General features: G+C 70.5%; 29 protein-coding genes (1 of these 29 running past the window's edge). 19 read left to right on the forward strand and 10 right to left on the reverse strand.

The features are described from left to right. Positions 1 to 644: ABC transporter permease (locus ACWDR4_RS11935; protein ID WP_450407092.1), on the reverse strand; the 644-nt coding region annotated here is incomplete at its 3' end. A 5-nt stretch (positions 645 to 649) separates the two neighbouring features. Then, complete coding sequence (locus ACWDR4_RS11940) at positions 650 to 1663, reverse strand: sugar ABC transporter substrate-binding protein (protein WP_450407095.1); 1014 nt, start codon at positions 1661 to 1663, stop codon at positions 650 to 652. A 283-nt stretch (positions 1664 to 1946) separates the two neighbouring features. On the opposite strand from ACWDR4_RS11940, the gene iolC reads away from it, so the two are divergent. The 7 genes from iolC to ACWDR4_RS11975 all read left to right on the forward strand — a co-directional run bounded on the left by iolC (position 1947) and on the right by ACWDR4_RS11975 (position 9274). Next, the gene (gene iolC / locus ACWDR4_RS11945; RefSeq protein WP_450407097.1) at positions 1947 to 2912 is read left to right on the forward strand and encodes a 5-dehydro-2-deoxygluconokinase; all 966 of its coding nucleotides are present in this window, start codon (positions 1947 to 1949) and stop codon (positions 2910 to 2912) included. Beyond that, complete coding sequence (locus ACWDR4_RS11950) at positions 2909 to 3094, forward strand: hypothetical protein (protein WP_450407100.1); 186 nt, start codon at positions 2909 to 2911, stop codon at positions 3092 to 3094. The genes iolC and ACWDR4_RS11950 overlap by 4 nt, the downstream gene beginning before the upstream one ends. Next, positions 3091 to 3969 (forward strand): Cgl0159 family (beta/alpha)8-fold protein, encoded by an 879-nt coding sequence (locus ACWDR4_RS11955; protein WP_450407102.1) that lies wholly within the window; start codon positions 3091 to 3093, stop codon positions 3967 to 3969. The genes ACWDR4_RS11950 and ACWDR4_RS11955 overlap by 4 nt, the downstream gene beginning before the upstream one ends. A 151-nt stretch (positions 3970 to 4120) precedes the next feature. Next, positions 4121 to 5017 (forward strand): 5-deoxy-glucuronate isomerase, encoded by an 897-nt coding sequence (gene iolB, locus ACWDR4_RS11960; RefSeq protein ID WP_450407105.1) that lies wholly within the window; start codon positions 4121 to 4123, stop codon positions 5015 to 5017. After that, the gene (gene iolD / locus ACWDR4_RS11965; protein WP_450407107.1) at positions 5017 to 6894 is read left to right on the forward strand and encodes a 3D-(3,5/4)-trihydroxycyclohexane-1,2-dione acylhydrolase (decyclizing); all 1878 of its coding nucleotides are present in this window, start codon (positions 5017 to 5019) and stop codon (positions 6892 to 6894) included. Before iolB ends, iolD begins: the two co-directional genes overlap by 1 nt. Positions 6895 to 6944: 50 nt before the next feature. After that, a complete protein-coding gene (locus tag ACWDR4_RS11970) occupies positions 6945 to 8438 on the forward strand; it encodes a CoA-acylating methylmalonate-semialdehyde dehydrogenase (RefSeq protein ID WP_450407109.1) in 1494 nt (497 codons plus the stop codon). 50 nt (positions 8439 to 8488) lie between these two features. Further along, positions 8489 to 9274 carry a GntR family transcriptional regulator gene (locus ACWDR4_RS11975; protein WP_450407112.1) on the forward strand — a complete coding sequence of 262 codons (786 nt, stop codon included), beginning with the start codon at positions 8489 to 8491 and terminating at the stop codon, positions 9272 to 9274. Here ACWDR4_RS11975 and ACWDR4_RS11980 read toward each other — a convergent pair. Then, positions 9238 to 11361, reverse strand: coding sequence for a penicillin acylase family protein (locus ACWDR4_RS11980; RefSeq protein WP_450407115.1), 2124 nt, complete (start codon positions 11359 to 11361; stop codon positions 9238 to 9240). The genes ACWDR4_RS11975 and ACWDR4_RS11980 overlap by 37 nt on opposite strands. Positions 11362 to 11498: 137 nt before the next feature. On the opposite strand from ACWDR4_RS11980, the gene ACWDR4_RS11985 reads away from it, so the two are divergent. Beyond that, complete coding sequence (locus tag ACWDR4_RS11985; RefSeq protein WP_450407118.1) at positions 11499 to 12089, forward strand: isochorismatase family protein; 591 nt, start codon at positions 11499 to 11501, stop codon at positions 12087 to 12089. Between the two features lie 43 nt (positions 12090 to 12132). On the opposite strand, the gene ACWDR4_RS11990 is transcribed toward ACWDR4_RS11985, so the two are convergent. The 4 genes from ACWDR4_RS11990 to ACWDR4_RS12005 form a co-directional block, all read right to left on the reverse strand. After that, entirely contained in the window at positions 12133 to 12369 is a 237-nt protein-coding gene (locus tag ACWDR4_RS11990; RefSeq protein WP_450407121.1) for a hypothetical protein, read from the reverse strand. Further along, positions 12366 to 13940, reverse strand: a complete 1575-nt coding sequence (locus ACWDR4_RS11995) for an amidohydrolase (RefSeq protein WP_450407123.1) — start codon at positions 13938 to 13940, stop codon at positions 12366 to 12368. Before ACWDR4_RS11995 ends, ACWDR4_RS11990 begins: the two co-directional genes overlap by 4 nt. 38 nt (positions 13941 to 13978) lie before the next feature. After that, entirely contained in the window at positions 13979 to 14194 is a 216-nt protein-coding gene (locus ACWDR4_RS12000) for an MbtH family protein (protein WP_235473406.1), read from the reverse strand. Positions 14195 to 14262: 68 nt separating this feature from the next. Next, the gene (locus ACWDR4_RS12005; RefSeq protein WP_450407126.1) at positions 14263 to 36204 is read right to left on the reverse strand and encodes a non-ribosomal peptide synthase/polyketide synthase; all 21942 of its coding nucleotides are present in this window, start codon (positions 36202 to 36204) and stop codon (positions 14263 to 14265) included. Between the two features lie 167 nt (positions 36205 to 36371). Between ACWDR4_RS12005 and ACWDR4_RS12010 the strand changes: the two genes are divergently transcribed. The 3 genes from ACWDR4_RS12010 to ACWDR4_RS12020 are packed head-to-tail and all read left to right on the forward strand — an operon-like array spanning position 36372 to position 39420. Continuing rightward, the gene (locus ACWDR4_RS12010; RefSeq protein ID WP_450407128.1) at positions 36372 to 37397 is read left to right on the forward strand and encodes a FecCD family ABC transporter permease; all 1026 of its coding nucleotides are present in this window, start codon (positions 36372 to 36374) and stop codon (positions 37395 to 37397) included. A 2-nt stretch (positions 37398 to 37399) separates the two neighbouring features. Beyond that, a complete protein-coding gene (locus ACWDR4_RS12015; protein WP_450407133.1) occupies positions 37400 to 38515 on the forward strand; it encodes a FecCD family ABC transporter permease in 1116 nt (371 codons plus the stop codon). Between the two features lie 53 nt (positions 38516 to 38568). Beyond that, positions 38569 to 39420: an ABC transporter ATP-binding protein gene (locus tag ACWDR4_RS12020; protein ID WP_450407409.1), complete on the forward strand. Its 852-nt coding sequence runs from the start codon at positions 38569 to 38571 to the stop codon at positions 39418 to 39420. Between the two features lie 224 nt (positions 39421 to 39644). Here ACWDR4_RS12020 and ACWDR4_RS12025 read toward each other — a convergent pair whose 3' ends face one another. Continuing rightward, positions 39645 to 40592 carry a methionyl-tRNA formyltransferase gene (locus ACWDR4_RS12025; RefSeq protein ID WP_450407135.1) on the reverse strand — a complete coding sequence of 316 codons (948 nt, stop codon included), beginning with the start codon at positions 40590 to 40592 and terminating at the stop codon, positions 39645 to 39647. Positions 40593 to 40676: 84 nt separating this feature from the next. Here ACWDR4_RS12025 and ACWDR4_RS12030 point away from each other — a divergent pair, with 84 nt between their 5' ends. From ACWDR4_RS12030 to ACWDR4_RS12045, 4 genes are all read left to right on the forward strand, one after another. Further along, positions 40677 to 42038, forward strand: coding sequence for a lysine N(6)-hydroxylase/L-ornithine N(5)-oxygenase family protein (locus ACWDR4_RS12030; RefSeq protein WP_450407137.1), 1362 nt, complete (start codon positions 40677 to 40679; stop codon positions 42036 to 42038). A 100-nt stretch (positions 42039 to 42138) separates the two neighbouring features. Next, positions 42139 to 43836: an ABC transporter ATP-binding protein gene (locus ACWDR4_RS12035; RefSeq protein ID WP_450407139.1), complete on the forward strand. Its 1698-nt coding sequence runs from the start codon at positions 42139 to 42141 to the stop codon at positions 43834 to 43836. Continuing rightward, the gene (locus ACWDR4_RS12040) at positions 43833 to 45665 is read left to right on the forward strand and encodes an ABC transporter ATP-binding protein (RefSeq protein WP_450407142.1); all 1833 of its coding nucleotides are present in this window, start codon (positions 43833 to 43835) and stop codon (positions 45663 to 45665) included. The genes ACWDR4_RS12035 and ACWDR4_RS12040 overlap by 4 nt, the downstream gene beginning before the upstream one ends. Then, a complete protein-coding gene (locus tag ACWDR4_RS12045; protein ID WP_450407145.1) occupies positions 45665 to 46729 on the forward strand; it encodes an iron-siderophore ABC transporter substrate-binding protein in 1065 nt (354 codons plus the stop codon). Before ACWDR4_RS12040 ends, ACWDR4_RS12045 begins: the two co-directional genes overlap by 1 nt. A 72-nt stretch (positions 46730 to 46801) precedes the next feature. Here ACWDR4_RS12045 and ACWDR4_RS12050 read toward each other — a convergent pair whose 3' ends face one another. Then, on the reverse strand, positions 46802 to 48289 hold the full coding sequence (locus tag ACWDR4_RS12050) for a family 43 glycosylhydrolase (RefSeq protein ID WP_450407147.1): 1488 nt from the start codon (positions 48287 to 48289) through the stop codon (positions 46802 to 46804). A 311-nt stretch (positions 48290 to 48600) separates the two neighbouring features. Here ACWDR4_RS12050 and ACWDR4_RS12055 point away from each other — a divergent pair, with 311 nt between their 5' ends. The 4 genes from ACWDR4_RS12055 (at position 48601) to ACWDR4_RS12070 (ending at position 56397) form a co-directional block, all read left to right on the forward strand. Then, entirely contained in the window at positions 48601 to 53820 is a 5220-nt protein-coding gene (locus tag ACWDR4_RS12055) for a family 43 glycosylhydrolase (protein WP_450407149.1), read from the forward strand. A 290-nt stretch (positions 53821 to 54110) separates the two neighbouring features. Next, entirely contained in the window at positions 54111 to 54719 is a 609-nt protein-coding gene (locus ACWDR4_RS12060; protein WP_450407152.1) for a nitroreductase family protein, read from the forward strand. Positions 54720 to 54921: 202 nt separating this feature from the next. Beyond that, positions 54922 to 55962, forward strand: coding sequence for an MDR family NADP-dependent oxidoreductase (locus ACWDR4_RS12065; protein WP_450407155.1), 1041 nt, complete (start codon positions 54922 to 54924; stop codon positions 55960 to 55962). Between the two features lie 63 nt (positions 55963 to 56025). Beyond that, positions 56026 to 56397: a MerR family transcriptional regulator gene (locus tag ACWDR4_RS12070; RefSeq protein WP_450407412.1), complete on the forward strand. Its 372-nt coding sequence runs from the start codon at positions 56026 to 56028 to the stop codon at positions 56395 to 56397. A gap of 410 nt (positions 56398 to 56807) precedes the next feature. Here the strand turns inward: ACWDR4_RS12070 and ACWDR4_RS12075 are convergent, their stop codons facing one another. Further along, positions 56808 to 57671 carry the 3' portion of an ABC transporter ATP-binding protein gene (locus ACWDR4_RS12075; protein WP_450407158.1) on the reverse strand. The gene runs 324 nt beyond the window's last position, so 864 of the gene's 1188 nt are visible here — the last part of the coding sequence; its start codon lies beyond the right edge, outside the window; it ends in the stop codon at positions 56808 to 56810.

A 57671-nucleotide genomic window follows, 5' to 3' on the forward strand; every position in this document is an offset into this window, starting at 1 on the left:
ATCGCCGCGAACACCAGCCAGTACACGATCGTGATCTTGAAGTTCACGTCCCCGATGCTGAACTCGGAGGCGAAGACCTTCTTGGCCTGGTCGAACCCGTCCATGTCGGAGATCGAGTCGGACGCCACATTGCCGGTGAAGATCTTCGTCACGGCCAGGTTGGCGCCCTGGAGGATCAGGAACGAGCCCAGCGTGACCAGGAAGCTCGGCAGGCCGGTCTTGATCAGCAGCCAGCCGTTGAACGCCCCGACCGCCAGCGACACGATCAGCGCGACGATCACACCCGTCCACACGTTCATGGACAGCTGGAAGCTCAGGATCGCCGCCGTCAGCGCCGAGGTCGTGACCGCGACACCGGCGGACAGGTCGAACTCCCCGCCGATCATCAACAACGCCACCGGCAGCGCCATGATGCCCATCACGGACGCCTGGTAGAGCACGGTCGCGAGAGCGCTCGTCTCCCGGAAGGAAGGAGCCACCGCGAAGAAGAACACATACACACCGATCGCCGCGATCAGCGCGCCGACCTCGGGGCGGGCCAACACCCGGCGCCCCAGGGACCGCTGGTTGGTGCGGCCGTCCTTCTGAGTGGCCGGCGGAGCCGGCGGCGAGGAACTCGCCGCCGGTGCCGTTGTCTGACTCATCGTCATCACCGAGTGCCCTTGGCGGCGAACGCGGCGATCTCCTTGACGTTGGACTTGTCGACGAAGGCCGGACCGGTCAGGACGGGCTGCTCGCCACCACCGCTGTAGTTGCCGTTGTTCTTGAAGAGCCACATCGAGTCGACGGCCAAGTAGCCCTGGAGGTAGGGCTGCTGGTCCACCGCGAACTGGACGTCGCCCTTCGTGATGGCGTCGGTCATCTCCTTGTTGAGGTCGAAGGTGGCGACCTTGGCCTTGCTGCCGGCGTCGCTCACCGACTGCACCGCGGTCAGCGCGTAGCTGGCGCCGAGCGTGACCACGTAGTCAATCGCCTTGTCCTGGTTGAGCTTTGCGGTGATCGTCGACTTCACGGACGGCATGTCGGTGCCGTTGACGTTGAGGATCTCCACCGTGCCGGTGAACGTCTTCTTCACACCGTCACAGCGCTGGGTGAGGCCGACGTTGCCCTGCTCCTGGATCACACAGACGGCCTTCTTGGAGCCGAGCTCGTTCAGCTTCTTGCCGAACGCCTCGCCCGCGACGGTCTCGTCCTGGCCGAAGAACTGCTGGAGACCCAGCGTCTTCCAGTCGCTCAGACCGGAGTTGAGGCCGACCACGGGGATGCCCGCGGCCGTCGCCTTGGCCACGGCGTCCTTCATGGCGTCCGGCTTCGCCAGCGTGATGGCGATGCCGTCGACCTTCTGGGCAATCGCGTTCTCGACGAGGGTGGCCTGGTTGCCCGCGTTCGGGTCGGCCGAGTAGATGAGCTCGATGTTGTCCTTGTCTGCGGCGGCCTGGGCGCCCTTGCGGACGATGTCCCAGAAGGTGTCACCGGGCGCCTGGTGCGTGACCAGGGCGACCTTCATACGAGGAGTGGTGGCCTTGCCCGCAGAAGCGTCGGTGCCGCCCTCCTCCGAGTCCTTGCCGCCGGAACTGCTGGAGCAGCCCGCAAGGACCAGGGCCGCTGCCGCGGCAGCGGCAACAACGGGGGCGATTCTGCGGGAGCGAGAAGAGCGGTCCATCTTTCCTGCACCTCACTGTGCGACCGGGGAGAGGGTGGGGATCTTAGCGATCCCGGGCCCGGGTCCCGGAGGTCCGGGCCGTGTGCCGCGAACACGGCAGTCGTGTTGGGACCGAATCCAAATGCTTGGAACTGTCCGCTGTCAATACTTTGTTAAGACATCATTTCACAAGCAGGTCAGAATGTAAGAACAAACTCTTGACAGCGTCGCCCTCCGAGTCCTACACCTGGGAGACGACAGGCCCCTCGGGACCCGCATCCTCCGCAGCTCGAAGGAGCATCGCATGACCGAGTCAGCCCCGCCCTTCGACCTGGTCACCATGGGCCGCATCGGAGTTGATCTCTATCCGCTGCAGTCCGGTGTACCGCTGACCCTAGTGCAGACGTTCGGAAAATTTCTCGGTGGGTCCGCCGCCAACGTCGCGGTCGCGGCGGCCCGTCTGGGCCGTTCCTCGGCCGTCGTGACCCGTACCGGAACGGATCCTTTCGGCGACTATCTGCACCAAGCGCTCAAGGAGTTCGGGGTCGACGACCGCTGGGTGACACCTGTGGAGGGCCTCCACACTCCGGTCACATTCTGCGAACTTTTTCCGCCGGACGACTTCCCGCTGTACTTCTACCGTCAGCCGACCGCCCCTGACCTGCAGATACGCACCGAGGAGCTGGATTTCTTCGGAATCCGGGCGGCCCACCTCTTCTGGATCACCGGCACCGGCCTGAGCGAGGAACCGAGCCGCTCGGCCACACTCGCCGCCCTGAAGGCCCGCGATCGGTCGGGCACCACGGTGTTCGACCTGGACTGGCGCCCCATGTTCTGGAGCGACCCGGAGGAAGCCCGCCCGTACTACGCCGAGGCCCTGCGCCACGCGACCGTGGCGGTCGGCAACCTCGACGAGTGCGAGATCGCCACCGGCGTACGCGAACCACGCGCCTGCGCCGAGGAGTTGCTCGCCGCCGGGGTCGAGCTGGCCGTCGTCAAGCAGGGCCCGAAGGGTGTGCTGGCGGTGCACCGCGACGGCACCACGGCCGAGGTTCCGCCGGTGCCCGTCGAGGTGGTCAACGGCCTGGGCGCGGGCGACGCGTTCGGCGGCGCCCTGTGCCACGGGCTGCTGTCCGGCTGGGAGCTGGAACGGACCATGCGGTACGCCAACGCGGCCGGCGCCCTCGTCGCCTCCCGCCTCGCCTGCTCGTCCGCGATGCCCACCGAGTCCGAGGTCGACGACCTCCTCGCGAGCGGATCGCGCCGATGAAGCCACGCAAGGCACTCAAGGCGCCTGAGCTGCTCAAGCCGCTGACGCCCACGAACGAGCACGGGACCGCGCCGATCCCAGCGATCTCGGCGATCTCGGCGATCTCGGCGATCCCGGCGATCCCGGCGACCCTGGGGACGGCCGAGCGGACGCCCCAGACCCCTGAACGGAGCCTCTCTTGACCATCAGCATCGCCGATCTCGCCACGCTGAGAGCCCGGCACCCGGAGGCCGTCGCGGAGGCCGCCGCCCGCCGGGTCCGGCGACCCCTGATCGGCGACAGCGGGCGGCTGATGATCGTGGCCGCCGACCATCCGGCGCGCGGCGCCCTGGGCGTCGGCGACCACAGGTTGGCCATGGCCAACCGCGCCGACCTGCTGGAACGCCTGTGCGTGGCGCTGTCACGGCCCGGTGTGGACGGGGTGCTGGCCACCGCCGACATCCTGGACGATCTGCTGCTGCTCGGCGTGCTCGACGACAAGGTTGTCATGGGGTCGATGAACCGCGGCGGGCTGGCCGGCGCGGTCTTCGAGATGGACGACCGCTTCACCGGGCACCGCGCCCAGGACATCGCCCGGCTGCGCTTCGACGCGGGCAAGCTGCTGCTGCGCATCAACTACGACGACCCGGGCTCGCTCACCACCCTGGAGTCCACCGCCCGGGCCGTGGACGACATGGCGGCGCTCCAACTGCCCCTGTTCGTCGAGCCGTTCATCTCGCACCGGGTCGACGGCCGGGTGCGCAGCGATCTGTCCGCCGAGGCGGTCACCCGCTCGATCGCCATAGCGTCGGGCCTGGGCGGCACCTCCGCCTACACCTGGCTGAAACTCCCCGTCACCCACGACCCGGACGACATGGCCGAGGTGCTGGAGACGTCGACGCTGCCCGCCGTGCTGCTGGGCGGCGAGGTCGGCGACGACCAGGAGGGCGCGTACGAGAAGTGGCGCAAGGCGCTGCGGCTGCCGACCGTGCAGGGTCTGGTCGTGGGCAGGTCGCTGCTCTACCCGTCTTCGGGCAGTGTGGAGACGGCCGTGGACACGGCGGTGGGGCTGCTGTGAACAGGAGCGACAGGTGCACGGCCGTGAACAGGGTCAACACTGGCCCCGCTGTGAAGGGAAGCGACCCGGAATCCTCCGTGAACAGGAGCGATACGGATCCCGCTGTGAACAGAGGTAACACCAAACCTGCTGTGAACAGGAGTGACAGACCATGACCACCGCCTACCACCTCCCGGCAGGCAAGGCCCTCGGCGGCCCGTACGTCGTCGACGTCAACCCGGAGAAGGCCGGCTGGGGCTACTCCAGCCTCCGGGTGCTGGAGCTGCCCCCGGGCGGCTCGCACACCTTCTCCACCGGCGACAGTGAGTGGATCCTGCTCTCCCTGAGCGGTTCCTGCACGGTCGACGCGACGGATGATTTCGGCCACTCCACCTTCGAGGTGCACGGCCGCGACAGCGTCTTCAGCGGCGTCAGCGACTTCGTGTACGTGCCACGCGACGCCCGTGCCACCATCACCTCCCCCGCCGGCGGGCGCTTCGCCCTCACCGGTGCCCGCTGCACCCGGCGGCTGCCCGCCCGCTACGGCCCCGCCTCCTCCGTCCCGGTGGAGCTGCGCGGCACCGGGAACTCCTCCCGGCAGGTCAACAACTTCGGCGCGGCCGGCGTCTTCGAGTGCGACAAGCTGATCGCCGTCGAGGTGATCACGCCCGGCGGGAACTGGTCGTCCTTCCCGCCGCACAAGCACGACGAGCACCGGCCCGGCGAGGAGTCCGTCCTCGAGGAGATCTACTACTTCGAGTTCGCGGACCACGAGGGCACGCCCGGCCTCGGCTACCAGCGCGTCTCCCCGTCCGGCCAGGGCCGGAACACGGACGTACTGGCCGAGGTGCGCGGCGGGGACGTCGTCCTCATCCCCGACGGCTGGCACGGGCCCTCCATGGCCGTGCCCGGCCACCACATGTACTACCTGAACGTCATGGCGGGCCCCGAGGCCGACCGTGCCTGGCTGATCTGCGACCACCCCGATCACGCCTGGGTCCGCGGCACCTGGCCCGAACAGCCCGTCGATCCCCGCCTTCCCCTCTACACGGCCCCGGAGAAGTCCTGATGAGCACCACCCCTACCCGCCGTCTGACCGTCGCCCAGGCGCTGGTCCGGTTCCTGTCCGTCCAGTACACGGAGCGTGACGGCGTACGCCACCGGCTGATCGCCGGCACGTGGGGCATTTTCGGCCACGGCAATGTGGCGGGCCTCGGTCAGGCGCTTCTGGAGGCCGGTGAGGACGCGATGCCGTTCCACCAGGGCCGCAACGAGCAGGCGATGGTCCACGCGGCCGTCGGTTACGCCCGCCAGCTGAACCGCCTCTCGACCCAGGCCGTCACCACCTCCATCGGCCCGGGCGCCACCAACCTGGTCACCGGCGCCGCCCTCGCCACGATCAACCGCCTCCCGGTGCTCCTGCTCCCCGGCGACTACTTCGCGACGCGCTCCGCGGACCCGCTGCTCCAGCAGCTGGAGCACCCGGTCGAGGCCGACCTGTCCGTCAACGACACCCTGCGCCCGGTCTCCCGTTACTTCGACCGGGTGACGCGCCCCGAGGCGCTGATCCCGTCCGCGCTGAACGCCGTACGTGTCCTCACGGACCCGGTGGAGACCGGTGCCGTGACACTCGCGCTGCCGCAGGACGTGCAGGCGGAGGCGTACGACTGGCCGGAGGAGTTCTTCGCCGAGCGTGTCTGGCACGTCCGGCGTCCCGCGCCCGACCCGTACGAGCTGGCCGAGGCCGTCCGGGCCGTCCGGGCCGCCGAGCGCCCGCTGATCGTCGCGGGCGGCGGGATCCACCACAGCCAGGCCGAGGAGGCGCTGAAGGCCCTGGTGGACGCCACCGGCATCCCCGTGGCCTCCACGCAGGCCGGCAAGGGCTCCCTGCGCCACGACCACCCCGCCGACCTGGGCGGTATCGGCCACACCGGCACGGCCGTCAGCGACGACCTGGCCCGCACCGCCGACCTGATCATCGGCGTCGGCACCCGCTACACGGACTTCACGACAGCCTCGAACACCCTGTTCCAGGACCCCGGCGTACGGTTCCTCAACCTCAACATCACCGCCTTCGACGCCCACAAGCTGGCGGCACGGACGCTGGTCTGCGACGCCCGGGCGGGACTCACGGCGTTGACGGAGGCGTTGTCCGGTCACCGTGTGAACTCGGCTTACGAGGCCGAGTACGGCGTCGGCAAGGAACGCTGGGAGCAGGTTGTTGACGCCGCTTTCAGCGCTGCGGACGAGAACGTCGTACCCACCCAGACGCAGGTGCTGGGCGCGCTCGACTCGGTCGTCGGGGACGACGATGTGATCATCAACGCGGCCGGTTCGCTCCCCGGCGATCTGCACAAGCTGTGGCGGGCCCGCAGCCCCCGCCAGTACCACCTGGAGTACGGCTTCTCCTGCATGGGCTACGAGATCCCCGCCGGGATCGGCGTCCAGCAGGCCGCCCCGGACACCCCGGTCTGGTCGCTGGTCGGCGACGGCACCTATCTGATGATGCCGACCGAGATCGTCACCGCCGTCCAGGAGGGTCTCCCGGTCAACCTGGTCCTCATCCAGAACCACGGGTACGCCTCCATCGGCGGCCTCTCCGAGTCGGTCGGCGGCGAGCGCTTCGGCACGCCCTACCGCTTCCGGGCCGCCGACGGCACCTTCACCGGCGCCCCGCTGCCGGTCGACCTCGCGGCCAACGCGGCCAGCCTCGGCATGGACGTCCTGCGCGCCAAGACGTTCGGCGAGCTGCGCGAAGCACTCGCCACTGCCCGCGCGTCGGACCGGCCGACCTGCGTGTACGTCGAGACCGACCCGGCGCCGACCGCTCCCCCGGCAGAGGCCTGGTGGGACGTACCGGTCGCCGAGACCGCCTCCCGCGAGGCCGCCGTACAAGCACGTGAGGAGTACGACCGTCAGGTCGCCGACCGCCGTCGGCACCTCTGACTCACCGGCCCCTCCCCCCAAGGGGCCGCACCCCCTGAAAGGCCCGCACCATGAAGACCATCACCCACTGGATCGACGGCAAGCCCGTCGAGAGCACGTCCGGCCGTTTCGGTGCCGTATACGACCCCGCCACCGGCGCGCAGGAGAAGCAGGTCGGCTTCGCGTCGGTGGACGAGGTGGACGCCGCCGTCGCCGCCGCGAAGGCCGCGTACGAGAGGTGGGGCGCGGCCTCGCTCGCCAAGCGGACGTCGGTGCTGTTCAAGTACCGGGAGCTGCTGGACGCGCATCGCGACGAGATCGCGGCGCTGATCACCGCCGAGCACGGCAAGGTGCACAGCGACGCGCTCGGCGAGGTCGCGCGGGGGATGGAGATCGTCGAGCTGGCCTGTGGGATCAGTGTGCAGCTCAAGGGCGAGCTGTCGACGGAGGTGGCGACCCGGGTCGATGTCTCGTCGATCCGGCAGCCGTTGGGGGTCGTCGCGGGCATCACGCCGTTCAACTTCCCTGCCATGGTGCCGATGTGGATGTTCCCGCTGGCCATCGCGTGCGGCAACACCTTTGTGCTGAAGCCGTCCGAGAAGGACCCGTCGGCGTCGTACCGGCTGGCCGAACTGGCCTCCGAGGCGGGCCTTCCGGACGGTGTGCTGAACATCGTGCAGGGCGACAAGGTGGCCGTGGACCGCATCCTGGAGCACCCGGACATCGAGGCGGTGTCGTTCGTCGGCTCGACGCCCATCGCAAAGTACATCCAGCTCAAGGCAGTTGAGCACGGCAAGCGCGTCCAGGCCCTGGGTGGCGCCAAGAACCACATGCTGGTGCTGCCGGACGCCGATCTGGACTACGCCGCCGACCAGGCGATCAACGCGGCCTACGGTTCGGCGGGCGAGCGCTGTATGGCGGTGTCGGTCGTGGTCGCGGTCGGTGACACGGGCGACGAGCTGGTCGGCCGGATCGCCGAGCGCGCGAAGGCCCTGCGCATCGGCCCCGGTACCGATCCCGAGTCGGAGATGGGCCCGCTGATCACGCGCGAGCACCGCGACAAGGTGGCGTCGTACGTGGCGAGCGCGGCGGCGCAGGGTGCGGAGGTCGTGGTGGACGGCACCGGTTACACGGTGGCGGGCCACGAGGACGGCTTCTTCCTCGGCGTATCGCTGCTCGACAAGGTGCCGGTGACGGCGGACGCGTACCGTGACGAGATCTTCGGTCCGGTGCTGTGCGTGGTGCGGACGGAGACGTACGACGAGGCCATCGCGCTGATCAACGGCTCGCGTTGGGGCAACGGTACGGCGATCTTCACCCGGGACGGCGGCGCCGCCCGCCGCTTCCAGCTGGAGGTGAAGGCGGGCATGGTCGGGGTGAACGTGCCGATCCCGGTGCCGGTCGGCTACCACTCCTTCGGTGGCTGGAAGGATTCCCTCTTCGGCGATCTGCACATCTACGGCAACGACGGCATCGCCTTCTACACCCAGGGGAAGGTCATCACCACGCGCTGGCCGGATCCGTCGGACGGCGGTATCAACCTCGGTTTCCCCAGCCATTCCTGACGCACTGTCATCATCTGACGCATCGTCATTATCTGAAGGGAGGTGCCCCGGTGGCGACACCCGGTGATCGTGCCCGTGCGGTGTCGGGCTCCCCGCTCGACACCCTGGACTTCACGCTGGACCGCTCCAGCCCGGTCCCGCTCTACTACCAGCTGGCTCAGCAGCTGGAGGCGGCAATCGAGCACGGAGTCCTGGCGCCGGGCAATCTCCTGGGCAACGAGATCGACCTGTCGGTCCGGCTCGGCCTGTCCAGACCCACGGTCCGCCAGGCGATCCAGTCCCTGGTGGACAAGGGCCTGCTGGTACGCCGTCGAGGCGTCGGTACGCAGGTCGTGCACAGCCAGGTCAAGCGCCCGCTCGAACTGAGCAGTCTGTACGACGACTTGGAGGCGGCCGGACAGGGGCCGACCACCCAGGTCCTGCGCAACGAGAGGCAGCCCGCGTCCGCCGAGATCGCCGCCGCCCTCGGGGTGAAGGAGGGCAGCGAGGTCGTCGTGCTGGAGCGGCTGCGCTGCACGCACGGCGAGCCGGTGGCGTTCCTCTGCAACTACCTGCCCTCGGGACTCCTCGAACTCGACGCCGCCCGGCTGGAGTCGACGGGCCTGTACCGGATGCTGCGCAGTGCGGGCATCACCCTGCACAGCGCCCGCCAGACCGTCGGCGCACGCTCGGCCACGGAGGCGGAGGCCAAACGCCTGGAGGAGCCGGAGGGCGCCGCCCTGCTCACCATGCAGCGCACGGCGTACGACGACACCGGACGGGCCGTGGAGTACGGCACGCACATCTACCGGGCGTCGCGTTACGCCTTCGACTTCCAGCTGCTGATGCGGCCCTGAGACTCGCCCTCGTTTCCCTCAACCTCTTCCGTCAGGTGCGCGAAGTCGGTGACCACGGGGGCGAGTTGGCCGGTCGCCCACAGGGGCAGCTGGTCGCGGTGGTGCGCGTTCCCGGCGACGCCGCTCGCACCCAGCGGGACGATCCAGAGGCTGTTGTCACGGTCGGCGAGGTCCCAGACGTACCGGGCGGACGGGCCGCGTGAGCTGAGGTCGGTGATGCCGGGGACGCTGGAGGTGGCGAGGACGCAGTCGTGGTCGCCACCGAGGCCGGGCCACTGGTCCTCGCCGCTGCCGGGAAGGGCCCGCAGCGGGGCGAGCCGGTGCAGTTCGCCCCAGGTCACCGGGTCCGCTCCGGCGGTCTCCTCCAGCGCGCCGGCGACGATGTCCGGGAGGTCGAGGCCGGGCAGCAGATCGGTGCGCAGGAGGTTGTCCAGCGCGAACGCGACCTTGCCGGTGAGGTTCAGCCAGGGCTCGAACACCGCCGGGTAGGGCAGCGGTCTGGCGAGGCTCGTCAGCTGCGGGGCGGCGGCGATCCGGCGTACGACGGCCGAGCGCAGGCGCGCGTAGTCGGCGGCGGCCGTGCTGTCGGCGTCCATCCGGCGGTCCCAGGCGAGGAGGCGGTCGCGCAGGCGTGCGGCGGCGGGGGTGCGGGCGTCAGCTTCCGCCACCCGGTCCAACAGGGGTGCGGTGGACGGAAGTTGGGTGTCCATGTGGACCGTCGCCATCTCCGGGGCCGTCCAGTCGTGGGACCGGCGGAGCAGTTCGGCGATGCGGTCGGCGCGGTGCGGCGGGGCGAACTCCGTGCCGAGGGGGGTGGCGATGCCGCGGGCGTTGGCCATGACGGCGAGGTCGTCGACCTCGGCGTGCGGGGTGTCGTGGCGGCCCCGCCAGTCGTGCCCCGGCTGCCGGGCGGGAACGACCCGCAGCGTGTTGTCGCGGTGGCGGACAGGGACGTACCCGGCGACCCGGTGGAGCAGCCCGCCCGCCGTGTCGGCGGCGTGGACGACGTTCACGGGCTCGATCCAGCGGTCGAATGCCCGGTTGATGTCGGCGACGGTCCGGGCGTGCAGCAGGGCCGGGATCGCGGCGAAGCCCAGGTCAGCGGTGACGCGGGGCGGGTAGCGCAGGCTGATGACGGTGGCCTCGCCGCCCGCGCCGTCGAGGTTCCGGGTGTCGCCGATGATCACCGGGCCGCGTTCCGTCTCGATCACGTCGACGTCGACCGGGTCGCCGCCCGCGACCTCGACGGTCTCCCGGTGTTGATGGAGCACGGGTCGCCGGCCGTCGGGGCCCAGCGCCTCCACCTGGCCGTCCTCCGTGCCGCGCAGCTTCTCCTCGTACAGGTCGTGGTAGTCGGCCATGGCGTTGGTGATGGCCCAGGCGACCGTGCCGGTGTGGCCGAAGTGGGCGATGCCCGGGACGCCCGGCACGGCGAAGCCGACGACGTCGAACTCCGGGCAGGAGAGGTGGAGTTGCTGGTAGAAACCGGGGTTCTGGAGGGGCCGGTGGGGGTCGCCCGCGATGATCGGGGCGCCGTGTGCGGTGCGGTGGCCGGGGACGAGCCAGCCGTTGGAACCGGCGGTGCCCGGGCCGTCCGTGGCGAAGAGTTCGAGGGCGTGGTCGCCGAGGCGGCGGGCGACCTCCTCGCGCCACAGCTTGGTCGGGAAGCCGGCGAACAGGATGTGGTGGGCGAGCCAGACGCCGAGGGGCGTCCAGGGCTGCCAGGGCGTCGGCGCGAGCCCGGTCGCTGCGAACTCCGGTGCGGCGGCGGCCCCTTGCTCCAGACCGGCGTTGACACCGTCGACGTACGCCGTGACCCAGGCGGCGGTGGCCGGGTCGAGGGCGTCGAAGCAGCGGCGGGCGGTGTCGTCCAGGCGGGCCCGGCGGGCGAGGAGGTCCCAGGAGAGGGCGGGGGTGCCGAGGAAGGTGGCTGCGGTGCCCTGGGAGCGGTGGCGTTCGACCTCGATCTGCCAGGCGCGGTCGTGGGCGACGTTCCGGCCCTGCCCGTAGGCGAGTTGGAGGGGGTCGGCGGCGCGGAGGTGCGGGATGCCCCAGGCATCGCGGTAGGTACGGCTCTTGCTCGGCACTGGCTGCGCTCCCTGCACTCTGGGCATCCTGTCGACCGGATACCCCTTAACACCGACACGGAAAGTTAGCTTAGGCTAAGCTAACTTCACGGGAAGCGGCTCGTGTCCTGCACGCCGTCAGGGGGAGGTACCACGCCATGGGCGCACCAGTCGTCGGCTCCTATCCGATGCCCGACAGCTCCGCCGTACCGCGCTCGGCCCATCCGTGGGCGATCGATCCGGCCCGCGCCGCCCTGCTCGTCCACGACATGCAGAATCCCTTCGTGCAGGCCTTTCCGGAGGGCGGCTCGCCCGTCGTGGAGCTGGTCGAGAACATCGCGACCCTGCGCGAGCTGGCCGGCACGCTGGGCATGCCCGTCGTCTTCAGCGCGGAGACCAACGCGGCCTCGATCGTCCCCCGGCTCGCTCCGCGCGTGGGCGAGCATCTGCTGCTGAACGTGCGCCACAACGCCTTCCTGCGCAGCCATCTCGGCCGACTGCTGCGGGAGACGGGCCGGGACCAGCTCGTCCTGTGCGGGGTCCGCGCCCACCTCGGGATACTGCTGACGGCGGCGGACGCCTTCATGCACGACATCCAGCCGTTCATCGTCGCCGACGCGGTGGCCGACCTCAGCGCGGAGGACCACACGATGGCCCTCAAGTGGGTGGCACGCACGGGGGTCGTGTGCACCACCGACCAACTGCTGCGGGAACTCCTGCACGGAAAGGCCGCCGCACAAGGGTTCTGACGGTTCGTCAACACCCCTGTGCCCATACGGCTATTGAGATCCTCTATCGGGAGCAGGGCCGCCCCGGGTACTCCGCGCTCTCCAGTACGCCGGCCGCGCGCATCCTGCGCAGCACCTCGCCCCGGATCGCCTCGTCGTCGATGTAGAAGGGGCAGTTGACGTCCCGGTCGAACACCAGGACTTCCCCGGCGGTCTCCCAGAGCACCCACCGGGGTGCGTGGGGTGAGTCCTGCCACAGCTGGGTGTAGTCGCCGATGACGTCCGTCGTCGGAGCGCTCACAGCGTTCCCTCCTCGGTCTCCCGGCCGTCGACGAGTGTCGCCACGACCTCGATGTCCCCGATGCGCGAGCTGTCGACGGTTCGCGGATCGTCTCCCAGAACGACGACATCGGCACGCCTGCCCGGCGTGAGGCTCCCCACGCTGTCCTCCCAGTGGCAGGCCCAGGCGCCGTCGACGGTGTACGCGCGCAGCGCCTGGTCGACGGTGATGCCCTCGTCCGGACCGATCAACTGCCCCGACAGCGAGGCCCGTTCGACCATGAACTGGACGGCCCGCAGCGGCGACCCGTCCGTCACCGGCCGGTCGGAACTGCCCACCAGCCGGATGCCGTGCTCCAGGAAACCGCGCCCCCGGTACAGCCAGGGCGCCCGCTCCTCCCCCATGATCGACGCGTAGTCGTCGCCGAAGTACCGCAGGAAGTTGGGCTGCACGACGGCCGTCGCGCCGAGCGCCGCCAGCCGGGGCAGCTGATCGGGCCGGATCAGCCCGGCGTGCTCGATCCGGTGCCGGGCGCCCGGCCGGGGCCGCAGCCGCTGCGCCTCCTCCAGCGCGTCGATCGCGACGTCGGCCGCGCGGTCCCCGATGGCGTGCACGGCGAGCTGCCAGCCGGCGAGATGCCCGTCCACGATGGTCCGGGTGAGGAGTTCGGGGTCCTCCTGCAACTGCCCTGCGGTGTCGAGCCCTTGATAGGGGCTGCTGAGCGCGGCGGTACGGGCCATCATGCCGCCGTCGGTGTACACCTTCAGCGCGCCGACGGACAGCCAGTCGTCGCCGAGTCCGGTACGAAGGCCGAGGTCGATGGCGCGCGGGATGCCGTCGTCCTCGTGCGCGGTGACGGGATGCAGTCGGTCGGCGGCCACCATCAGCTGGACCCGCAGAGGCAACAGGCCGCGTTCCTGGGCGAGTTGGTAGGCGCCCAGTTCGACGGGGCTGTTGCCGAGCAGGGCGCCGCCGATGCCCGCTTCGGCGCACGCCGTGACTCCCTCGGCGAGGCAGGCCCGGGCGGCCCGTCCGATCGCCTCCGCCAACTCCTCCTGGGAGTGCGGGAGTCGAAGCGCGCGGGCCGCGCCCATGGCTCCTTCGGCGAGGAAGGCGCCCTCGTGCGGGACGAGGCCGGGCAGCAGGTCCAGTACCGGGCTGCTGACCGCGCAGCCGTGTCCGGAGTCGTGCATCAGGAGCACCTTGCGGCCGGCGGCGGCCTTGTCCAGCTCGGCGAGGGTCAGATGCCGGCCGAGCCCCCGCTGGTCGTACCCCGCCACGTCCACCCAACCGCCGGGCGCCACCTGCGCCGCCGCCTCGGCCACGACCGCGAGAACGTCCTCGATCCGGACGCACGGCGCCACCGTGGGGGTGGCCGCCTTGAATCCCGTCCAGGCCAGGTGCACATGGCTGTCGATGAACCCGGGCAGCACGGTCGCACCCTGGAGGTCGATCACCCGCTCGGCGGGCAGTCCGGTCACCGCCTCGTCCAGGCCCACGATCCGGCCCCGCCAGATGCCCAGGTCGTGGGCGACGGGGTGGTCGGGGTCCATCGTGAGGATGCGGGCGTTGGTCAGTCGCGTGGTGAGCATGGTGAGTCAGTTCCTCGTCGAGGGTACGGATCCGGGCTTCAGGCGCTCGGCTCCATGCGCTCCACGAGGCTCTTGGGCCGCATGTCCGTCCAGTTGGTCTCGATGTGGTCCAGGCACTCCTGGCGGGGCGCCGGGCCGTGGACGACGGTCCAGCCGGCCGGTACGTCGACGAAGTCGGGCCAAAGGCTGTGCTGGCCCTCGTCGTTGACGAGCACGGAGTAGACGCCGTCGGGGTTCTCGAAGGGGTTCGTCATGGGGTGTTCCTCTCTCAGTGCCTACTGCGGGTGCAGGGGGTTCGGTTGGTGGTCGGTTGGCCGGTCGGTCAGTTGGCTCGGCGGGAGTCGGTGACGGTCTCCGCCCGGTCCACCAGCACCCCGAGCGCCCGGAACCAGCGTTCGGCGAGGTCCCGTACCGCTTCCTCGGGCAGGACGCCGGGGGCGTAGGTCCAGTGGGCGGAGAGTTCGGGGCCGCCGGGGAGGTCCTCGGTCAGGGCGTTGACGGTCAGGGCGTGGGACAGGGGCATCCCGGGATCGGCTTCCAGGTCGGACGCATCGGCCTCGGGGGCGTACGACCAGTCGGTGGCCTCGGGGACTCCGAAGCGGCCCATGTAGTTGAACTCGATCTGCGGGCGGCCGAGTTGGGCCATCTCAGGGCCCGTCTCCGGGTTGAGGTACCGGAGCAGTCCGTGTCCGATGCCGGACATCGGCGGGGCGGTCAGGTGCTCCCGGACGCGGGCGAGGGCCGAGTCGAGCGCTGGGCCGCCGGCGAGCGCGTCGCCGAGGTCCACGGTCCCGGTGTCCAGCCGTACCGGGACGACCGTGGTGAACCAGCCGACCGTGCGCGACAGATCGGCGTCCCCGGCCAACTCGTCCTCGCGGCCGTGCCCTTCGAGGTCGACGAGGACGGACCCGCCGGACACGGACCCCCGCCAGTCGGCCACGGCGAGCGCGAGCGCGGTCAGCAGGACGTCGTTGACGCTCGCCCCGAACGCTGCCGGTACCCGGCTGAGCAGCGGCTGCGTACGGTCGGCCGGCAGGGTGAGCGACAGGTGGCGCGAGGCCTCGGTGACATCGCGTTCCGGATCGAGGGGCCGCAGCAGCGGAAGGGGGTCGGCGTCCGCCAACACCCGGTGCCACAGCGGGAGTTCGTCCTCGGTCACCGGCTCGGCGGCTCGCTGGGCGAGCAGCTCCGACCACCTGCGGAAGGACAGGTCGACCGGTGCCAGGGCGGGCGTCCGGCCCTCCTTCACCTCGCTCCAGGCGGCGGCCAGATCGGGCAGCAGCACCCGCCAGGACACCCCGTCCACCACCAAGTGGTGGATCAGCAGCAGCAGTCGGCCGGGGGTGTCCGGTCCGGCGTCGAACCACACGCCCTGGATCATCCGCCCGCCGTCCGGGTCGAGCCGCGTCTGCGCGGCCCGCGCCTGCTCGGCGACGACCTCCCGCAGGGCGGCCTCGTCGGCCCCGGCGACATCCGCCCGGACCAGCCAGGACTCCGGGGTGAGACTCCCCGTCGGCGGTACGTGCAGCGACCACCGGCCGATCCGCTCCAGCCGGGCCCGCAGCAGGTCGTGCCGGTCGGTGACGGCCTGGAGTACGGCGTGCAGCGCGGCCTCGTCGAGTCCGGCCGGGGTCTGGACGAACGCGGCCTGGTGGTAGCCCGCGATCGGCCCGCCGAGTTCGCGCAGCGCGTGCATGATCGGCGTCAGCGGCACGGTGCCGGAGCCGTCGTCGTGCGCGGGCCGCGCGGAGTCGGCGTCCAGTTCCGTGGCGACGGTGGCCAGGGCGGCGACCGTACGGTGCTGGAAGACCTGGCGCGGGGTGATCCGCAGCCCGGCCGCGCGGGCCCGGCTGACCAGCTGCATGGCGACGATGCTGTCTCCGCCGAGGGTGAAGAAGTCGTCGTCGGCGCTGATCTCGGGCAGGCCGAGGACTTCGGCGAAGCGGGCGCAGAGGGTGCGTTCGAGGTCGTTCGCGGGCGCCCGGCCACCGGCGGCACCGGTGAACTGCGGGGCGGGCAGGGCCCGGCGGTCGAGCTTGCCGTTGGAGAGCAGCGGCAGCTCGTCGAGGACGACCACGGCTGCCGGGACCATGTAGTCGGGCAGTGCGGCGGCGACCTGCGCGCGCAGCTCGGAGGGGTCCGGGGCTGTGGTGCCCTCGGCCGGGACGACGTACGCGGCCAGTTGCTTGATCCTCGGCCGGTCCTCGCGGGCGACGACCACGACCTGGCCGACCGTCGGCTGCCGGTCGAGGACGGCCTCGATCTCGGCGAGTTCGATACGGAAGCCGCGGATCTTCACCTGGTCGTCGGCGCGGCCGAGGTATTCGAGTGTGCCCTCGGTTGTCCAGCGTGCCAGGTCACCGGTGCGGTACATGCGTGAACCGAGTTCACCAAAGGGATCGGCTGTGAACCGTTCGGCCGTGAGTTCCGGGCGACCGAGGTAGCCACGGGCCAGCCCCTCCCCCGCGAGATACAGCTCACCGGTGACACCCGGCGGCACGGGCCGCAGCCCGGCATCGAGCACATACGCACGTGTGTTCCCCACGGGCCGCCCGACGACCGGCCGCTCGCTCTCCCGTACCCGCGCGGCGAGCGCGTCGACGGTCGCCTCGGTCGGCCCGTACAGGTTGAAGGCCTCGGTGTTCGGCAGCGCGGCCAGCTCGCTCCACAGTGCGTCCGGCACGGCCTCGCCTCCCACACCCACCACCGCGAGCGGGCACTGCCCGTCCCTGATCAGCCCACTGTCGGCCATCTGGGCCAGGAAGGAAGGCGTGACCTCGATGAAGTCGATGCCCTCCGCCCGGATGGCGGCGGCGGTCAGTTCGGGGTCGCGGCGTGTCTCGTCGTCGAGGATGTGCAGCGCGTGCCCGTCGAGCAGCCACAACTGCGGCTGCCAGGACGCGTCGAACGAGAACGACCAGAAGTGCCCGACCCGCAGATGCCGCCGCCCGGTGTTCGCCTTGGCCAGATCGTGCAGGGCACGCCGGTGACTGTGGAAGAGGTTCGCCACACTCCGGTGGCAGACCACGACCCCCTTGGGCCGCCCGGTGGAACCCGAGGTGTAGATGACGTACGCCGGGTGCTCCGGATCGGGACCGGCGGCCGGGTTGTCGGCGGGCTGCGCGGCCAGTCGTGCGGTGGTGTCGTCGGTGTCGAGCAGCAGGCGCGGTACGTCGCTGTCGGGCAGGCCGGCGGCGAGCGCCTCGGTGGTGAGGACGAGCTGGGGTTCGGCGTCGTCGAGCATGGCGAGTACGCGCTCGGCCGGGAGATCCGCGTCGATCGGGAGATAGGCCGCACCCGACTTGAGGACGGCGAGGATCGCGAGCAGGAAGTCCGCCGTGCGCGGCAGGGACAGGGCGACGATCCGCTCGGGTCCGGCGCCGTGCTCGGTCAGCAGTCGGGCGAGCCGGTTGGCGCGCTCGTTCAGCTCGGCGAAGGTCCAGGTGACCGGCCCGGCGACGACCGCGACGGCGTCCGGTGCAGCGGCGACCTGCGTCTCGAAGAGTGCGGGCACGGTGGCCAGCCCTCCGCTGTCCGGCAGGCGGGCGTCATTCCAGGTCTCCAGGAGGGTGTGGCGTTCCTCGGGGGTGAGGATGTCGACGCGGCCCAGCGGCTGCTGGGCGTCGGTGGTCATCGCCTCGAAGAGTCGGACCATGGCGGCGGTGATCCGTTCGGCCGCCGCCCGGTCGAACAGGTCGGTCCTGAACTCGGCGGTCAGGCGCAGCCGTTCGGCGGGCTCGACGGCCCAGGCGAACGGATAGTGCGTCGAGTCCTGATGGTCGCGCACCTCCATCCGCAGTCCGCCGCTGCCCTCTCCGCCGATCTCCCCGCCGTCCGGGTAGGACTCGAAGACGACGAGCGTGTCGAACAACTCCCCCAGCCCTGCCCGCCGTTGGATGTCGGCGAGCCCGAGGTGCTGGTGGTCGAGGAGCCGCGACTGCTCGTCCTGGAGCCGGTCGAGGAACGCGGCGAGCGACTCGCGCTCGTCGATACGGACCCGCACCGGCACGGTGTTGATGAACAGCCCGATCATCGCTTCGACACCGGCAAGCTCCGGCGGCCGACCGGACACGGTCGCGCCGAACACCACATCGGTACGCCCGGTGAGTCGACCGAGTACGACACTCCAGGCGCCCTGCACAAGGGAGTTGACGGTCAGCCCGCGCGAACGGGCCAGCGCGGTCAGCGCCTCGGTCAGCTCGGCGGACAGGAAGGTGGTGAGCGTCTCGGGCACGACCGGCGCCCGGTTGGGGTCGGCGGGGACGAGATGCGTGGGCTCCTCAAGCCCGTCGAGGGCTTCGGCCCAGGCGGTGGCGGAGGCGTCGGCGTCCTGCTGCCCGAGCCAGGCCAGATACTCCTTGTACGGAACGGGAGTTGGGAGTGCGGAGGAGGAGACGGTCTCCCCTTCCGCGTAGAGCGCGGACAGTTCGGCCGCCAGCCGGGGTACCGACCAGCCGTCGAGCAGCAGGTGCTGGTGCGACAGCACGAGCCGGTGCTTCACGTCTCCGACCTTGGCCAACATCAGCCGCAGAAGCGGGGGTTGGGCCGGGTCGAAGCGTCGGCGCTCCTGGTCGAGCGCCTTGGTCCACCGCTCCTCGCGGGTGTCGGCGTCGAGTTCCGAAAGGTCGAGCTGTCGCCACGGTAGTGCGGCGGCACGCGGTACGACGGCCACGGGGCGCCCCGACGTCAGGTACCGGAAGCCTGCTCGCAGGTTCCCGTGCCGGTCGAGCAGCGCCTGACCGGCGTTGCGGAGTCGTACGGCGTCCAGCGGGCCGTCGATGTCGTACGCCACCTGCACGGTGTAGACGTCCGGTCCCTCGTCCCCGGAGTCGAAGGAGGCGTGGAACAGCAGCCCTGCCTGGAGCGGCGTGAGCGGCAGTACCTCGGTGGCGCCGAAGGCGGCGACCTCGGTGCGCTCCTCGTCGGTGAGCGCGAGGAGGGCGGTGAGCGATGCGTCGGTGGCCGGTGTGTCGCCGGTCCCGTTGTCGCCGTTCAGGTCACGGGCCGCGGCGGCCAGCCCGGCGGCCGTCTTGTGACGGAAGACGTCACGCGGGCTGACCGCCAGCCCGGCCGCACGCACACGTGCGACCAGCTGCATGGCCACGATGCTGTCGCCGCCGAGGGTGAAGAAGTCGTCGTCCACGCCGACTCGTTCGAGGTTCAGTACGTCCGCGAACAGGCCGCAGAGGATCTCCTCGCGCGGGGTGCGCGGGAGCGTGTCGGTGGTCTCGGCAGCGAAGTCGGGGGCGGGGAGGGCACGGCGGTCGAGCTTGCCGTTGGGGGTGAGGGGCAGCGCGTCGAGGACGACGAAGGCGGCGGGGACCATGTGCTCGGGGAGCGCGGCAGCCGCGTGGGCGCGGAGGGCGTCGGAATCAGGCGTACCTCCGGGAACGGCTGGTACGACGTACGCCACCAGTCGCTGATCGCGGGCGACGACACTCACGTGCCCGACGGTCTCGTGGCGGGCCAGGACCGACTCGATCTCGCCCAGCTCGATCCGGAACCCACGGATCTTCACCTGGTCGTCGGTCCGGCCGAGGTATTCGAGTGTTCCCTCGGTTGTCCACCGTGCCAGGTCACCGGTCCGGTACATGCGTGAACCGAGTTCACCAAAGGGATCGGCTGTGAACCGCTCCGCTGTCAGCCCCGGGCGACCGAGGTAGCCACGGGCCAGCTGCACACCGGCGAGATACAGCTCTCCCGCCACGCCCGGCGGAACGGGCCGCAGTGCCGCATCCAGAACGTACGTACGCGTGTTCCATACCGGACGACCGATCGACACCCGGCCGGATGCTTCGGAGACCTGACCTGCAGTGACGTCCACCGACGCCTCCGTCGGCCCGTACAGGTTGTGCAGCTCGGCCGGCAGCACGGCGTGGAACCGCTCCGCGAGTTCGAGAGGCAGTGCCTCGCCGCTGCACAGGACGCGGCGCAGGCCCGTGCAGCTCGCGGCGGCGGGCTCGTCGAGGAAGGCGCGCAGCATGGAGGGCACGAAGTGCAGGGTGGTGACGGCCTGTTCCCGGATCAGCTCGGCCAGGTAGACGGGGTCCTTGTGCCCCTCGGGCTTGGCCACCACCAGCACGGCGCCGGTGATCAGCGGCCAGAAGAACTCCCACACGGACACGTCGAAACTGGACGGCGTCTTCTGCAGCACACGGTCGTCGCCGGTCAGCCCGTACTCCCCCTGCATCCACAGCAGACGGTTCACGATACCCTCGTGCGGCACGACAACACCCTTGGGGGTGCCGGTCGACCCGGACGTGTAGATGACGTACGCAGGACTCAACGGGTCGTACGAATGCGGGAGTTCAGCACCCGCCGGTCCGTCCGGGAGCGCGTCCCTGATGACGGTCACCGGGTGGGCGTCCGCCAGCATGAAGGCCAGCCGCTCCTCCGGGTAGTCGACGTCCAGGGGCAGGTAGGCCGCTCCGGTGCGGTGGACCGCGAGCAGGGCGATGATCAGCTCGGCGGAGCGGGGCAGTGCGACGGCGACGGTTCGTTCAGGACCGGCGCCCAGGCCGGCCAGGACGCGTGCGGTGTGCTCGACGCGGGTGTCCAACTCGGCGTAGGTCAGGCGCTGTTCGCCGAAGACGACGGCGGTCGCGTCCGGCGTGCGGGCCACCTGCGCCCGGAACAGCTCGGGCAGACTGGTGGACGTCACGTCGCGGGCGGTGCCGTTCCAGTCGCCCAGAACAAGCTGCCGCTCGGACTCCTCCAGCACCTCCAAGTCCCGTACCAGCACGTCGGGTTCGGCCACCACCTGCTTCAGGAGCCGCACCAGCCGCCCCGCGAGTCGCTCGACCGTGGTGTGGTCGAACAGGTCGGCGCTGTACTCGATCCAGCCCTGGATACCGGACCCGTCGCCCTGCTCGATGAAGTCGAAGCTCAGATCGAACTTGGCGCTCTGCTGCCGGAGCGGCTCTCGGCTCACCGCCAGCCCCGGGAAGTCGGGGCTGCCGCCGGGGTCGCCGAGGTAGACGACCATGACCTGGAACAGGGGGTGCCTGGCCAGTGAGCGGGTCGGGTTGAGGGCCTCCACGAGGCGTTCGAACGGCAGGTCCTGGTGCTCGTAGGCGGCGAGATCGGTGTCGCGCACCCGGTCGAGCAGTTCGGCGAAGGTCGGGGCGCCCGACAAGTCGGTACGCAGGACAAGGGAGTTGACGAAGAACCCGACCAGGTCCTCCAGCTTCTCGTCGCCACGGCCCGAGATGGGGGCGCCGAGCGGGATGTCGTCCCCGGCGCCGAGCCGGTGCAGCAGGACGGCCACGGCTGCCTGGGCGACCATGAACATGCTGACGCCGTGCCGGTGCGCGAGGCCACGCAGGGCCCGTTCGAGTTCGCCGTCGAGGGTCAGCCCGACGGCACCGCCGCGCTGGCTGCCCTCCGGCGGACGCGGGCGGTCGACCGGGAGGACCAGCTCCTCGGGAAGTCCGGCCAAGGCCTGTTCCCAGTAGGCGAGTTGGCGGGCGTGCAGGCTGGCGGGGTCGGAGTCCTCGCCGAGGAGCCGGTGGTGCCACAGGGTGTAGTCGGCGTACTGCACGGGCAGCGACGCCCACTCCGGCGCACGGCCTTCGCATCGGGCCTGGTAGGCCATGGCGAGGTCGCGCCAGAGCGGGCGGTCCGACCATTCGTCGCCGGCGATGTGGTGCAGGACGAGGAGCAGGACGTATTCCTGCGGAGCCGTCTCGAACACATGGGCCCGCAGCGGCGGTTCACGGTCCAGCTCGAAGCCACGCGCAGCAGCCTCGTCCAGCCGGTTGGAGAGTTCCCCCTCGGTCACCCGCTCGTGGTGCACGGGGATCTCGAACTCGGCAGGATCCAGGATGAGTTGGTGGGCGCGGCCGTCCTGCTCGGGGAACACCGTGCGCAGACTCTCGTGGCGCACTGCGAGATCCCGGACAGCGGTGGTCAGTGCATCGAGTCGCAGGGCACCGGTCAGACGCCAGGCCGCCGGGATGTTGTACGTGGCCCCGGGGCCGTCGATGCGGTGCAGCAGCCACAGTCGCTGCTGGGCGAAGGACAGGGGCAAGGGTTCGCCCCCGTCCCGGTCCCCATCCCGCTCCCGGCCCATCGGTGCGAGCGTGGGCAGGGTCGTGTCGGTGCCCTCGCCGAGACGCTCGGCCAGGCGGGCGGGTGTGGGCGCCTCGAAGACGGTGCGGACGGTGAGGTCGGTGCCCAGGGCCGTACGGACACGGCTGACCAGCCGCATGGCGAGGAGCGAGTGACCGCCGAAGGCGAAGAAGTCGTCGTCCACGCCGACCCGTTCGAGGTTCAGCACGTCCGCGAACAGGCCGCAGAGGATCTCCTCGCGCGGGGTGCGCGGCAGGCTGCCCTCGCCCGTACCAGCCACCGCCGCCGCCGCCGAGAAGTCGGGGGCGGGTAGAGCCTTGCGGTCGAGCTTGCCGTTGGGAGTGAGGGGCAGCGCTTCGAGGACGACAAAGGCGGCGGGGACCATGTGCTCCGGGAGCGCTGCGGCTGCGTGTCGGCAGAGTGCGGCGCTGTCGATCGCAGCAGCAGTGACGGCGGCTACAACGACCGGGACGACGTAAGCGACGAGCCGCTGATCACGGGCGACGACACTCACATGCGCGACCGCCTCGTGGCGGGCCAGGACGGACTCGATCTCGCCCAGCTCGATCCGGAACCCACGGATCTTCACCTGGTCATCGGTCCGACCCAGGTATTCGAGTGTTCCCTCGGTTGTCCACCGTGCCAGGTCACCGGTCCGGTACATGCGTGAACCGAGTTCACCAAACGGATCCGCTGTGAACCGCTCCGACGTCAACCCCGGACGACCGAGATAACCACGCGCCAACTGCACACCAGCCAGATACAGCTCACCCGCCACACCCGGCGGAACCGGCCGCAGCGCACCATCCAGAACATACGCACGCGTGTTCCACACCGGACGACCGATCGACACCCGATCGGTCACCTCCGTCACCTGACCCGCCGTGACGTCCACCGACGCCTCAGTCGGCCCGTACAGGTTGTGCAGCTCAGCCGGGAGTACCGCACGGAAGCGCTGGGCCAGCTCGTCGGGCAGCGCTTCCCCACTGCACATCACCCGCCGCAGTCCCAGGCAGCCCGCCGCCGAGGGCTCCTCCAGGAACAGCTGGAGCATCGACGGCACGAAGTGCACGGTCGTGATGCCCTGCTCCTGGATGACCTCGGCCAGATAGGCGGGGTCCTTGTGTCCCTCGGGCTTGGCCACCACCAGCGCGGCGCCGGTGATCAGCGGCCAGAAGAACTCCCACACGGACACGTCGAAACTGGACGGCGTCTTCTGCAGCACACGGTCGTCGCCGGTCAGCCCGTACTCCCCCTGCATCCACAACAAACGGTTGACGATGCCTTCGTGCGGCACCACAACACCCTTGGGCCGCCCGGTCGACCCGGACGTGTAGATGACGTACGCAGGACTCAACGGGTCGTACGAATGCGGGAGTTCAGCACCCGCCGGCCCGTCGGGAAGCGCGTCCCTGATGACGGTCACCGGACGGGCATCCGCCAGCATGAACGCCAGCCGCTCCTCCGGATAGTCGGCGTCCAGCGGCAGATACGCCCCGCCCGCACGATGTACGGCGAGCAGCGCCACCACCAGGTCGACCGAGCGGGGCAGCGCGACGGCGACCGTCCGCTCGGGGCCCACTCCCATGCCTGCCAGCACGCCCGCCGTACGCTCGACGCGCTCGTCCAACTCGGCGTATGTCAGCCGCTCTTCGCCGAAGACCAGAGCCAGTGCGTCCGGTGTACGGGCCACCTGGGCGCGGAACAGCGCGGGCAGGCTGGTTGCCGCCACCTCGCGGGCGCTGCCGTTCCAGTCACCCAGAACGAGCTGCCGTTCCGACTCCTGCAGCACCTCCAAGTCCCGTACCAGCACATCGGGTTCACCGGCCACTTGCTCCAGCAGCCGCACCAGGCGCCCGGCAGTCCGGGTGGCCGTCGGTTCGTCACAGAGGTCGGTCGCGTACTCCAGGAGAAGGGTCAGACGGTCCGAGTCGTCCACGAAGGTGAAGTGGAGGTCGAACTTGGCCATGCCGGTGTCCATGTCGAACCAGTCGGTCGGCATGCCGAGCACATCGGGGTCGCCGTCGGGCCGGTAGTGGTAGCCCAGCATGACCTGGAAGAGCGGGTTGCGGCCGGGCACACGGGCCGGGTTGACGGCCTCGACGACCTGGTCGAAGGGCAGGTCCTGGTGCTCGAACGCGGCCAGGGACGACTCCCGCACCCGCGCGATCAGTTGACGGAACGTCAGGTCGTCGCCCGACACGTCCGTACGCAGCACCAGCGTGTTGACGAAGAAGCCGACGAGGTCGTCGAGCGCGTCGTCCGTGCGGCCCGCGATGGGGGCCCCGAGCGGGATGTCGTCCCCGGCGCCGAGCCGGCGCAGCAGCGCGGCCGTGGCGGCCTGGAACAGCATGAACATGCTGGTGCCGGTGGTGCCGGACAGGTCGCGCAGGGCCAGGCCGGTGTCGGCGGGCAGCTCCAGCCGGACCTTGGCACCGCGCCCGGTGGGCTCGGCGCGGCGGGGCCGGTCGAGGGGCAGGTGCAGTTCCTCGGGGAGGCCGTGCAAAGTCTCGGTCCAGTGGGCGAGTTGGGCCTCGCCGACCTGGCCGAGCAACTCCTCCTGCCAGAGGGTGTAGTCGGCGTACTGCACCGGCAGCGGCGCCCACTCGGGGGCGCGGCCCGCGCGCCGGGTGCGGTAGGCGGTGGTGAGGTCGGCCAGGAACGGGCGGTCGGACCACTCGTCGGTGGTGATGTGATGGAGCACGACGGCCACGACGTGATCGGCCGGACCGAGCCTCAACACCTCACACCGCATTGGGAGTTCGCTCGTGAGGTCGAAGGGGCGGCGCTGCGCCGACTCGATCAGTTCGGCCAACTCCCCCTCCCCGCAGTCCGTCACGGTGAACTCGGGGTCGGCCTCGGCCGCCGAAACGATCAGCTGGTACGGCTCACCGTCCTGCTCGGGGAACACGGTCCGCAGTGCCTCATGGCGGCCCGCCACGTCCCGTACGGCCGCCCGGAGCGCGTCGAGGTCCAGGTCGCCGCGGAGTCGGAAGACCAGCGGGAAGTTGTAGGCGACGCCGCTGCCGGTGATCCGTTCGACCAGCCACAGCCGACGCTGGGCGGCCGACAGCGGGATGCGCTCGGGTCGGGCGGTGGGGGCGACGGCCGGTCGGGCCGGGCGTGAGGTGTCGGCGCGGGCCGCCAGCTGCTCGGGCGTGGGCGCCTCGAACAGGTCCCGGATGGCCAGTTCGGCGCCCAGTTCGGTGCGGGCCCGGCTGATCAGACGGGTGGCGAGCAGGGAGTGGCCGCCGAGGTCGAAGAAGCCGTCCTCGGCGCCGACTTCGGGCAGGCCGAGCACTTCGGCGAAGAGCCGGCAGAGCACCTCTTCCTGCGGGGTGCGCGGGCCTCGGCCGGTGCCGAGGGCGACGGCCGGTTCGGCGTCTGGCAGGGCGCGCACGTCCAGCTTGCCGTTGTCGTTCATGGGCAGCCGGTCGAGGGTGACGAACGCGGCCGGGACCATGTAGTCGGGCAGCCGCTGCTTGAGGTCGTCGCGGAGCTGCCGGATCAGGCTGTTGGCGTCGCGGGCGGCCGTCGGCGAGTTGGCGTACGGGGCCGCTCCGCCGCCGGGGAGATAGAGCCCGGCGGTGAGTGAAGGTACCTCGCTGGGGACGAACACTGCGTCGTACGTACCGGGTTGGTCGCTCCAGGTGGTCAGGACGCGGTACCCGAGTTCGGCGGCGAGGTCACGCAGCGTCTCCGGGTCGACTCCCCCGGCGGCGCCGATGCGGGCGTCCGGGATGCCGGTGAGGCGCAGCGGCACGGCAGCCAGCAGCTCGGCCAACTCGCCGGCGTCGGCACCGAATTGGTCGGCGTCGAAGGGGACGGTCGGCACATCGGTCAGCAGCAGGCCGGGCTCGTCGGCGTACAGGACTGCGTCGTAGCGGTAGCGGGTGAGTTCGTTGTGGTGGCGGGCCTGCTTGGTGCGGAGGTCGACGCCGTAGCCGAGAGTGGTGAAGTAGTCGGGGTCGACGAGGAGTTCCTTCTCCAGGCGCAGACCGCGTTCGACGGCCCGGCCCAGCGCGTCGCCGCTGACGCCCTTCGCTTCCTGGATCTCGGTCTGGAAGGTGCGGGCGAGCCGCAGGTTGCGGACGTCGCCGACGAACAGCGCGCCGCCGGGGGCCAGTAGCTCCATCGCGCCCCGGATGACCGAGGTCAGGTAGTCGATGCTGGGGAAGTACTGGATGACGGAGTTGATGACGATGGTGTCGAAGTAGCCGTCGCCGGGCAGGCCGGTGAGGTCGTCGGCGGGCTGGGCGCGGAGCGTGACCCTTGAGGCCAACTCCGGGTCCTGGAGCAGCTCCTGGCCGATCTTGCGGATGACGGGGGCGGCGAAGTCGGTGGCCCAGTAGGTCTCCGCGTCCGGGGCGAGCTTGGACAGGAGCAGGCCCGAACCGACGCCGATCTCAAGGATCCTGCGGGGTGCCAGTGAGCGGATGCGCTCCACGGTGGCCTCGCGCCACTCCCGCATGTGGTCGAAGGGGATGGGCTGTCCGTCGTAGGAGGAGTCCCAGCCTGCGTACTCCTCGGTGAAGACAGCGGTGCTGATCTCCTCGTACTCGTCGGAGTAGATCTCCTGCCACTCGCCGACCTGGTCACGTTCGGCGGAGTCCCGGTCGGTGCCCGCGAGTTGGGCGGGGACGACGTATCCGACGAGGCGCTCGTCGCGGACGATCACGGCGGCGTGGGCGACCCGGTCGTGCTGGGCGAGGGCGGTCTCGATCTCGCCCAACTCGACGCGGTAGCCACGGATCTTGACCTGGTCGTCGGTACGGCCGAGGAAGTCGAGGTTGCCGTCGGGGTTGCGGCGCACCAGGTCGCCGGTGCGGTACATGCGCTCGCCGGGCTCACCGAACGGGTCGGCGACGAACCGTTCGGCGCTGAGGGACGGCCGGTTGAGGTAGCCGCGCGCCAGACCGATACCGGCGATGTACAGCTCACCCGGGACGCCCTCGGGGACCGGGCGCAGCCAGGCGTCCAGGATGTGGGCGCGGGTGCCACGGATCGGACGCCCGACGGTCGGGGTCGCACTGTCAAGCGTGCCGCCGCCCAGGGTGTTGATGGTGTACTCGGTCGGCCCGTAGAGGTTGTAGCCGTACGTGCCCTCTGTGTCGCGGAGCCGGTTCCACACCGTCTCCGACACGGCCTCGCCGCCGAGCAGCACCAGCGGCAGGCGGTGGCCCTCCAACAGCCCTTCCTCGATGAGGAGATGGGCGTAGGTCGGGGTCACGTTGACGACGTCGACGCGATGGCTCTCGCAGTACGCGACCAGGGCCTCGGCGTCACGCCTCAACTCCTCGTCGCAGATGTGGACTTCATGCCCCTCGACCAGCCACAGCAGCTCCTCCCACGACATGTCGAAGGCGAAGGACACGGTGTGCGCGATACGCAGCCGCCGCCCGCCCGCCGACGCGATCGCCGGTTCGAAGATCTCCTTCTGGTGGTTGAGCTGCATGTTGGTCAGACCCCGGTACGGCGTGACGACGCCCTTGGGGCGGCCGGTGGAACCGGAGGTGTAGATGACGTACGCCGGGTGCTCCAGGCTGAAGGCGACGGACACCAAGTCGCCGGGCAGCGCGGCCAGTTCGGCGGCGATCGCCGGGTCGTCGAGCAGCACGCGCGGCGTCTCGCCCACCAAGCGCGCCGACACTGCGGCGGTGGACAGCAGCATCGTCGGGCGGGCGTCGTCGAGCATCGCGGCGAGCCGGTCGTCCGGGTAGTCCAGCTCCAGCGGGAGGTAGGCGGCACCCGTGCGCAGTACGGCGAACAGCGCGACGACCATGTCCAGGGAGCGAGGCAGGCCGAGGGCGACGACGCGCTCGGGGGCGGCGCCCCGCGCGATCAGCAGCCGGGCCATCTGGTTGATGCGGGTGTCGAGTTCGGCGTAGGTGAGGGTGCGGTCGCCGAAGACGACGGCCGTCGAGTCGGGGGTGGCGGCGGCCTGGGCGGCCAGCAGGTCGGCGATCGTCTCCGTGGGGTCGGGGACGCGTCCGGCGGCGCGCTCGTGCTCCAACTCGTCGTGTTCGGCGGGGAGTAGCGGGTTCAGGCCGCCCACCGGGGCGTCGAGGTCGTGGGTGAGGCGGTCCAGGAGGAGGGTGAAGCGGTCGAGCAGGTCCTGGGCCTGGGGGCGGGCGATGACGTCGGCCCGGTGGGTCAGGGTGACCTGGATGGAGCGGCCCGGGGTGACAACCAGGTTGACCGGGTAGTGGGTCGCGTCGACGTTGGCGACGGCGGTGGCGCCGTGGCGGTCGCTCAGCTCGGCGAGCCGTTCCTCGGTGTCGTTGTTGCGCAGCACGAACAGGGTGTCGAAGAGGCGTCGGTGCCCGGTCTCGGCCTGGAGCACGCCAAGGCCCAGGTACTCGTACGGCATCACGGCGAGCCGCTCGTCCTGGACACGGCGCAGCAGCCCGAGGACCGGCTCGGCCGGGTCGTAGGCGATGCGGGCGGGGACGGTGTTGAGGAACATGCCGATGACGTTCTCGATGTCCGGCACCTCGCTCGGCCGGCCGGCGACGGTCGTGCCGAACACGACGTCGGTACGACCGGTCGCGCTCGCCAGGGTCAGCCCCCAGGCCGCGTTGAGCACGGTGTTGAGGGTCAGCCCGTGGAGCCGTCCGATGGCTCGCAGCCGCTCGCCCACCTCGTCCGGGACGAGGGTGTCGAGGCTGGCCGGGATGTCCGGTTCCAGGCCCTGGTCGGCGGCGGCGAGCAGGGTGGGCTCGTCGAGTCCGCCGAGGGCGCGGCGCCAGGCGCCGGTGGCGACGGCCGTGTCCTGGACCTCCAACCACGTCAGGTAGTCACGGTAGTTGCCGGGCGCGGGCAGGGTGCTCGCGTCGCCGCCGTTCTCGTACAGGGCGAAGAGTTGGTCGAGGAAGATCCAGGCGGACCAGCCGTCCCAGAGGAGCAGATGGCGCCCGACGACCAGCCGGTCGCCCCGGTCCGCGCCGAGGCGGACGAGGAGGATACGGAAGAGCAGCGGCCGGGTGAGGTCGAAGCGGCGGGAGCGCTCCGCATCGGTCAACTCCCGTAGCCGCACGTCCTGTTCGGCCTCCGGCAGCCCGGAGAGGTCGACCTCTTCGAGCGGGATCTCGGGGTCGCGCACGATGAACTGCACCGGCTGGCGCAGGCCCTCGCTGGTGAACCCGGCGCGCAGGCTGGGGTTGCGGGACAGCAACACCCGTACGGCGGCGCGGAGTCGGTCGGTGTCGAGGGGTTCGGCGAGGTCGAAGGACTCGTGGACGGTGTAGACGTCGAGGGCGCTGTCGTCGTACGTGGAGTGGAAGAACAGGCCTTCCTGGAGCGGGGCCAGCGGCCAGATGTCCTCGACGGGGTCGGGGCTGAGCCGGTGGACGCGCCCGGTCTCCTCGGCCGTGAGGGTGAACGAGGAGCGCAGGGCGGCCACTTCGGCCACGGGCGCCGCGGCTACGGCGAGGGCGGCCGGGGTGCGGTGCTCGAAGACGTCACGCGGATTGAGATCCAGGCCCGCCCGACGGGCGCGACTGGAGACGCCGATGGAGGTGATGCTGTCGCCGCCGAGCATGAAGAAGTCGTCGTCTATCCCGACCTCTTCGAGCTTCAATACGGCCGCGAAGATCCCGGTGAGGGCGTACTCCCGCTCGTTGCGCGGGGCGCGGGTCTCCGCCCGTACCGCCTGCGGGGCGGGCAGGGCAGCCCGGTCGAGCTTGCCGCTCGGGGTGAGCGGGAGGGCGTCGAGGACGACGTAGGCGGCCGGGATGACGGCGGCGGGCAGTTCCTCGCCGAGCGCGGTCTGGAGTTCGGCGGGCGGCGGGACCTCGGCGTCGCGGGCCGGGACGACGTACGCGACCAGCTGACCACCGTTGACGGTGACGGCGGACTGGGCGACCGTCGGCTGACGGGTCAACGCGGCCTCGATCTCGCCGAGTTCGATCCTGTTGCCCCGGATCTTCACCTGACGGTCGGTACGGCCGAGGTACTCGATCACCCCGTCGGCCCGGCGGCGCACGAGGTCACCGGTGCGGTACATACGCTCGCCGGGCCCACCGTACGGGTCGGCGACGAACCGCTCGGCGGTCAGCTCCGGCCGGGCGTGATAGCCGCGCGCCAGCTGAACACCCGTCAAGTAAAGCTCGCCGGGGACCCCTTCGGGCGCGGGACGCAGGCAGGAGTCCAGGACACGCAGGCCCGTGTTCCACACCGGCCGCCCAATGGGCACGGTGGTCCCGGGCGTGCCGTCGTACGGGTGGTAGGTGACATCGACGGCCGCCTCGGTGGGGCCGTACAGGTTGTGCAGCGGTACGCCGGTCAGCTCGCGCCAGCGGGCGGCGGCGGCGCCGGGCAGGGCCTCGCCGCTGCTGAAGACGTTGCGCAGGGACGCGGCCCAGGTCGGGTCGGTGGTGATCTCGTCGGACTGGAGGAACGCCTCCAGCATCGACGGCACGAAGTGCATCGTGGTGATGCCCTGTTCGCTGATCAGCCCGGCGAGATAGGCGGGGTCGCGGTGTCCGTCCGGGCGGGCGAGGACCACGGCGGCGCCCTCGCACAGCGCCCAGAAGAACTCCCAGACGCTGACGTCGAAGCTGGCCGGGGTCTTCTGCAACACCCTGTCGGCGGCGGTCAGTTCGTAGGCGCCCTGCATCCAGGCCAGCCGGTTGGCGATGGCCCGGTGGGTGACGACGACACCCTTCGGACGGCCGGTGGAGCCGGAGGTGTAGATCAGGTAGGCCGGGTCGTCGGGGTGAGCGGGGAGCGGGTCGGGGCCGACCTCCTCGGACGGGGCGTCGAGCAGTAGAAGGGCGTGCCCCGAGGGGAGTTGGGGAGCCGTCGCCGAAGTGGTGACCACCGTGCCGGCACCGGAGTCAGCGAGCATGTGCGCCACCCGGTCGGCCGGGTAGTCAACGTCGACCGGCAGGTAGGCGGCGCCCGACTTCAGCACGCCGAGCAGCGCGACCATCAGTTCGGCCGAGCGGGGTACGGCGACGGCGACGACTGTGCCGGGACGCGCGCCCCGGGCTGTCAGCCGACGCGCCAACTCTCCAGCTCTGGTGTCGAGTTCTGAGTAGGTGAGCGTCTCGCCCTCGTACACGACTGCCGTGGCCTGCGGACTGCGGGCCGCCTGAGCCTCGAAGGCCGCCGCGAGGGTCGTGCCGGGGATGTCCCGGTGTTCGCCCGCCGGGTGTGCGTCGAGGAGTTCCTCGGCCGACAGCAGGTCCACGTCGGCGGCGGACTGCCCCGGGTCGGCGGCCAGGGCGTGCAGGATGCGGGAGAGACGGTCCGCGATCCGGCGTACGGCGTCGGCGTCGAGTCGCTGGGCGTGGTGCTTGAGCCGCAGGTCGAGGCGTCGGCCGGGCTTGACGATCAGGGCGAGCGGATAGTGGACGGCGTCGTGGAACTCGTGGCCCGTGAGGCGGAGGGTGCCGGTCGGGTCGGCGAGGTCGGTCGCGGCCGGGTAGTTCTCGAAGACGACGAGGGTGTCGAAGAGTTCACCGGCGCCCGCGAGGCCCGCGACGCGCTGGAGTTCGGCGAGACCGAGGTGCTGGTGGTCCAGCAGCTGGGACTGCTCGTCCTGGAGCCGGCCGAGGAGACCGGCGAGGGTGTCGGAGGGTTCCCAACGGAAGCGCGTCGGGAGGGTGTTGATGAACAGGCCGATCATCGACTCGATGCCCTCGACCTCGGCGTCACGCCCCGAGACGGTCGTACCGAACACCACGTCCTGGCGTGCCGTGAGCCGTCCGATGAGCAGTCCCCAGGCGCCCTGGACGACCGTGCCCAGGGTCACGCCGTTCTCCCGCGCCCGCGCGGCCAGCCGGGCGGTGACCTGCTCCGACAGTTCGAGGCGGATCTGCGCGGGCTCGACGGGCGTACCGTCGGCCGGGGTCTCGACCAGGCGGGTGGGCTCCTCGACCCCGGCAAGAGCCGTACGCCAGGCGGTGCGCGCGGCCTCGCGGTCGGCGGTGGCAAGGCGGCGCAGGTAGGCGCTGTAGGGCGCGGGCTGCGGCAGCGCGGCCGGGATCTCCCCGTAGGAGGACATCAATTCGCGGTGCAGGACCGGCAATGACCAGCCGTCGACCACGATGTGATGGAACGTCAGGAGCAGTCGGCTGCGGTGTTCGTCGAGGCGGATGAGCGCGCAGCGCATCAGGGGCGGGTTGGCGAGGTCGAAGCGGCGGGCGCGTTCGGCGGCGGCGACCGCGTCGGCCAGCGGGACGCGAGCGGGCCCGTCGTGGACGGTCAGGTCGACTTCCCGCCAGGGCAGTTCGAGGCCCCCGGCGATGATCTGCACGGGCTGCCCGTCCGGGCTGCGGCGGAAGCAGGCGCGCAGCGGGGCATGCCGGTCCAGGACGCGCTGGGCGGCCTTGCGCAGGGCTTCGCCGTCGACCGGGCCGGTCAGTTCGAGGGCCTGCTGGACGACGTACGCGTCCAAGTCCGCGCCGTCGACGAGGGAGTGGAAGTAGAAGCCCTCCTGGAGGGGGCTCAGCGGCAGAGCCTCCTCCACGGTGACCGGGAACTCGCCCTGGATCTCGGCGAGTTCGATCGAGTCGAGGACGACCAGCGGGGCGTTCGACTCCGCGTCCTCCTGGACTGGCACCTCCCCGGCCGCTGCGGCGAGCGCGGCGACCGTGCGGTGCTTGAAGACGTCCCGGGAGCTGAGGCGCAGTCCGGCGCGGCGGGCGTGGACGAGGAGTTGGATGGCGGTGATGCTGTCCCCGCCGAGGGCGAAGAAGTCGTCGTCGATGGTGGCCGAGCGCAGGCCGAGGACGTCGGCGTAGGCCGCGCAGAGGAGCTCCTCGCGGGCGTCCCGGGGCGGGCGGCCCGCGCTGAGGGCGCCGTAGTCGGGGGTCGGGAGGGCGGCGCTGTCGAGCTTGCCGCTGGGGGTGACCGGGAGGCGGTCCAGGGGGACGACGGCCGCGGGGACCATGTACTCGGGGAGTTGGTCGGCCGCGTACGAACGCAGCGCCCGCATCAGGGCGTTGATGTCCCGGAAGGGTGCCGGGCGGTTGGCGTGCGGGGCCGTGCCGGAGGGGCGGTAGAGGCAGGTGAGCGGGGTGTCGCCGAGGGCGAAGACGACGTCGAGGCTGCCGTCGTCGGCGGTGCCGTTCCAGGTGACGGCGGTCCGGTGGCCGTGGCGGGCACCGAGGGCGTGGAAGACCTCGGGGTCCGGGGCGTCCGCCGTACGGCTGCTGTCGTCCAGCGCGGACAGCGCGGCCAGGTCCTCGGCGAGCCGGGCGTTGGGCACACCGGTGACGCGGAGCAGTGCGGGCCCGTCGGCCAGGAGGGCTTCAAGTGCCTCGGGCCCGCTCCAGACGACCTCCGTACCGGCGACCGGCTCCGCAGCCGCCGTCTGCTTGCTGAGGACGACGTCGTAGCGGTACCGGGTCAGTTCGTTGTGGTGGGCGCCGCGCTTGACGTGGATCTCGGCGTCGAAACCGTCGAGGGCCGCGAAGTAGTCGGGGTCCAGGAGGAGTTCGCCCTCCCAGGCGACCGATCGCTCGACGGCGGCCCGCAGTCCCTGCTTGTCCTCCGTGTCGTCGGTGCGGCGGCTCTCGACGGCCGCGCGCAGGCAGCGCAGCAGCCGGGCGTTGCGGACGTCGCCGATGAACAGCCGGCCGCCGGGGGCGAGGAGCGTGCCGACCGCCCGGACGACATCGGTCAGGTAGTCGGCGCTCGGGAAGTACTGGGCGACGGAGTTGATGACGACGGTGTCGAAGTAAGCGGCCGGAAGTCCGCTCACGTCGTGGGCGGGCTGGGCCGACAGCCGTACGCGGTCGGTGAGTTCGGGGACCGCGTCGATCTGGGTGCGCAGGGCGCGTACGGCCTCCTCGGAGAGGTCGGTGCCCCAGTACTCGTCGCAGTCGGGCGCGATGCGGGAGAGGATCAGACCGCTGCCGACGCCGATCTCCAGCACACGGCGGGGCGCGAGTTCCGTGATGCGGGCGACGGTCGCCGCACGCCATTCGCGCATCTCCTCGACGGGGATGGGCAGTCCGTCGTACATGCTGTTCCAGCCCGCGAAGTTCTCGCGCAGGCCCGCCGGTCCGTCCGTGCCGCCCTCCGATCCGGCGGCGGAGTAGAGCAGTTCGTGCAGGTCCTTCCACTCCTGGACCTGGTCGGCGGTGTCGTGGCCGGCCGCGTCGCTGTCCAGCGCGGGCACGACGTACGCGGCGAGGCGCCGGTCGCCGGGGCGGTCCTCGCGTACGACGACCGCGGCCTGGTCGACCGCCGGGTGGGCGCGGAGTACGGACTCGATCTCGCCGGGCTCGATACGGAAGCCTCGGATCTTCACCTGGGAGTCGGCGCGGCCGAGGAACACCAGGCGGCCGTCGGCCTGCCAGCGGACCAAGTCGCCGGTGCGGTAGAGGCGTTCGCCCGGTGCGCCGAACGGGTCGGCGACGAACCGCTCGGCGGTCAGGTCGGGCCGCCCGAGGTAGCCGCGGGCGAGCCCGGCGCCGCCGAGGTACAACTCGCCGGGGACACCGGCCGGGACGGGCTTCAGGCGAGCGTCGAGGACGTATGCGCGCGTGCCCGGGTCGGGGATGCCGATGGGGACGATGGAGCCGGCCGGGATGTCGGGGTCGCACAGACCGAGGGTGGAGTTGGTGGTGGCCTCGGTGGGGCCGTACGCGTTGAACATCATCCTGCCGCGCGCGTACCGCCCGACCAGCTCGGGCGAGACGCGTTCGGTGCCCGCGAGCAGGGTGGCGGGCGGGAGTTCGATGTCCTCGGGCATCGCGGCCAGCAGGGCGGGCGGAAGGATCATGAACGTGATGCCGTGCGCGTGGGCGTAGTCGGCGAGCGGCGCGGCGGGCACCCGCAGTTCGCTCGGTACGACGACGAGCCGGCCGCCGGAGAGCAGGCCGAGGCACAGGTCCCAGAAGGCCACGTCGAAGCTGGGCGAGGCGAACTGGAGCACCCGGCTGTGCGGGCCGATCCCGAACCGCTCGGTCTGCGTGGCGACCAGCTTGGCGACGCCCGCGTGGGTGAGGACGACGCCCTTGGGGCGGCCGGTGGAGCCGGAGGTGTAGATGACGTAGGCGGCGTTGGCGATCGTCAGCGAGGCCGAGTCTGCGCCCGCGGGCTGCCGCCTCTCCAACTCCCGTACGGTGTCCGGCGTGTCGAGGACCAGGATCTCCGTGCCGTCGTTCGCCGGGATGTCCTCGGCGACCTCGGGCGTGGTGACCAGGCAGACGGGGTGGGCGTCACCGAGCATGTAGGAGATGCGGTCGGCCGGGTAGTCGGTGTCCACCGGAAGGTAGGCGGCGCCGGACTTCAGGACCGCGACCTCGGCGACGATCAGCTCCGCCGAGCGGGGCACCGCGAGGGCGACCACCCGCTCGGGTCCGGCGCCCCGGGCGATCAGTGCGGCGGCCAACCGGCCCGCGCGGTCGTCGAGTTCGGCGTAGGTGAGCGAGATGTCCTCGAAGACCAGCGCGATCTCGTCCGGGCGCTGCCGTACCTGGTCGGCGAACATCTCCGGCCAGGTGCGCAGCGGGACGGCATGGTCGGTGTCGTTCCACTCGCGTAGGACGCGGCCGTGCTCCTCGGCGCCGAGCAGCTCCAACTCGCCGACAGGGGTGTGCGGGTGGGCGAGGGCGTCGGCGAGCAGGGTCGTGTAGTGGTCTGCCATGCGCTCGGCGGTCGCGGCCTCGAAGAGGTCCTCGCGGTACGTCACCCGCAGTTCACCGGCGTGGACGGCGAGGGCGAGGTCGAGCCGGTCCTCCCCACCAGACACATTGCCGAAGGCCGTGTTGAACAGCAGTCCGCCGCCCCGGGTGGGCTCCGGCCTCAACCACTCGACCAGCGTGGCGTGTTCGACCTGGTGGGCACGGGCCTCATCGTGCGCGTCGGTCACCTGCCGTACGAGGTCCGTGAAGGACGCGCCGCCGTCGACAGCGATCCGCAGCGGCAGACCCTCGTACCCGAAAGTGATGTCGTGACCGCCGCTGTAGCGGTGCAGGAGGGCGGCGTACGCGGCCAGCAGAATCGATTCGCTGACCGTCGCCGCCGCTGGCGCTGGCGCTGGCGCTGGCGCTGACGGCGTCACCGTCAGCGGGCGGCGAAGCGTGTGCCGTTCACCGGTGGGGCGCAGTGGGTACGGGAAGTCGACCGGGAGAGCGGTCTCCTGCGGGAGCGGTTCGAGCAGCCGTCGCCAGAAGGCCGAGAGCGCGCCTTCCGCGTCGTCGTCGATACCGGGCACACGTACTTCGAAACCGGACACAGGCGACCGTGCCTCCAGGGTGTACGGACCGGCTCAGCCGGAGGACCGCGGGCCATACTAAGGTAAGCATTACCTAACCAAAAGACCCCAGTCCCGGCGGACCCTCTTCCCACCACTACTATTAAGGTCTGCCTAACCTAAGGGAGTTACCCGTTGGAGACCGCACGGTGACGCGGGGCAGAAGGGTTCGCCCCGTTCTTCTTGTGGCGGTGCTGGGCGCCGTCCTGCTCGGACTGTGTCTTCTGTCACTCGCCCTCGGCGCGGCCAGTATTCCGCCCGATCAGGTGGTGCGAGCGCTGTTCGGTGACGCGCCCAGCCGGTTCGTCGACAACGTCATCTGGTCGGCGCGGGTTCCTCGTACGACTCTCGGACTGGCGGCCGGGGCGGCGCTCGGTCTGTCGGGCGCGCTCATGCAGGCACTGACCCGCAATCCGCTCGCGGACCCGGGGATCCTCGGGGTGAGCGCCGGTGCCTCGTTCGCGATCGTGCTGGCCGTCGGAGTGTTCGGATTCGGGTCGTTCTACGGGTACGTGTGGTTCGCGTTCGCGGGTGCGATGGCGGCCAGCGTCCTCGTGTACTTCCTGGGCAGGCTCGGGCGCTCCGGGCTCACCCCGGTCAAACTGGCGCTCTCCGGCATCGCGGTGACCTCCCTCCTCTCCTCCCTGACCAGCGCGATCGTGCTGACCGACGCCGACGCGCTCAACCGCTACCGCTTCTGGTCAGCGGGTTCGATGGCCGACCAGGACGGCGACACCGTCCTGCGGATCCTGCCCTTCCTCGCCGTGGGCGCACTGCTTGCCTTCGCCAGCGCTCCCGCCCTCAACAGCATGGCCCTGGGCGACGACGTGGCGGCCTCGCTCGGCCGACGGCTCGGCCTGGTCCGGCTCCAGGGCGTCACCGCGGTCACCCTGCTGACCGGGGCCGCCGTCGCGGTCATCGGCCCGGTCGTCTTCATCGGGCTCGTCGTACCGCATGTCGCCCGGGTGCTGGCCCAGTTGGCGGGGATCGGCCCCGACCAGCGCTGGTTGCTGCCGATGTCCGCCGTACTCGCGCCGAGTCTGCTGCTCGCGGCGGACATCATCGGGCGGCTGATCGCCCGACCCATCGAGGTCCAGGCCGGGGTGATCGTCGCCTTCATCGGCGGGCCGTTCTTCATCGCCCTGGTGCGGCGGCGGAAACTGGCGGAGGTGTGAGGATGACGAACCCCGAGTCCGCCGAGTCCATTGCGTTGACGGCCGTTTCCCCTCAGCGGGAAGGGGGTCTTCCCGTACGCGTCCAGCGCACCTACCGGCTGGTCGTGCCCCCGGTCTCCGGGATCCTCCGCCCCCGCCTCGTGGCCGTCGGCGCGCTGCTCGCCGTGGGCACGTTCCTCCTCTTCTGCTGGAGTCTGACGATCGGCGACTACCCGATCGCCTTCGGCGACGTCGTACGCGCCCTGGTCGGCTCCGGCGACCCCGGCACCGTGCTCGTCGTCCAGGAACTGCGGCTGCCGCGCGCCCTGGTGGGGCTGCTGGCCGGGATCGCGTTCGGGGTGTCCGGCGGACTGTTCCAGACCATGACCCGCAATCCGCTGGCCAGCCCCGACATGATCGGCCTCACCCAGGGCGCGGGCACGTTCGTGGTCGCGGGCATCGTCCTGGGCTGGGACGGCGGCCTCGGCACCCAGACGCTCGGTCTGCTCGGCGCGCTGACCACGGCGCTCCTCGTGTACGCGCTGGCCTGGCGGCGTGGGACCACCGGCTACCGGATCATCCTGGTCGGCATCGGCGTCGCCTGGATCTGTACGAGCGCCACCGACTACCTGGTCGCCAAGGGCGGCCGGTTCCAGGCGCAGGCCGCGCTGGGCTGGCTGGTCGGCAACCTCAACGGCCGTACGTGGTCGGATGTCGGCCCGCTCGCGATCGCCCTGGCCGTCCTCCTCCCGACGGCGCTGCTGCTCGGCCGCCTGCTGCGTACGCTCCAGCTGGGCGACGACGTGGCGACGGGCCTCGGCACCCGCGTCCAGCCCGTACGCCTCGCCATCCTGCTCTCCGGCGTCGGTCTGATCGCCTTCGCGACGGCCTCCGCCGGACCGGTCGCCTTCGTTGCGCTGGCCGCCCCGCAGATCGCCCAGCGCCTCGCGCGCACCGCCTGGCCGCCCACGGTCGCCTCGGGACTGACCGGGGCGCTGATGGTGCTGGGCAGCGACCTGATCGCCCGTACGCTCATCTCCGGCACGGAACTCCCGGTCGGTGTCGTCACCGGCGTGCTCGGCGCGCCCATCCTGCTCTGGCTGCTCGTCCGCGCCAACCGCGCGGGTTCAGGAGGCTGATCCCCATGTCGACGGACCCCACGGCCGAGGTCACGACCACCACCGAGGACATCATGCCGACCGATCCCCTGCCCACGACTTCGGAACCGGTCGCCGACCCGGACCTGAGAGCGACGGGACTACGGCTGTCGTACGACAACCGGGTGGTCGTGGACGGCCTGGACCTGGCGGTGCCGCCGGGCCGGATCACGGCCATCGTCGGCGCCAACGCATGCGGCAAGTCAACGCTGTTGCGCGCCCTGGCCCGGCTGCTCACCCCCCGAGAGGGCGCAGTCCACTTGGACGGCCGTGCTCTGCACTCCATCCCCACAAGGGAGTTGGCGCAGCGCTTGGGCATCCTGCCCCAAAGCCCGGTGGCACCCGAGGGGTTGACGGTCATCGACCTCGTCAACCGGGGCCGTTCACCGCACCAGACCTGGTGGCGGCAGTGGTCCAAGTCCGATGAGCAGGCCGTGCACGAGGCGCTCGCCGCAACCAACATGACCGACCTCGCGGACCGTCCGGTGGACGAGTTGTCCGGCGGTCAGCGGCAGCGGGCGTGGATCGCGATGGCGGTCGCCCAGGGCACGCCGGTACTCCTCCTCGACGAACCGACGACGTATCTCGACCTGGCCCACCAGATCGACGTGCTGGACCTGATCACGGACCTCAACCGGCGCGAGAACCGCACGGTGGTGATGGTCCTGCACGACCTCAACCAGGCCTGCCGGTACGCCGATCACGTCGTCGCCATGAAGTCGGGCCGGATCGTGGCGGAGGGGCCGCCGGCGGAGGTCATCACGGCGGAGACGGTGGAGGATGTCTTCGACCTGAACTGCCGCATCACCCTGGACCCGGTCAGCAACACACCGATGGTGATCCCGATGGGCCGCCACCACCAGGACACGCCCGCCAAGACACCCTGAAGTGTCCTCGCCCCCGCCGCCCCTACCCGTCCCATCCCTGGGGGCTGCGCCCCCAGACCCCCGCTACGGCCCTCAACGGGCCTCGTCCTCGAACGCCGGACGGGCCAAAAGACCAGCCCCGGCCAGCGTTTGAGGACAAGCGCGTTCAGCGCGACAAAGGGGGGCTGGGGGCACAGCCCCCAGGGATGGGAACGGGTAAGGGCGGCGGGGGCGAGAAAGCGACGTCAGGGTCGCGCCGTCAGATACCCGCCCATCGTCCGGAAGTACTCCGTCGCCGCGATCTCCGCCCCGTCCTCCGTCCGCACCCGCTTCACCAGCAGGCCCCGCAGCCGCCCGTTCCGGGCCTCCGCGCCCGCCACGACCACGATGCCGTCGCCCTCGCGGATGAAGATGCGGCCCGGGGTGCCGCCGTAGCAGCCCTCCGAGACCGCGGCCTCGACGATGCGGATGCGCTGGCCCTTGTGATGCGTGAAAGCGTTGGGGTACGGGTCCGACTGAGCGCGGATCAGGCGCTCTATCGCCTCCGCCGGCCACGTCCAGTCGATACGGCTGTCCTCCAACGACCGCTTGTGGAAGAAGCTCGCCCTGCTGCGGTCCTGAGGGATCCAGTCCGCGCGGCCCGACGCGATGAGTCCCAGGGACTCGTGGACGACCGGTGTGATCAAGTCCACAGTGCGATGGAAGAGGTCGGTCACCGTGTCCCGCGCGCCCACCGGTATCGACCGCTGAAGCAGCACGTCACCGGCGTCCAGCTCGGCGTTCATGCGGTGGGCGGTGACGCCGACCTCCCGTTCGCCGTTGATGAGCGCCCAGATCAGCGGGGAGAAGCCCGCGTACGCCGGGAGGAGGGAGTCGTGGATGTTGAGCGTGCCGTGCGCGGGGAGGTCGAAGATCTCCGGGGGCAGGACCGTGCGCCAGTTGTTGGCGACGATCAGGTCCGGCGCCAACTCCCGCAGCGCGCCCAGGAGTTCGGGATCGTCCGGGCGGTTGCGCAGCAGCACCGGGATGCCGTTCTTCTCGGCGAGGTCGGCCACCGAGTCGTCCCAGATTTTTTCGTATACGTGGTCGCTCTTGGGGTGGGTGACCGCCATGACCACCTCGTGATCGGAGTCCAGCAGGGCCTGGAGCGTGCGATGCCCCCAGGTCTGATAGCCGAACATGACGACCCGCATAGTCGATCCTTCCGTAGGACACACCATTGCAAGGTAAGGCTAACCTTATTTAACATCAGTGCGCCTAGGGGAAGGGAAGTTGCGGTGAACGCACTGCACGACGAACCGGACGCCATCCATGACGTGCTCGGTATCGGCTTCGGCCCGTCAAATCTGGCGCTGGCCATAGCCATCGCGGAACACAACGCACAAGCCGCGCCTGAGGAGCGCATTCACGCCGAGTTTCTGGAGCGCCAGCCACGGTTCGGCTGGCACCGCGGCATGCTCATCGACGACGCGACCATGCAGGTGTCCTTTCTCAAGGACCTGGTCACCATGCGCAACCCGACCAGCGACTTCAGCTTCCTGTGTTTCCTGCGGGACCGCGGCCGGCTGGTGGACTTCCTCAACGCGAAGACCCTCTTCCCGCTGCGGATCGAGTTCCACGAGTACTTCGAGTGGGCAGCGGCCCGGGTCGCGGACCAGGTCTCGTACGACGCCGAAGTCGTCTCCGTGGAGCCCGTGCTGACGGAGGGCGGCGAGGTCCGCTGGTTCGATGTCGTCAGCCGCGTGCCCGGCGCGCCGGAGCGTACGGTGGTCCGGCGGGCCCGCAACATCTCGGTGGCCGTCGGTCTCGAACCGCACGTGCCGCCCGGCACCGCGCTGTCCGACCGCATCTGGCACAACAGCGAACTGGTGCCGCGTACCCGTGAGTTGAGCAATACGGGTGCCTCCGTGGACCGCATTCTCGTCCTCGGCGCGGGTCAGAGCGGCGCCGAGGCGGTCGACTTCCTGCACCGTTCCTTCCCCGACACCGAGGTCTGCGCGGTCTTCGCCAAATACGGCTACACGCCCGCCGACGACAGCCCGTTCGCCAACCGGATCTTCGACCCGGAGGCGGTGGACGTCTACTTCCGCTCCCGGCCGGAGGTGAAACAGTCCCTGTACGACTACCACCGCTCCACCAACTACTCAGTGGTGGACATGGACTTGATCGAGTCGCTGTACGCCACGATGTACCGCGAGAAGGTCCAGGGCAACGAGCGGCTGCGCATGCGCAACGTCTCCCGCATCCGGGACGTCGAGCAGCTGGACGACCGGCTGGACGTCACCGTCGAGTATCTCCCCACCGGAGAACGGGAGGTGCTCTCCTGCGACGTGCTCGTGCACGCCACCGGTTATCGCCCCCGGGACCTCGACTCCCTGCTGGGCAGAGCGGCGAAACTGTGCCTGCGGGACGACAACGACGCCGTGCGGGTCGGCCGTGACCACCGGGTCGAGGCGGCGCCCGAAGTCACCGCCGGCATCTACCTCCAGGGTGCGACCGAGCACACGCACGGTCTCACCTCGACCCTGCTGTCGACGACCGCCGTACGCTCGGGAGAGATCCTCGACTCCCTGCTCGACCGTCGCACGGTCGATGCGGTCGATGCGCACGCGAGCGCTGGGCAACCATCTTCAACTTAGAGTAGCCTCACCTAAGTTTTAGGCCTGCCCAAGTGCACGCACACGCACTTAGGCAGGCCTTACCGGCCCAAAGTGTCGTCCGATCCCAGAGGGGTTACGGGTGAGTAGTCCTTCACAGCTGTCGGGGCGGGACGTCCTGCGACAGACGGTCAGAGGGCAGCGGCGCGACGTCGCCGTCGGCTCGCTGCTCGGTTCCGGCCACCAGCTGGGCGAGGCGATGGTGCCGGTCCTGATCGGTCTGGTCATCGACCGCGCCGTCACGGACTCCGACACCGGCTCCCTGGTGAGCTGGCTCGTCGTCCTCGCCGTCGTCTACGTCGGTCTCGCGCTGAGCTGGCGCTTCAGCGCCTGGTCCGCCGACCGGGCCGCCGCCCAGGCCGAACACACCCTCCGTATATCCCTCGTACGCCGGGTCCTGGCTCCCGGGGGCGGCGCGGAGGAGGGCCGGCTGCCCGGCGCCCTCGCCAACATCGCCACCGAGGACGCCAAACGCGTCGGCGCCGTCAACATGGCCGTCATGGCCGGGATCTCGGCCCTCGCCGGCGTCCTCGTCAGCGCGGTCGTCCTGCTGCGTACGTCCATCACGCTCGGCATGGTCGTGCTGCTCGGCACTCCGGTGCTGCTGTGGCTGGGCCATCTGCTGAGCAAGCCGCTGGAGTCGCGCAGCGAGGCCGAGCAGGAGCGGGCCGCGCACGCCTCGGCCGTCGCCGCCGACCTGGTGGCCGGCCTGCGTGTCCTCAAGGGCATCGGCGGCGAGTCGACCGCCCTGGCCCGCTACCGCACGACCAGCCGCGACTCCCTCCAGGCCACCCTGAAGGCGGCCCGCGCGCAGGCCTTCCAGAGCGGGATGGTGCTCACCCTCACCGGCTGTCTGATCGCCGCCGTCGCCCTGGTCGGCGGCCGGCTCGCCGCCCAAGGGGACATCAGTCTCGGCCAGTTGGTGTCGGCGGTCGGGCTCGCCCTCTTCCTCCTCGGCCCGTTGGAGGTGCTCGCGTGGGTCAACGCCGAGCTGGCCCAGGGCCGCGCCTCGGCCACCCGGATCGCGGAGGTGCTGGCCGCCCCGCACTCCGTCACCCCGGGCACCGCGACCCTGGCCGAGCCGGTGCGTGGCGCGGTCCGCCTCACCGGCGTCAGCCTCGGCGGGCTCCGGGGCCTCGACCTGGAGATCGCACCGGGTGAGTTGCTCGGCGTGGTCGCGACCGACCCCGCGCACGCCACCGACCTGTTGCGCTGTCTGGCCCGGCAGTCCGACCCGGAGGCGGGCACCGTCGAGCTGGACGGCGTACCCCTGCGGGACCTGGACCCGGCCGAGCTGCGCACCGCGCTGCTGGTGGCCGAGCACGACGCGGACCTCTTCGAGGGCACCGTCCGCAGCAACGTCACGGCGGCGGCCCCCGACGCGGCCGACCCGGAACCGGCGATGACGGCGGCGGGGGTGGCCCAGGTCGCCCAGACCCTCCCGGACGGTGAGGACACGGCGGTCAGTGAGCAGGGCCGCTCCCTCTCCGGCGGGCAGCGTCAACGCGTCGCGCTGGCCAGGGCGTTGGCGGCCGAGCGGCCCGTCTTGGTGGTCCACGATCCGACCACCGCCGTCGACGCGGTGACCGAGGCGGGCATCGCCACCGGAGTCCGGGAGATCCGCAAGGGCCGTACGACGGTGCTGGTGACCACGAGTCCCGCGCTGCTGTCGGTCACCGACCGGGTCGTCCTGCTGGAGGACGGACGGGTGACCGACACGGCCCCGCACACCGATCTGATACACCGTCACGAGACCTACCGAGCGGCGGTGCTGTCATGAGCGACCACGAACTCCCCGGCCCGACACGGGAGTTGCTCCCCACGGCGACGCCCCGGCGCACCCGTGCCGCGGTCGGCGAACTCGTCCGCCCGCACCGCCGTCTGGCCGTCGGCGCCTTCGCCGTGATGGTCGCCGCGACCGCGGTCGGACTGCTCGTCCAGCCGCTGCTGGGCCGCATGGTGGACCTGGTCGCCGACCAGCGCCCGCCGGACGAACTCACCCTGCCCGTCGTCCTCCTGGTCCTGGTGGCCGTCGCCCAGGGCGGCACCACCGCACTCGGGCTGTCCCTGGTGTCCCGGCTCGGCGAGACCGTACTGGCCCAGCTGCGCGAGCGGTTCGTCGAGCGGGCGCTGCAACTGCCCCTGGAGCAGGTGGAGAAGGCCGGATCCGGCGATCTCAACGCCCGTGTCACCCGGGATGTCTCGGTGGTCGGCGAGGCGGTGCGCAACGCGCTGCCCGAGCTGGCCCGCTCCCTGCTCGCCATCGTGCTGACCTTCGCCGCGCTGGCCGCCCTGGACTGGCGCTTCCTGCTGGCCGCGCTGCTCGCGGTGCCCATCCAGGCGGGGACCGCGCGCTGGTACGTACGCAACGCCGTGCCCCTGTACGCCGAGCAGCGCATCGCCATGGGGTCCCAGCAGCAGCAGTTGCTGGACACCATCGCGGGCGCCGGGACCGTACGGGCGTTCCGGCTGGAGGAGCCGCACACCGAGTCCGTGACCCAACGGTCGTCCGCTGCGGTCACGTTGACGATGCGGGGCGTGCGGCTGGTGCTGGACTTCTACAACCGGCTGCACATCGCCGAGTACACCGGCCTCGCCGCCGTCCTGGTCACCGGGTTCCTGCTGGTGCGCGCCGACTCCGTGTCCATCGGTACGGCCACAGCCGCCGCGCTCTACTTCCACAGCCTCTTCGGCCCGGTCAACCAGGCCCTCGCCCTGCTCGACGACGCCCAGTCGGCGACGGCCGCGCTGGCCCGGCTGGTCGGCGTCGCGGACGTACCGGCCCCCGAGGCCACTCCCCCGGCGCCCACGGCACAGCACCGAGAGCCCGGGACGGTCACCGTGACCGGCGTCCACCACGAGTACGTACCCGGGCGTCCCGTCCTTCGGGACGTGCATCTCACGCTCGCCGCCGGGGAGCGGGTCGCGCTGGTCGGGCCGAGCGGCGCGGGCAAGACGACGCTGGCCAAGCTCATCGCGGGGGTGCACCAGCCGACGTCCGGCACGATTCACCTCACCGGTGTGTCAACGTCCGCCGACAGCCTGCCCGTTGCCCTGGTCACCCAGGAGACGCACGTCTTCGCGGGCCCCCTCGCCGACGATCTGCGGCTCGCGCGCGCCGACGCGACGGACGAGGCCCTGCGCACGGCCCTGACCGAAGTGGACGCGCTGGACTGGGTGTCGGCACTGCCCGAGGGCCTGGCCACCGTCGTCGGCGAGGGCGGACACCGGCTCACCGCCGCCCAGGTGCAGCAACTCGCCCTGGCCCGGCTGGTGCTGGCGGATCCTCCGGTCGCCGTGCTGGACGAGGCGACGGCCGAGGCCGGCAGTACCGGCGCGCGGCTGCTGGAGAAGGCAGCCGACCGGGCGATCGAGGACCGCACCGCCCTCGTGGTCGCCCACCGTCTCACCCAGGCCGCGGACGCGGACCGGATCGTCGTCATGGACGGCGGGCGGATCGTGGAGAGCGGCACCCATGACGAGCTGTGCGCGGCGGCCGGCACCTACGCCTCCCTGTGGGAGGCCTGGTCCGGTACCCGCACCACAGCCGAGAAGCCCCCCACGCCACGTCCCAGCACCGACACAACCACCACCATGAAGGACCACTGATGCTCGGCTCTCACAGAGGCTCTCGGCTCGCCGCGGCGCTCACCTCCGTACTGCTCCTCTTCGGTACCGCCACCGCCTGCGGTTCCGAGGACGACTCCTCCGACACGGCGGGCTCCACGGCCAGCGCGTCCGCCGACTCCGCCTTCCCGGTGACCCTGACGCACAAGTACGGCAGCACGACCATCAAGTCCGAGCCGAAGCGGATCGTCACGGTCGGGCTGACCGACCAGGACGCCGTGCTCGCGCTGGGCAAGGTGCCGGTCGGTACGACCGAGTGGCTGGGCGGCTACAAGGGCGCCATCGGCCCGTGGGCCGCGGACAAGCTGGGCAGCGCGGCGGTGCCGACCGTCCTCAAGGACACCGGCACCGGCCCGTCGGCGGAGAAGATCGCCGCGCTCAGGCCCGACCTGATCCTCGCGGTGTACGGCGGTCTGACGAAGGCGCAGTACGACACGCTGTCGAAGTTCGCTCCGGTGGTGGCCCAGCCGAAGGAGTACAACGACTTCGGTGTGCCGTGGCAGGACCAGACCGAGATCATCGGCAAGGCGCTCGGCCAGGAGACCAAGGCCAAGGAGCTGGTCACCGGCGTCGAGGCCGACTTCAAGACGGCTGCCTCCGAGCACCCCGAGTTCGCCGGCAAGACCGGCCTGATGGCGACCCCGTACGAGGGCATCTTCGTCTTCGGCAGCCAGGACCCGCGCTCGCGCATCCTCACGAACCTCGGTTTCAAGCTGCCCACCGACCTGGACAAGGTGATCGGTGACCAGTTCGGCGCCAACATCAGCAAGGAGCGCACCGACCTCCTGAACACGGACGCGATCGTGTGGATCGTCACCGACACCACCAAGGACAAGGCGACTCTGCGCAAGGACGCCCTGTACGCGGACCTGAAGGTGGCCAAGGAGGACCGCGAGGTCTACGTCAAGGAGAGCAGCGACTACGGCAACTCGGTGTCGTTCGTGTCGGTGCTGAGCCTGCCGTACATGCTGGAGCGGCTGGTCCCGCAGCTGTCTGCGGCCGTCGACGGCAAGACGGACACGAAGGTGACCGAGCCCACGAGCTGACGCCTCATCACATGGCTGTGGCCCGACCGGAGTTGCGGTCGGGCCACAGCCATGTGTACGGGGGCTACCGGCTCACGTCGTGGGCCTGATCTGCCACTGCTGGCAGTTGTTGTTCAGCCAGGTCCACTGGCGTACGTCGGCGCCGTTCGCGCCGGAGCAGTCGGCGACGTCGGCGACCTTGCCGGTGGACTCGTTCACGATGCGCACGTAGTCACCGGTGGCTGTGTAAACCAGCCTGAACTTCTGGCAGTTGTTGTTCAGCCAGGACCACTGACGCAGATCGGTGCCGTCGGCGGTGGCGCAGTCCGCGGTGTCCATCACCTTGCCGGTGGCGACGTTGACCAGCCTGCTGGTGTCGTTGGCCTGGTCCTCGATGCGCCACTTCTGGTTGGTGCCACCGTTGCAGGTCCACTGGAAGATGTTGGTGCCGTCGGCGGTGTTCCCGCCCTCCACGTCAAGGCACTTGCCGCTGTTGCGGTTCACCAGGGTGTACGCGGTCGGGGTCACCGCGGTCTCACCGGCCGGGCCCGGCAGTGTGGTGCCGAGCGCGACCGGGGTGCCGAAGTTCGGGGTGCCGTCCGCGTTCCAGGTGAACTTCTGGGCGCGGGTGGTACGGCCGTTGCCACAGCCGCCCGAGGCCGAGTTGTTGGCGTGGTAGACGATCCAGTTCTCGGTGCCGTCCGGCGAGGTGAAGAACCCGTTGTGGCCCGGCCCGTAGACGCCGGCCGCGTCGTCGCGCTGGAAGACGGGCGTCTGCTTCTTCGTCCAGGACGATGCCAACAGCGGGTCGGTGCCGGTGAGTTCGAGCTGCCCCAGCTTGTAGTCGGCGGTCTGGCAGTAGCTCGCGGAGAAGGTGAGGAAGGTCCGGCCGTCGTGGTAGAGCGGCTCGGGCCCCTCGTTGACGGGCGCCCCGGAGGTCTCCCAGGCCAGCGTCGGCTGGGAGATGAGGCTGAAGGTGGAGCCCTGAACCGTGTAGGGGTTGGTCATCGGCGCGATGACGAGGCTCTGCTTGCTGCCGCCGATGGCACCGCTGCCGACCAGATAGAGCTTGCTGTTGTACTTGAGCACGGTGGCGTCGATGAGCCAGCCGCCCGGGTCGAGGTTGGACCCGGTGAGCTGGTTCTTGAAGGTGTACGGACCCATCGGATCGGTGCCGGCGCTCTCCACGACGTACGTCCGCTGCTGGTCGCAACAGGCGGCCCCGCTCGGTGCGCCGGAGTAGTACAGGTACCAGTGACCGTCGAAGAAGTGCAGCTCGGGCGCCCAGAAGTTGTTGTTCCGGGTCGAGGTGGTGTCGCTCCAGATCTGCACGCTGGGAGCCGTCGAAAGACCGGCCAGGGTCGGCGACTTGCGCATGGTCAGGACGCCGGTGAAGGACGTGGTGACCAGGTAGTAGTTGCCGTTGTAGTACTCCAACCAGGGGTCGGCGCCCTTCTGGGACTTGACCGGGTTCGTGTACGGGCGCCCCTCGGCCGCAGCGGCGGGCTGGATGCCCACGACGGGCACGAGCAGCGCGAGAAGCGCCGCCAGGAGGGTCAACCAGTGACGGGTACGGAACACAACAGGTCCCCTTCTTATGGCCACATTGCTCACGTTGTTCACGTTGTTCACGTTGTTCGACATCCCGGACCATGTGCGTAACTTCGACCAGAACATAGGTACGCGGGATGCGCACGTCAACGCTTGCGACAGCTTCGGTTCCGGTGGACGTCGATCGCGTTAAAACAAGTTGTCCGACCTGCCGAACGTTGTTCGAAAACTCTTGACGCCCCTGGTCGCAGCGATTGACACTCTCGCAACGCGAGGACACACAGACGAAATCTGCGCCCCTCCGTCACCTCCCCCGTGCCTGAGCAGAGGAAGCCGAAACGATGCACCTCCCGAGATCGCGCGGCCGTACCAGACGCTGGTCAGAACGGCTCGCCGGACTGACCGCCGCTTCCCTTCTCCTCGGCCTCGCCGGGCCGTTGGCGATGTCCGTCCCCGCCCAGGCCGCCGCGGCCGACATCACCGACGGTCTGGCCCTCTGGTACAAGCTCGACGCGGCCTCCGGCACCGCCGTCGCCGACGCCTCGGGCAACGGCCGTACGGGCACGGTGAACGGCACGGCCGGCTGGTCCAACTCCGGTGAGGGGCTCGCCTTCAACGGTTCGGACACCTACATCAAGGTGCCGGACAACATCATGAGCGGGCTGAACTCGATCACCGTCTCGATGGATGTGAAGGTCGACTCCGCCCAGTCCAACCCGTACTTCATCTACGGCTTCGGCAACACCAGCGGCACGGTCGGCAACGGCTACCTGTTCACCACGGGCAACTCCTTCCGGACCTCCATCGCCAGCGGCAACTGGTCGACGGAGCAGACGACGCGGTCCGCGGGCACCAACCTCCAGCGCGCGGTGTGGAAGCAGATCACCTACACCCAGACCGGCAACACGGGCGTGCTCTACGAGGACGGCGTGGAGGTGGGCCGCAATACCGCGATCACCCTCACCCCCGGCTCCATCGGCTCGGGCGCGACCACCGCCAACTACATAGGCAAGTCGGTCTATCCCGGCGACAACCTCTTCAAGGGCAACATCCGCGACTTCCGCGTCTACGACCGGGCGCTGGCCGGCACGGAGGTCGAGGAACTCTCCCTCCCCGTCGCCACCCAGGGCGTGGCGGACGACAAGTCGGCCCTGACACTGGGCGACACGAGCGCGGTGATCGCCGACCTGACCCTGCCGAGCGCGGGCCCGGCGGGCGGCTCCGCCATCACCTGGGCGACCGACAACGCCTCGGTGGTGTCGGCGAGCGGCGCCGTGACCCGCCCGGCCGCAGGCCAACCGGACGGCCACGCCACGCTCACGGCGACCCTGAAGAAGGGCCCGGTGAGCGACACCAAGACCTTCGACGTCACGGTCCCGGCCACCTTCGACGACTCCACGGCCACCCAGCGAGCCGCCGAGGCACTGACCGTCCCGAACATCGACGACGTACGAGGGAACATCACCCTGCCCTCAACGGGCGTCTACGGCACGGCCGTTGCCTGGTCCTCGGCGAACCCGGACGTCATCGCGGCCGACGGTGTGGTCCACCGCCCCGCGCACGGCGACGGCGGTACGACGGTCGACCTGACCGCGACCGTCACCAAGGGCACGGCCACCACGACCCGCACGCTGACGGCCAAGGTCCCCGAACTCCCCGCGAAGGAAGCCCTCAAGGGCTATATGTTCAGCTACTTCACCGGCGAGGGCACCTCGGACGGCGAGCAGCTCTACGCGGCCCTCAGCAAGGGCAACGACCCTTTGAAGTGGCGGGAGTTGAACGACGGCAAGCCCGTCCTGACCTCCACGCTCGGCGAGAAGGGTCTGCGCGACCCGTTCATCATCCGCTCCCCCGAGGGCGACAAGTTCTACCAGATCGCCACCGACCTGCGGATCTACGGCAACGGCGACTGGGACGCCTCCCAGCGCACCGGCAGCAAGTCCATCATGGTGTGGGAGTCCACCGACCTGGTCCACTGGACCGACCAGCGCCTGGTGAAGGTCTCCCCCGACTCGGCCGGCAACACCTGGGCACCGGAGGCCTTCTACGACGAGCAGCTCGGCTCGTACGTCGTCTTCTGGGCGTCGAAGCTGTACACCACCGCCGACCACTCCGGCGACACGTACAACCGCATGATGTACGCGACCACCCGTGACTTCCGCACCTTCAGCGAGCCCAAGGTGTGGATCGACCGCGGCTACTCGGTCATCGACTCCACGGTCATCCAGCACGACGGCGAGTACTTCCGCCTCTCCAAGGACGAGCGGAACAACAGCTCCTCCACGCCCAACAGCAAGTTCATCTTCGAGGAGAAGAGCGACTCGCTGAAGAACCTCTCCTGGACCGCCGTCGCCGAGGGCATCGGCAAGGGCGCGATGAGCGCGGCCGAGGGCCCGCTGGTGTTCAAGTCGAACACCGAGGACAAGTGGTACGCGTTCCTCGACGAGTTCGGCGGGCGCGGCTACATCCCCTTCGAGACGACGGACCTGGCCTCCGGCGTCTGGACCCCGTCCACCAGTTACGACCTGCCGTCAAAGCCCCGCCACGGCACGGTACTTCCGGTCACTCAGGCCGAGTACGACCGGCTCCTGAAGACCTATCAGCCGGACCAGATCATCACGAGCGCCGAGGACGTCAAGGTCGTCACGCGCATCGGTGACGCCCCGGTCCTGCCCGCCACCGTCATCGCCGAGTCGGCGGACGGTGTGAAGCGGCCCGTCGCCGTCACCTGGGAGGCCGTGGCCGAGTCGCAGTACGCGCAGGCCGGCACCTTCACGGTGCAGGGCGACCTGGCGGGCGACTCCGCGATCGGGGTCACCGCAGAGGTCACGGTCTCCGCCGAGGGACCGGACGTCCCGGCCGACCTGCTCCTGCACTACGACTTCGACGAGACCGGCGGCAGCATCGCCCGGGACTCCAGCGGCCACGGCTACCACGGCACCTACGTCCGAACTCCCGACTTCGGTACGGGAGTCGAGGGCGGCTCCTTCAAGATGTCCGGCGGCTCCAGCACATCCACCTCGCCGTACGTCAAGATCCCGGGCGGGGTCCTGAAGGACACCACCAGCGTCACCGTCTCCACATACGTCAAGTGGAAGGGCGGCGACAACTTCCAGTGGCTGTTCGGACTCGGCCCCGACAGCAACAAGTATCTGTTCGCCACGCCCTCCAACGGCAGCGGGAAACTCTTCTCCGCGATCACCAAGGCGACCTGGTCCGGTGAGAAGCAGATGATCGGCGGCTCGCAGCTCACCGCCGGTGAGTGGAAGCACCTCACCGTCACGCTGAACGGCGCGACCGAGACGGCGGTCCTCTACGTGGACGGCGCCGAGGCGGCCCGCGTCAGCGGCGTCACCATCAAGCCGTCCGAGCTGTACGACCCCGCGAAGGACTACTCCGGCTACATCGGCAAGTCCCTGTACTCGCCGGACCCGTACTTCGGCGGCGAGGTCGACGACTTCCGGATCTACAACCGGGCCCTCACGCCCGCCGAGGTCCTGGAGATCAGCGGCAACACCACCGGGATCGCCGCGGCGACCCACCCGGCGCTCAAGACCGACGCGATCATCACCGACAAGGACAGCAGGATCGTCCTGCCGCTCACCCCGGGCAGCGATGTCACCGCCCTGGCACCGGAGTTCACCCTGGCCCACGGCGCGGCCATCAGCCCCGCCTCCGGCACCCTGCACGACTTCACCGAGCCGGTGAAGTACGAGGTCACCGGCTCGGACGGCAAGAAGCGCACCTGGACGGTGACGGCCGTGGAGATGAAGAGCCCGGTGCTGCCGGGCCTGAACGCGGACCCGAACATCGTGCGCTTCGGCGACACCTTCTACATCTACCCGACCACCGACGGCTTCGAGGGCTGGAGCGGTACGCAGTTCAAGGCGTACTCCTCCACCGACCTGGTCCACTGGAAGGACCACGGCGTCATCCTGGACCTGGGTCCCGACGTCAGCTGGGCCGACAGCCGCGCCTGGGCGCCGACCATGGAGGAGAAGAACGGCAAGTACTACTTCTACTTCTGCGCCGACGCCAACATCGGTGTCGCGGTGTCGGACTCCCCGACGGGCCCGTTCACGGACGCCCTGGGCAAGCCGCTGCTGAAGGCCGGTGACTACACGGGCCAGATGATCGACCCGGCGGTCTTCACGGACGACGACGGCAAGTCGTACCTGTACTGGGGCAACGGCAGGGCGTACGTGGTCCCGCTCAACGACGACATGGTCTCCTTCGACGCCACGAAGGTCACCGACATCACGCCGAGCGGCTACAACGAGGGCACATTCGTCATCAAGCGCCAGGGCACCTACTACTTCATGTGGTCGGAGAACGACACCCGGGACGAGAACTACCGCGTGGCCTACGCGACCGGTTCCTCGCCCACGGGCCCCTGGACCAAGCGCGGTGTGATCCTGGAGAAGGACCTCTCCCTGGGCATCAAGGGCCCCGGCCACCACTCGGTGGTCCACGTCCCGAACACCGACGACTGGTACATCGCCTACCACCGGTTCGCGATCCCCGGCGGTGACGGCACGCACCGCGAAACGACCATCGACAAGCTGGAGTTCGACGCCGACGGCCTGATCAAGAAGGTCGTCCCGACCCTGTCGAGCATCGACCCCGTGACGATCGTCCACGCGGGAGCGGACACAACAGGCCAGGAGGGCAGCGCGATCCCGCTCACGGGCACCATCTCCGGGGCAGGCAGCCCGAGTTGGAGCGTCGGGGCGACGACCCCCTGCACGATCTCGAACAGGACCACGATCCCGGCCTCCCTCACCTGCACGGACAACGGCACGTACGAGGTCACCCTGAAGGGAGGCCACAGCACCGACACCCTGACGGTGACGGTCACCAACGCACCCCCGTCGATCACCTCGACCCAGGGCCCCAGGACCCCGGTCCCGGCGGGCAAGCGCACCCCGGTCCGGCTCACGGCGAAGTTCACCGACCCGGGCCGCTCCGACACCCACACCTGCCGGATCGACTGGAAGGACGGCACCACCCCGACGTCCGGCAAGGTCACCGGCGGCACCTGTGAGGCGAGCCACGCCTACCTGAAGGCGGGCATCCTCCGCCCGACGATCACGGTGACCGACGACGACGGAGCCTCGGCCACGACCCAGCTCCCCGAGCTGATCGTGTACGACCCCCAGGCGGGCCCCGCGGCGGGCATCGGCGTGATCCCGTCCCGGGCGGGCGCCTACCCGGCCGACCCGGCGCTGACCGGCAAGGCGGGCTTCTCCTTCGGCGCCTTCTACCGGAAGGGGGCCACCGTCCCGACGGGCACGGCGTCCTTCGACTTCACGGCGGGCGGCAAGTCCAAGGCGGGCGTGCGACTGCGCTCCACGTCCTCCGACTGGCTGGTGGTGACGGGCTCCAAGGCCGTCTACCAGGGCTCCGGCTCGGTCAACGGCGTGGGCGGCTACGCCTTCCGCGTCACGGCGACGGACGGACCGGACACCTTCCGCATCCGGATCTGGAAGAAGTCCACGGGAGACGTCGTGTACGACAACCTCACGGGGACCGCGACGAAGGGCATCGTCGTCGGCCGCTAGGCCGAACACACCGATCGCGCCGGAAGCCGTACCCGAGGGCGCGCACACCGAGCCGGGCCCGACCGCCCGCCCGGTGTGCGCGCCCTCGGCGTGCTGGTGCCCGGCTCCCTCCGTGTGGTTACCTGGCCGCATGACCGTGCTCGTGTCCCGCCGCCACGTCGACTACGCACGTGTCACCACCATGGGTTGTCCGTCCGCGAGCTGACACCACGCTCCGGCCTCTCCGGCCTCCGGCCTCCGGCCGCCCCTTCTCGTCACCGCAACCGCGCTGCCCATGAAAGGCACCTCGCATGTCCCCCCGTACCGCGAACACCGCTGTGGCCGTCCACCCCCTGCTCGCCGAACGCTGGAGCCCGCGCTCGTTCGACGCCGCTCGCACGATCAGCGACGAGGAACTCGTCTCCCTGCTGGAGGCGGCCCGCTGGGCCCCCTCCGCCTTCAACAGCCAGCCGTGGCGCTTCCTGGTCGGCCGTCGCGGCGACTCGACGTACGAGCGGATCTTCGGCGCCCTCGGGACCACCAACCGCCGCTGGGCGGGGAACAGTTCGCTGCTCGTCGCGGCGGTCGCCGGGGAGCGCCTCGACGACGGAACCCCGCTCTACGGCGCCGCGTACGACACCGGGCTCGCAGTGGCCCAGCTGTCGGTGCAGGCACACGCGCTGGGTCTGCACACCCACCAGATGGGCGGCTTCGACCGGGACCGGCTGCGCACCTCGCTGGGCGTCCCGGACGGCTACCAGCCCCAGTCCGTCACCGCGATCGGGTCCCTGGCCGCGGCGGACCTCCTCCCGCCGGACCTGCGCGACCGCGAGACGGCCCCCCGTGCACGGCGGCCCCTGGCGGAGACCTTCTTCGCGGAGCAGTGGGGCACTCCCCTCCCGGTGCGGCACGACGGCTGAGACAGGCACTCCGGGCATCCGGGCGGGCGGTTCACGGACGGCGAGCCGGGTCCGCCGCCTTGCCTCTGACGAGGCGATCCGGGCTCGCCGTCTTGCCTCTGACGCGTACGTCAGGGATTAGCGTGCGTCGACCGCCACGGCCGAACAGCGCCCGTGGCGCCGATTCCTGACGCCCCGTCAACTGATGCCTGGAGTTGCCGAGATGAGCACCGAGACACCGTCCACGACCCGGGAGATCCGGCTCGTCAGCATGCCCGAGCACCTGCCCGGGCCCGACCACCTGTCCGTCGTCGAGACACCGCTGCCCGCGCCCGGGCCGGGCCAAGTCGTCGTCCGCAACCGGTACTTCCTCGTCTTCCCGGGGCTGCGCACACTCATCGGGGACAGGGCCGAGGGCGTACCGCTGCCTCCCGTGCGCGTCGGCGACGCGCTGTTCGGTCCCGCCGTCGGTGAGGTCGTCGCGGTCGGCCCCGGCGGCGGTCTGCGTCCCGGCGACGAGGTGACCCACCTGCTCGGCTGGCGGGAGCACGCCCTGCTGGCCGAGACCGACTGCGCACCGCTGGGCGATGCGCTGCCCGACCCCGTGGCGTATCTGTCGTCGGGGGCACCCGCGTACGCGGCGTTCTCCCGGATCGCCGTCGTGCGCCCCGGCGACACGGTCCTCGTCACCGGCGCGGCGGGAGCCGTGGGCAGCCTGGCGGGGCAGCTGGCCCGGTTGCTGGGCGCCGGCCGGGTCGTCGGCACCACCCGCTCCCCGCACAAGGCGGAACGGCTCCGGGTCGAACTCGGCTACGACGCCGTGCTGGTGCCGGGCGCGATCCCGTTCGCCGAGCAACTGGCCGCCGCCGCGCCGGACGGCATCGACGTCCTGCTGGACACGGTCGGCGGCGAGCAGCTGACCGCGGCCGTCGGCGCGGCCCGCCGCGGCGCTCGGTTCGCGCTGGTCGGCGCGCTCTCCGGTCAGCTGTCGGCGGAGCCGGACGGCGACGGCTCGAGCGCCCCGGCGGAGATCGACACCTTCCGGGTCATCAACCTCGGCATCACGCTCCACGGCATCAGCAGCGCCGACCTAGGCCCGGCCATGGCGGAGTGGAACAAGCGCTTCGGCGAGTGGCTGCGCTCCGGCGAGATCGTCTTCCCCCAGGTACGGATCCCGGGCATCGATCGCGCTCCCGGGGCGTTGCAGGAACTGTTCGAGGGGCGGCACTCCGGAACGGTCGTCGTGGAACTCCCACGACGGTGACCTGACGGCGGCGCGCTCCTCGTACCGGTCGACAGGATGACACGGGTGAAGGCGAGGAGCGGGATGCGGATCGGGGACGCGGCGGCAGCGGCGGGTACGACACCACGGGCACTGCGGTTCTACGAGGAGCGCGGTCTGCTGCCACCGCCGCCGCGCACGACCGCCGGGCAGCGCGAGTACGGCCCGGACGACGTGGCCCGGGTCAGGGTGATCCGCGAACTGCTGGCCCTCGGGCTCACCGTGGACGACCTGTGCGCCTTCGTCGACCGCATCCCGCTGCTCGTCGACGACCCGAGCCGCCGGTGCACCGGCGGCGACCCGGACAGCAGCCCCGGCGCCGGCGTCGTGCACCGCAGGCTGGCGGCCCTCGACGCCGAGATCGACCGCCTGACCCGGCTGCGCACGCGACTGGCCGGGCAGACGGGGGTCAGGTGAACCCGCGCCCCACGTCGCCCAGCGCGTGTACCCATGCAAAAGGGCCTCCACGGACTCTCGCCCGCGAAGACCCTTCGTCCCGCACCGTCGGGACGACAGGATTTGAACCTGCGACCCCTTGCCCCCCAGGAGTGAGGGTCACCTACATTATCGGCACATATCAGACGCAATCCGGGCGTGTGGTGTGCGTCGATAGCCCTCCCGTGCACCATCACGCACACCGTGTGGTCCCTAACTGGTCCCCGAACCGCTTCAGAAGAGCGCCTTGCACCGGCCGCTGGTGGCGCCTGACACCACGCGCCACCTCCACAGGGAACACCCCCTTTCCGGGACGCCTGCGCAGTCGACAAAGACCAGCCGCCTCTTGAGTCGCGGGGTGCGATGCGGATCGCGCCCTGCGTGGTGCGTCGTCAGTCCGCCCTGACTGGATGCGTAAGGTTCGCTCCGGTCGCCGGGTCGAACACGTGCGCCTTGGCCATGTCGACCTGCAGCTCTACCGGTTCTCCCTCGCGGGCACGCGTAGCGGCGTCCAGGCGGGCCACGATGTGATGGGTGTCGGCGCCGGTGTCGCGCAGGCCCGAGTCCTTGGCGAGCTCCTCCAGTTCGGTGGTCGTCGCGGGCCCGCCCTCCGCGGTGAAGTAGACATACACATCGGAGCCCAGCGACTCCAGTACCTCCACGGTGGCAGTGAAGACCGGGCCCGTCCGGTCCCGGTCGTGTGGCAGGGCCACGTCCTCGAATGCCTCCGGTCGCAGCCCGACGATGACCTCGCGGGGTGCGTTCTGCCTTTCCAGCGCCTGCCTCGTACGGTCGTCGAGGGTCAGGTCGCCCAGGGGCGAGCGCAGGGCACCGCCCTCCAGGGTGGCGTTCAAGAAGTTCATCGCCGGGGAGCCGATGAAGCCCGCGACGAAGATGTTGCGCGGCAAGTCGTACAGCTCAGCAGGTGTGCCGATCTGCTGGACCAGGCCCTGTCTCATGACCACGACGCGGTCGCCGAGCGTCATCGCCTCGGTCTGGTCGTGGGTGACGTACACGGTGGTCGTGCCGAGGCTCCGCTGCAGCCGGGAGATCTGGGTGCGCATCTGTACCCGGAGTTTGGCGTCCAGGTTGGACAGCGGCTCGTCCATCAGGAACGCCTTGGGATCGCGGACGATCGCCCGCCCCATGGCCACCCGCTGGCGCTGACCGCCCGAGAGGTTGGCGGGCTTGCGGTCCAAGTGGTCGGTCAGGTCGAGGATCCGGGCGGCCTCCGTCACCTTGGCGTCGATGGTGGC

Source organism: Streptomyces sp. NPDC000878 (assembly GCF_053599695.1).

Excerpts from the sequence above, each read along its gene's own strand:
- ACWDR4_RS12065 (WP_450407155.1), top strand. The coding sequence starts at position 54,922 with ATGAGCACCGAGACACCGTCCACGACCCGGGAGATCCGGCTCGTCAGC.
- ACWDR4_RS11995 (WP_450407123.1), bottom strand. The coding sequence starts at position 13,940 with ATGCTCACCACGCGACTGACCAACGCCCGCATCCTCACGATGGACCCC.
- ACWDR4_RS12070 (WP_450407412.1), top strand. The coding sequence starts at position 56,026 with ATGCGGATCGGGGACGCGGCGGCAGCGGCGGGTACGACACCACGGGCA.
- ACWDR4_RS12015 (WP_450407133.1), top strand. The coding sequence starts at position 37,400 with ATGACGAACCCCGAGTCCGCCGAGTCCATTGCGTTGACGGCCGTTTCC.
- ACWDR4_RS12055 (WP_450407149.1), top strand. The coding sequence starts at position 48,601 with ATGCACCTCCCGAGATCGCGCGGCCGTACCAGACGCTGGTCAGAACGG.
- ACWDR4_RS11985 (WP_450407118.1), top strand. The coding sequence starts at position 11,499 with ATGGGCGCACCAGTCGTCGGCTCCTATCCGATGCCCGACAGCTCCGCC.
- ACWDR4_RS11950 (WP_450407100.1), top strand. The coding sequence starts at position 2,909 with ATGAAGCCACGCAAGGCACTCAAGGCGCCTGAGCTGCTCAAGCCGCTG.
- iolD (WP_450407107.1), top strand. The coding sequence starts at position 5,017 with ATGAGCACCACCCCTACCCGCCGTCTGACCGTCGCCCAGGCGCTGGTC.
- ACWDR4_RS11970 (WP_450407109.1), top strand. The coding sequence starts at position 6,945 with ATGAAGACCATCACCCACTGGATCGACGGCAAGCCCGTCGAGAGCACG.
- iolB (WP_450407105.1), top strand. The coding sequence starts at position 4,121 with ATGACCACCGCCTACCACCTCCCGGCAGGCAAGGCCCTCGGCGGCCCG.
- ACWDR4_RS12040 (WP_450407142.1), top strand. The coding sequence starts at position 43,833 with ATGAGCGACCACGAACTCCCCGGCCCGACACGGGAGTTGCTCCCCACG.
- ACWDR4_RS12020 (WP_450407409.1), top strand. The coding sequence starts at position 38,569 with ATGCCGACCGATCCCCTGCCCACGACTTCGGAACCGGTCGCCGACCCG.
- ACWDR4_RS12060 (WP_450407152.1), top strand. The coding sequence starts at position 54,111 with ATGTCCCCCCGTACCGCGAACACCGCTGTGGCCGTCCACCCCCTGCTC.
- ACWDR4_RS12000 (WP_235473406.1), bottom strand. The coding sequence starts at position 14,194 with ATGACGAACCCCTTCGAGAACCCCGACGGCGTCTACTCCGTGCTCGTC.
- ACWDR4_RS12045 (WP_450407145.1), top strand. The coding sequence starts at position 45,665 with ATGCTCGGCTCTCACAGAGGCTCTCGGCTCGCCGCGGCGCTCACCTCC.
- iolC (WP_450407097.1), top strand. The coding sequence starts at position 1,947 with ATGACCGAGTCAGCCCCGCCCTTCGACCTGGTCACCATGGGCCGCATC.
- ACWDR4_RS11940 (WP_450407095.1), bottom strand. The coding sequence starts at position 1,663 with ATGGACCGCTCTTCTCGCTCCCGCAGAATCGCCCCCGTTGTTGCCGCT.
- ACWDR4_RS12025 (WP_450407135.1), bottom strand. The coding sequence starts at position 40,592 with ATGCGGGTCGTCATGTTCGGCTATCAGACCTGGGGGCATCGCACGCTC.